The sequence below is a fragment of the Alcanivorax sp. MD8A genome (assembly GCF_002888555.1).
In the GTDB taxonomy this organism is placed as follows: domain Bacteria; phylum Pseudomonadota; class Gammaproteobacteria; order Pseudomonadales; family Alcanivoracaceae; genus Alcanivorax.
Genome location: NZ_AQOQ01000024.1, coordinates 1 through 51,575, shown reverse-complemented (window position 1 = coordinate 51,575; position 51,575 = coordinate 1). Strand labels below are relative to the sequence as shown.

The following is a 51,575-nucleotide window of genomic DNA, read 5'->3' as shown; positions in this document are numbered from 1 at the left end:
GAGCATGCAAGGAGTTATTCAGAGGTTCCTTAGCGTTACAGTCGCAGCTCCCGGAGTTCCGGGCTGGTGCCGGCCCGTTCCCAAAGCGTTTGAAAATCCCTGGCAAGGCGTGGCGCTCGCGGCAGGCGGTGTGCGCACAGGTGAATGCGGCGGGGCCGTGGCCAGCCGATGGCTTCGAAAAGGCCGGTATCATCCCCAAGCGCGTGGCAGGCCTGCGGGTCACAGTCATCCTGCTGGGTCTGGCGAAGTTGAATGCGTGAGGGCAGTCGGCGCGCGAGGTGAATCAGCCGATGGCCATTGCGCACCGCCTCTTGCTGATCATCAAACAGCACTCGCACGTCGGAGCGTTCACTGGCGATGGCCAGAGCCTTGATGGCATCGACCACCTGATCGTCAGCGGTGAGTGCATCGAGGGTGGGCACGCGAAGCCACAGACGGCGCTTGCAGGCGTGGGCCAGGCGAGCCAGCCCTTCGCTGGCCTGGCTTCGGGTGAGGGTGATCAGGGTGTCGTCGTCGCCGATGACAAATGACATCAGACCAGCGGTTTGAACATCTGTCGGTGTGGGATGTTGGCGTCCATGAAGATCCCGCCGGACACAGAAAACCCTGCAGCCTCATAGAAACTGGTGGCGTGGGTCTGGGCATGCAGGAAGATTTCTTCCATTCCCAGGCCACGGGCGGCATCTTCGGCTGCCACCAGCAGGGAGCTCCCTACGCCGTTGTTACGTTGCTCTGACAATACGCACAGGCGGCTGATCTGCCCGGTGGGCAACAAGCGGATACAGCCGACCGGCTGTTGGTTCGCGTCCAGGGCCATAAAATGGACGGCCTGGTCATCTTCCCCATCCCATTCCAGCTCCTCCGGCACGTGCTGTTCATCAATGAACACCTGCTGGCGGAGGTTGCGCAGGGCGGTTTCGCTTTCATCCCAACGGGTTTCGATAATGCTGATAGCCATAGGGGTCTCGTTACAGTGGGGCGAAGAAGCCCTGTTCAATCCATTCATGGAGCAATTCCCTGGCGGTGGAAGTCATTACGGCTTCCAGCTCGCTTTCCGTGTAGCGTCGCTTGCTGGCCAATAGCTGAACCAGCGGGCGTTGTTGTTCTGTAAGGGTGTGCGGCTCACCGTTGAGCCATACCCGGTTGCCCTGCATCAGCAGGCGCACGCTGCCATGGCGAACCAGGGCGGTGTGCGGATCGCGCTCGCGAATATGGTGGTCGTCGATGGCAAATTCAAGGCCATCCTGTCGGGGGGTCGATAGCCAGCGATAAACTGCCCGTTCAATGCCTTCTGGCTTAAGCAGATCGAGCGCCCCACGCACCAGGGCCTGGCGATCCTGATCGGTCAGGATGGCTGGGTTGTTGGGGACGGTACGCTGGGGGTCCGTGAACAGGTGGCTGTCAGCATCTGCCAGGCACTCACCGGCGATTTCGGCCATCAGCATCTGGTAATCCGGTGCACGGAAGCCGACGGACCAAGTCAGGCAGTCATCATCCTCGGCCACACCGTGGTGTGCGACCCCAGGCGGCAGGTAGAGTACGTCGCCGGGCATGGCGATATATTCTTCCCGGACTGCCATGCCATCGAGCAATTTCAGGTCCGGGTGGGGCAGGCGTGGGCTGTGTTCGTCACAGACCTCTCCAATTTGCCAGCGACGGGAACCGTGCGCCTGAATCAGGAAGACGTCATAACGATCAAAGTGCGGGCCGACACTGCCGCCCGTCACCGCGTAACTCATCATGATGTCTTCCACGCGCCAGCCCGGCAGGAACGCAAAGCCGTCCAGCAGCAGAGAGGTTTCGGTGAGGAAATGATCAACTGACTGCACCAGCAGGGTCCAGTCCCGTTCCCCGAGAGTGGAAAAGATCTCCTCGTCCAGCGGGCCCTGTTGTAGCTGCCACGGGCCCTTGCCCGCTCCCTGAATAATTCGGGCTTCTACGCCGTCTTCCAGAGCCAGCCCGGCCAGGGTGTCAGCGTCGGGACTGTCAAGACCCGTGGCGGCTGCGGGCATGAACAGCGGCTTTTTCTGCCAGTAATCACGCAGAAAGGCTTCAGGAGCCAGCGGCAAGGTGAAGTTTGGGAGTGTGGCGCTCATGGGCAAGTCCGGCAGCAAGGCTGTGCCAGCGATAGCTGGCACAGCCTCACGCTTCAGAGGTTACGTGCCTGTTGCGGGGCGTTGCCGATGTAGCTGGCCGGGGTCATGGCAAGCAGGATTTCCTTGGCTTCATCCGGGATCGCCAGATCATTGATGAAGGCGGTGAGGGTCTCCTGATTAATGCCGTCCTTGCCGCGGGTCAGAGCCTTGAGCTTCTCGTAGGGTTTTTCGATCCCGTAGCGACGCATGACTGTCTGGATCGGCTCGGCGAGGACTTCCCAGGCGGCATCCAGGTCTGCATTAAGACGGGCGGCATTCACTTCCAGCTTGCCGATACCTTTCAGGCTAGCCTCGAAAGCGATCAGGCTGTGGGCCAGACCGACACCGACATTACGCAGTACGGTGGAATCGGTCAGATCACGCTGCCAGCGGGAAATGGGCAGCTTGGCGGCCAGATGATCCATGATCGCATTGGCCAGACCCAGGTTACCTTCGGAGTTTTCGAAGTCGATGGGATTGACCTTGTGGGGCATGGTGGAGGAACCCACTTCGCCTTCCACGGTTTTCTGCTTGAAATAACCCAGCGAGATATAGCCCCACACGTCACGGTCGAAATCCAGCAGGATGGTGTTGAAACGCATCAGTGCGTGGAAGTACTCCGCCACGCAATCGTGGGGTTCGATCTGGGTGGTGAAGGGGTTGAAGGTCAGTCCCAGGCTTTCAACGAAACGGCGGGCAAAGGTTTCCCAGTCCACTTCCGGGTAGGCCGACAGGTGAGCGTTGTAGTTGCCCACCGCGCCATTGATCTTGCCGAGCAGTTCCACAGCGGCGAACTGATCGCGCTGGCGCTGCAGGCGGGCCACCACATTGGCCATTTCTTTGCCAACGGTGGTGGGGGAGGCCGACTGGCCGTGGGTCCGTGACAGCATCGGCTGGTCGGCCAGGCTATGGGCCTGACGGCGGATGGCGTTGATCACCTGGTCCATCTTGGGCAGCAGGATCTCGCGGGCTTCCTTGAGCATCAGGGAGTAGGAGAGGTTGTTGATGTCCTCACTGGTGCAGGCGAAGTGGACAAATTCACTCATGCCAGCCAGTTCGCTGTGCTCGGCCATCTGTTCCTTGATGAAGTATTCCACCGCTTTCACGTCGTGGTTGGTGGTGGCTTCGATTTCCTTGATGCGCTCGGCATGTTTGGCTTCGAAGTCGCGGGTAATGCCGCGCAGGTGCCAGGCTGCCTGACCGCTCATCAGCGGGACTTCGGGGATATTCTTGTCGTGGGCGAGCTGTTCCAGCCAGCTCACTTCCACGTGGACGCGGAAGCGGATCAGACCGTATTCACTGGTAGTGTTACGCAGGGCATCGACTTTGCCGGCATAGCGGCCATCGACCGGTGAAATGGCGGTGAGGGTATTCAGGCTGGACATGTGTCAGGCTCCCGAAGTCGTCCAAGTAAGGTTCCAAAGCGGCGCAATGATACAGCAAAAAAGGCGGGGCTGCGTGCTTCTGTTGCGTTGGTGTCGGGAGCGTGGCTGGTGGCGATATTCGCCGGTTACGGGAAAAGGGGGTGCCCCATTGAGAGCGCAGGGATTACAGAGGGAATAGCGGGAGAGGGCTGTCATATATGGGCGGTTCTGGTGGTTCAGATTCCGCTGTCACAGCCCGTGACCTATATTGATAAAAAAGATTAAAAAATTTCTATAAATTATTGATATCTATCGATTCTATTTGTGAAAGGATAAGTTTTCTCTGGAACAGAAGATGCCAGCGGCGCCCGCCGAACTGGTGCCACAGGAAGGCGGCGCGGACGCCGGCAAGGAACAGAGCGCGAATCCTGGCGGCCTTGTTTTCGTCCTGAAGGTGAGAGGGCTCGCCCTTCACCTGTATGCGAAAGCGGAAGGTCCCCAGGGTGTCCACGTAGATCCCGGCCAGCCGGTGACAGAACGCATCTTCGGTGAGGCTGCTGAAATGGGCTTGCTGGCCACTCAGGGCTATGAGCCGATGGCGCAGAATGCTGGTGGTGTCGTCGTTCTTGCGGAGTTTGCCTGCCAGATGGAGCAGGGCCAGGCCGTAGTTGAGCGGGCGCAGGGAGCCTCCGGCGGAATCCTTGTTGAGACTGCGGTTGAGCAAGCTCATGCCATCGCGTAGCAGGCCGGGCCTGGGATAGATGGCATCAAAAGTCTCCGCATCCAGTGCCATTACGCCCTCGATGAGCGCTTCAAAGGCCCGTGGGTCGCAATCACCACGCAGGGCAATGTCGTCTGCCAGCTGGGCCGCCTGGAACACAGCAGCCAGCGCCAGTGTTCGCTGCTGTTCGCGAGAGAAACGTTCGCTCATGGGGTGTCTGTCCTTGGCGTTGGGTCGTTACCGGGTTGCTTCAATGGGCGCGCCACCGAGGCAGACCGGGCCATCGTAGAAGACCACGGACTGACCGGGGGTCACTGCGCGTTGTGGCTCATCAAAGACCACATGAACGCGCCCCTCACCGGCATCGGAAACCGTACAGGCCTGATCGGGTTGGCGATAGCGGGTCTTTGCCGTGAGTCTGGCTGGCAGGGCCGGAGGCTGCAGGGCCACCCACATGACCGGGGCACTGGTCAGTTCGCGGCTGTACAGCAGTGGATGTTCGGTGCCTTGCACGGCAATCAGGACATTGCGGTCCAGATCCTTGCCCGCCACATACCAGGGGGCATCGTTACTATCGGAGCGGCCGCCAATACCCAGCCCCTGACGCTGGCCGAGGGTGTAGTACATCAGGCCATCATGGTCGCCAATCACGTTGCCGTGGTCGTCTTCAATCTTGCCGGGTTGGGCAGGCAGATACTGCTCGAGAAAATCCTTGAAGCGGCGCTCACCAATAAAGCAGATGCCGGTGGAGTCCTTTTTCTTGTGGTTGGCGAAGCCCTTGTCTTCGGCGATCCGGCGCACTTCGGGCTTTTCCAGATCCCCCAGCGGGAACAGGGTACGATCGAACTTGTGGTGATCTACCGCGTGCAGGAAGTAGGTCTGGTCCTTGTTGGTATCGACAGCGCGAACCAGCTTCGCGGCTCCGGTGTGATCGACCTGCGCGTAGTGGCCGGTGGCAATGTAGTCCGCGCCCAGGGTCAGTGCATGGTCAAGGAAGGCCTGGAACTTGATTTCCTTGTTGCAGAGGATATCCGGGTTGGGGGTCCGGCCTGCCCGGTATTCGGCAAGGAAATGTTCAAATACCCGGTCCCAGTATTCCGAGGCAAAGTTGGCGGTGTGCAATTCGATGCCAAGAACACCGGCCACCTGCATGGCGTCCAGCAGGTCTTCGCGGGCGGTGCAATACTCGGTGCCGTCGTCCTCGTTCCAGTTCTTCATGAACAGGCCTTCGACCTGGTAGCCAGCGTCGATCAGTCGGGCGGCCGCCACGGAGGAATCCACACCGCCGGACATGCCAACGATAACGCGGGTATCTTGAGGCGCTTTGTGCATGGTCACAGTATTCCTGTCAGCCCCGCTGGAGAGGCCAGGGGTGCTGGTAAATGGTGTCCAGGGGCAATCGTCTACCAGAGAGATAGTCATCCAGGCAGCGTTCCACAAGGGGGCTGCGGTGCTGGTCACGACGGGCGCGGAAGGCCTCTGGTGTCAGCCACTCGGCGTCAAGGATGCCGGTATCCAGTTTCTGACGTGGGTCGTGGCTCACCGGTCGGGCCACAAAGCAGGTCCGATAGTACACCCCGCCGCCTTTCTGCGGCTGAAAGATGTACCAGCCCAACAGGTCGGTGATTTCCACCTGCCAAGCCGTTTCTTCGAGTGTTTCACGCCAGGCCGCTTGTTCCAGGGTTTCGCCGAACTCCACGTGGCCGGCTGGCTGGTTGAGGACCTCACGGCCCTTGCTCAATTCGCGGACAAACAGGAACTTGCCGTCTTGTTCCACCACGCAGGCCACAGTAATGTGCGGCTCGAAGCTGTTCATAGCAGATCTGCCAACAGGGTGCCCGGCGGAGCCGGGCACAATACGATACGATGAAAGGCGGGAATGGTAGCGCAGCCGCCGCCGAGACAACAGGCCAGGAGCGAGGATGTCAGACGATCAGTTTACCCACCTGGACAGCAGTGGACAGGCACAGATGGTTGATGTCACTGACAAGGCAGTGACTCAACGGGTCGCCGTGGCCCAGGCCCGGGTACGCATGCAGCCTGCCACGCTGGCCATGATTCAGGATCAGCGCCATCCCAAAGGCGACGTGTTGGCAACCGCCCGTATTGCAGGCATTCAGGCGGCCAAAAAGACCTGGGACCTGATTCCTCTGTGCCACCCCCTGATGCTGACCAAGGTGACCGTGAATATCGAGCCAGAGGGGGATGACGCCCTGCGGATCGAGACCCTGTGCAAACTCAGCGGCACAACCGGGGTCGAGATGGAGGCCCTGACCGCGGCTTCGGTGGCGGCGCTGACGCTGTATGACATGTGCAAGGCGGTCGATCGTGGCATGGTGATTGAAAGCGTCTGCCTGCTGGAAAAACTGGGTGGGCGTAGCGGCCATTACCAACGCGTTAACGAACAGGAAGAACATTGATGGTCCAGGTACGCTTTTTTGCTGCTCTGCGGGAACGGGCAGGCCGTGATGCTATCCAGGTCGACTTACCGGAAGGGGTGAGCACGGTTGCGCAGCTGGTTGACTGGCTGGCGACAACCGATGTGGCTCTGGCCAAGGCTCTGGAGGCGACACCGCGACGGATGGTGGCCATCAATGAAGTGCTGGGTAATGAGGATAGTCTAGTGGAAGCGGGAGACGTGGTGGCCCTGTTTCCACCGGTGACCGGCGGATGAAGGCCCATATCGAGGTTCGTGAGGGTGGTTTGAGCGCCAGCGAGCCGGATTTGTGGCTGCGGGATCAGGGGCGCAGTGGTGCGGTGGTGATGTTCAGTGGCCAGGTACGCGATGAGCAAGGCAAGGTAGAGGCCCTGCATCTGGAGCATTACCCGGGCATGACGGAATCCGTGCTTGGCACCATTGTTGAGCAGGCCTGCAGTCGCTGGCACCTCAATGGTGCCTGGGTGGTGCACAGGGTTGGCACCATTCAGGCCGGTGATGACATTGTCCAGGTGGCGGTCAGCTCGGCCCACCGTCAGGCTGCTTTCGAGGCCTGCGCCTTTATCATGGATCTGCTGAAGACCCGGGCGCCGTTCTGGAAGAAAGAGCTTATCGACGGGCGCTGGATTTGGGTCGAGGCCCGCGAGAGCGATGACCAGGCCGCCGCGGCCTGGCTGCAGGACGCGACGGGGCGTGCACCTCGCTAGCGCGCCATTCTCCTGGCGCCAGGCCTTCCACTGACCAGTCCCCAATCTGCCAGCGAACCAGTCTCAAGGTGGGAAATCCGATGGCGGCGGTCATGCGTCGTACCTGCCGGTTTCGACCTTCGTCTATGGTGAGTTTCAACCAGCTGTCGGTTACCGTTTTGCGTGACCGAACCGGAGGATGCCGATCCCACAGTGGCGGGGCATCAATGCGCTCGACCTGGGCTGGCCGGGTAGGGCCGTCTTTCAAAGTGATGCCCTGGCGCAATTTTTGCAGATCAGAGCCCCCGGGCTCACCCTCCACCAGAACCAGATAGGTTTTGGGAAGGTGAAACCGCGGACTGCTGATGCGCGCCTGCAGACTGCCGTCATCAGTCAGCAACAGCAGGCCTTCAGAATCCCAGTCCAGTCGTCCCGCCGGGTACACGTCCGGTTGGGGGATGAATTCGCTCAACGTTCGGCGACCCTGATCGTCGCGAAACTGGGACAACACCTGAAAGGGTTTGTTGAGCAAGATCAATTGCGCCATGGGGCCTGACAATCCTGATAGGTTTGATTGATATAATGCGTCGTATTACCGGCCAGCTACGCTAACAAGGCTAAACGGTCAGTGCTATACTCGCCAGCGCACGCCGGTTACGGTTTGATAAAGACAGAGTAGTCCTGTTAAGACCCGCTGATCTGACGGTCAAAAGCCGACTCACATCAGGTGGGAAACACTGCCAATACAATTGGGACTTATAATTCTATGACCACCCCAAAAATTATTTACACCATGACAGATGAGGCGCCCGCGCTGGCGACCTACTCGTTTTTGCCCATTATTGAGAAATTTACCTCCATTGCCGGGATTGAAGTTGAAAGTAGCGATATTTCGCTTGCCGCACGCATCCTCGCCAACTTCCCCGAACATCTGTCAGACGACCAAAAAGTCAACGATACCCTCTCCGCACTGGGCGATCTGACCCAGGACCCGGAAGCCAACATCATCAAGCTTCCTAACATCAGCGCCTCTATTCCACAGCTTCGTGAAGCGATCGCCGAGCTCAAAGAGCATGGCTATAACGTCCCTGAGTACCCGGACGAGCCTCGCACTGATGAAGAGAAGGAGATCCTGTCCCGTTACGCCAAAGTTCTGGGGTCTGCGGTGAATCCGGTGCTGCGTGAAGGTAATTCAGATCGTCGCGCACCGCTGGCGGTGAAAAACTACGCGCGCAAGAACCCGCACAGCATGGGGTATTGGAGCCAGGCTTCCCGCACCCACGTGGCCCATATGCGTGGGGGGGATTTCTTTTCCCACGAGACCTCTACCACCATTGACAAGGCCTGCAAGGTTCGCATCGAGTTTGTGAATGCCCAGGGCAATGTCTCTGTGATGAAGCCGGAATTTGGCTTGCTGGACGGGGAAGTCATTGATGCCATGTTCATGAGCAAGAAGGCGCTCTGCGACTTCTTCGATGAGCAGATCGAAGATGCCAAGAACACTGGCATTCTGTTCTCGCTGCATGTGAAGGCCACCATGATGAAGGTGTCGCACCCGATCGTGTTCGGTCATGCGGTGCGTCGCTTCTACAAAGAGCTGTTTGAGAAGCACGGTGAGGTACTGGAACAAATCGGTGCCAACCCCAACAACGGCTTGAGCAATATCTACCAGAAGATTGAAGAGCTACCGATTTCCCAGCGCCTGGAGATCGAATCCACTATTCGTGCCTGTTACCTGCATCGTCCGGAGCTGGCGATGGTCGACTCTGACCGCGGTATCTCCAACCTGCATGTACCGTCCGACGTCATCGTCGATGCCTCCATGCCGGCCATGATTCGCCAGGGCGGCAAGATGTACGGCGCCGATGGCAAGCTCAAGGACACCAAGGCGGTGATTCCGGAAAGCACCTACGCAACGATCTACCAGGAAGTGGTGAACTTCTGCAAGACTCACGGCGCCTTTGATCCGGTGACCTGTGGTTCTGTGCCGAATGTGGGTCTGATGGCCCAGAAAGCAGAGGAATATGGTTCCCACGACAAGACCTTCGAAATGAAAGAAGGTGGCACTATGCGCGTTGTCCGTGAAGACGGCGAGGTGTTGCTCACCCACGACGTGGAAGAGGGCGATATCTGGCGCATGTGTCAGGCCAAGGACCTGCCCATTCGTGACTGGGTCAAGCTGGCGGTGACCCGTGCCCGCCAGAGCAATACCCCGGCTATTTTCTGGCTGGACAAAGAGCGCGCCCACGACGCCCAGCTGATCCTGAAAGTCACTGAATACCTGAAGGATCATGACACCGACGGGCTCGATATCCGCATCATGTCCCCGGTTCAGGCGATCCGTTACACCATGGAGCGCATGATCCGTGGCAAGGACACTATCTCAGTCACCGGTAACGTACTGCGTGACTACCTGACGGACCTGTTCCCGATCCTGGAGCTGGGCACCAGCGCCAAGATGCTGTCCATTGTGCCGCTGATGGCCGGTGGCGGACTCTATGAAACGGGCGCCGGTGGCTCTGCACCCAAGCACGTACAGCAGTTCCTGGAAGAGAACCACCTGCGGTGGGACTCGCTGGGCGAGTTTCTGGCGCTGGCCGTCTCCATCGAGGAGCTTGGTGAAAAGTATGGCAACAAGAAGGCGAAGGTGATTGCCAAAGCCCTCGACAAGGCCAACGAGCAGTACCTGGAGCAGAACAAGGCGCCGTCCCGCAAGGTCGGTGAGCCGGATAACCGGGTGAGCCACTTCTATGTCGCCATGTACTGGGCCCAGGCCCTGGCGGCACAGGACGACGATGCCGAGCTGAAAGACAAGTTCAGCACCATCGCGGCGCTGCTGACCGAGAACGAGGAAAACATCGTCAAGGAAATGGTGGCGGTGCAGGGGTCGCCGACCGATATCGGGGGGTATTACAACCCTGATTTCAGCAAGGCGTCAGCTGCCATGCGCCCCAGTGCCACGTTCAATGACATTTTGGACAAGCTGTAAGTAAGGGCTTGGCACGAAACAAAAATGCCGGCGAAAGCCGGCATTTTTGTTTGTGTCTATCTGTTTGCGCTGTTTGCCCCTGTCAAGGCATAGGGGGCTTGCCGTGCAGTGACGGCGGCGGGTCTTATTCCGCGGCGTCCTCCTCATTGGAGGCGTCATTGATGGCTTCGCCGCTGGCACGCAGATTGACAGCATGGAAGCCCTTGTTGGCTGGCTGAATCTCGTATTCCACCGGTTGGCCGGCTTTGAGGCTCTTGTAGCCCTCCATCTGGATGTAGGAATAGTGAACAAACAGATCTTCACCGCCTTCATCCGGACGAACAAAACCATACCCTTTTGCGTTGTTAAACCACTTAACCCTTCCCGTTGCCATGGTCCTTCCCTCTACCTCTCCAATGGCCAAGAGCTTTTGCATGCCCTAACGTTTCTTTTTATTACCCGCAGGCAGCACGGTACACTGCATCTGATTGCGGCGCGTTGGGGCGCCGTCGGCGGTGTGGCCGGCATGTCTGCGGCGGTGTGACCCGTCCCATTATGACGGCATCGCATTGTGCAACTTTTAAACATGCGTCGCGGGGTGTCAACCCCATGAACTTTTTGTGGTCATGTAACGGCGCCGGGGATTGAAAAAAGCATGACCGCCCATCATTTCAATATTGCCTGTTGGTGCCAGCAGGGTTACAACGGTTAAGAGGCTTATGAATTTGCAGCAGTGGTGGCAAAGGGAGAATCCAGAGGGTCGGGTGGGGATCTCGGCAGGCCCCGCAGACAATCCGGCAGACCCTGATCGCCATGGGGATCTGGCCATCGAAGAGGCCAGACCGAAACTCAAGCCGCCGTCCATGTACAAGGTGTTGATGATCAACGATGACTACACCCCCATGGATTTTGTGGTGGAAGTACTTGAGGACTTCTTCAGCATGAACCGTGAACAGGCCACCCGGGTCATGTTGACGGTACATACGGAAGGGAAGGCGGTGTGCGGGCTCTACCCGCAGGATATCGCCGAAACCAAAGCCACCCAGGTGGTTGAATATGCTCGTGAAAATCAGCATCCGCTGATGTGTCAGGTGGAAAAGGCCTGACAACGCGAGCCCGGTAGTGAGGTAGCCTTATGCTCAGCAAAGAACTGGAAATGACGCTAAACGAGGCGTTTCGCCATGCGCGCAGCCATCGTCATGAGTTCATGACGGTAGAACACCTGCTGCTGGCACTGCTGGATAACGAGGCCGCCGTTGAGGTGCTGCGCGCCTGTGGCGCGGACCTGGATGAATTGCGTGATGCGTTAAGCCAGTTTATTGAAGATTCCACCCCCTTGTTGCCGGAAGGTGATCCGGATCGTGATACCCAGCCGACCCTGGGCTTTCAGCGCGTGCTGCAGAGGGCCGTGTTCAGTGTCCAGTCCTCCGGCAAGAAGGAAGTCACTGGTGCCAACGTACTGGTCGCCATTTTCAACGAGCAGGAAAGCCAGGCCGTTTACTTCCTCAACTGTCAGGACATTCACCGTCTGGACGTAGTTAACTTCATTGCCCACGGCATTTCCCAGGTCGAGGACGCCGATCCCTCTATCGAAGCGGCCCAGGAAAACGACGCGGCGGAAGAGCCGTCGCAGGCCAGCGCGCTGGAGAACTATGCGACCAACCTGAATGTACTGGCTCGTGAGGACCGCATTGACCCGCTGGTGGGCCGTGCATTCGAGATTGAGCGTGCAGCGCAGATTCTCTGCCGTCGCCGCAAGAACAACCCGCTGCTGGTGGGTGAGCCCGGGGTCGGCAAGACCGCGATCGCTGAAGGCTTGGCGCGGATGATCGTGGAGGAGCAGGTACCGGAGCCGTTGCTCGATGCCACCGTCTATTCACTGGATCTTGGTGCTCTGCTGGCGGGAACCAAGTACCGCGGTGATTTCGAGAAGCGCCTGAAATCCCTGTTGGCCGAGTTGAAAAAAGAGCCCAATTCCATCCTCTTTATTGACGAAATCCACACGATTATTGGCGCCGGTGCGGCGTCCGGCGGAGTGATGGACGCCTCGAACCTGCTCAAGCCATTGCTGGCCAATGGTGAGCTGAAGTGCATGGGCTCTACCACATTCCAGGAATACCGTGGTGTGTTCGAGAAGGACCGGGCCTTGTCTCGCCGTTTCCAGAAGATTGATGTGGTTGAGCCGTCGGTGGAAGACACCATCGGTATTCTCAAGGGGCTGAAGTCACGGTTTGAGAAGCACCATGATGTGACCTACAGCGATGCCTCACTCAAAGCCGCAGCAGAACTGAGCGCCCGCTATATCAATGACCGCTACCTGCCTGACAAGGCCATTGACGTGATTGATGAGGTCGGTGCCTGGCAGCGTCTTCGACCTGAGGATCAGCGCAAGAGCACCATCGATGAAATCGATGTGGAAGACATGGTCGCCAAGATCGCCCGCATTCCGCCCAAACAGGTATCGTCTTCAGACAAGGAGTTGCTCCGCAATCTGGAGCGCGACCTTAAGATGACGGTGTTCGGGCAGGATGAAGCCATCGATACTATTTCTGCGGCCATCAAACTGTCCCGGGCGGGGCTGAAAGGCGAGAACAAACCCATCGGCAGCTTCATGTTTGCCGGGCCCACCGGGGTGGGCAAAACCGAAGTCAGCCGTCAGCTGGCACGTGCCCTGGGGGTTGAGCTGGTACGCTTTGATATGTCCGAGTACATGGAGCGTCACACGGTCAGCCGTTTGATCGGGGCGCCCCCGGGCTATGTGGGCTACGACCAGGGTGGTTTGCTCACAGAGGCGATCACCAAGACTCCCCATTGCGTGCTGCTGCTCGATGAAATCGAAAAGGCGCACCCCGAGGTTTTCAACATTCTGCTGCAGGTGATGGATAACGCCACCCTGACGGATAACAACGGCCGCAAGGCGGACTTCCGTAACGTGATTCTGATCATGACAACCAATGCGGGTGCCGAGGTGTTGAACAAGCGTTCCATCGGATTCACCGAGCAGGATCAGAGCACCGATGGCATGGAAGTGCTGAAGAAGGCGTTCACCCCGGAATTCCGTAACCGTCTTGATGGCATCGTGCAGTTTGCGCCGCTGACGACGGACGTCATTCTGGGTGTGGTCGACAAGTTCCTGGTCGAACTCCAGGCTCAGCTGGACGAAAAAGGCGTGGTGCTCAATGTGGATGCCGCCGCCCGCAGCTGGCTGGCCGACAAGGGCTACGACAAGGATATGGGGGCTCGCCCCATGGCTCGCCTGATCCAGGAGCAGCTCAAGAAACCATTGGCCGAGAAACTGCTGTTTGGCGAACTGGCCGAGCAGGGCGGGCAGGTGGACGTCACTGAACAGGACGGCAAGCTTGCTCTCACGGTGAAGGCCGCGGAGGCGGAGCCCGCATAATCCAGTTAACAAGTCACAGTGAACAGTTAACAGCGAAAGGCAGAAACGAAAATACCCCCGGCTCGTGAGAGGCGGGGGTATTTTTTGGCTGTTAACGGTTAAGGATTAACGGTTAACGGCTGCCTGACTTATTTCATGCGGAAGGTGATACGGCCCTTGGTCAGGTCGTAGGGGGACATTTCCACCTTGACGCGGTCGCCGGTGAGGATGCGGATATAGAATTTGCGCATCTTCCCGGAGATATGGGCAGTGATCACATGACCGTTGTCCAGCTTCACACGAAACATCGTGTTGGGCAGGGTTTCAACGATTACACCTTCGAGTTCAATCTGTTCTTCTTTCGCCATCCAACGAATACCTTGGGTTACCGGCTATTGAGCGAGGGCGCAATTGTGCCGCAAAAGCGGGCCGGCTGCAAAACCGGATTAACGGCAAGGGCGAATGGACGGGAAAGCTGATCAATCTTTGTCCGGAAGGTCCTTCCAGGCGCCGCTACGCAGTATCTCCAGTGGCTGGTACTGGCTCTTGTAACTCATCTTCTGGCACTGGTGAATCCAGTAACCGAGATACAGGTATGGGAGTTGTAGCCGTCGGCATTGTTCGATTTGCCACAGCAGGGCCATGACGCCAAGGCTACGTTCAGGCAGATGGGGGTCGAAGAAGGTATAGACGGCAGAGAGACCGTCTTCCAGCTGGTCGGTTACCGCAACGGCCCGGAGTTTGCCGGCCTGGCGGAAACAGTAGAACTGGGTATCGGCCCAGTCGCAGGTCAGAAAGTTGGTGAACTGTTCCTCGGACGGGGGGTACATGTCGCCATCGCCATGACGCTGGTTGATGTAGTCCGCGTAGAGAGAATAGAGCTCACGGGTAAACCGGGCAGGTTCACGGTTGACGACCAGGTCATCATTGACCTTGCGAATCCGACGGTGGCGGCGTTTGGGCTGAAAATCCGATACCCGCACCCGAGCCGGAATGCAGGCACTGCACTGATCGCAATGGGGACGGTACAGGTAATCCCCGCTACGGCGGAACCCCAGAAGGCTCAGTTCGCTGTAGAGTTCCGGTGACAGTGTGGCCTGGGGGTCCACAAACAGGGTCGAGGCCTGACGATCTTCCAGGTAGCTGCATGAATGTGCCGGCGTCCGGAAGAAGCGCAGGGTGGAAAGGTCTGTCATGGGGTCAGTGTAGCGAGAAACGAGGGGGGCAGGCTAGATAGCGTCGCTGAGCTGGGTGCCCACAGAATGCCGCTGGTCGGGCTTAAGGCTGTCCGGGTAAGCCTGCCCATTCTGTTACTGGCCACTGTTCCGGGCCCGGTGTGGATGTGATTCGCTCCGACAAGAGGGCTTCAAATTGCGGTCTTTCCAGCAGTCTTGCCCCCATGCTCAGCAAGTGGGGATTCTCCACTTGGGCGTCGATCAGGGTGATATCCAGCGCTGGAGCGAGCTTTTTGAGGGCAGCCAAGGCCATCTTGGAGCCGTTACGGCGAGGAGAGACCATGGATTCGCCAAAAAACACCTGTCCCAGCTTGATGCCGTAGATGGCGCCGGCAATGTCGCCGTCCTGCCAGATCTCCAGGCTGTGGGCATAGCCCTGACGGTGCAGCCCCACATATGCCTCGATCATGTCATCACTGATCCAGGTGCCATGACCATCTGATCTGGGTTGGGCACACAGCCACATGACGCGTTCAAAGGCGCGATCGAGAGTCACCGAAAACTCGCTGTTGCGCAGATGACGTTGCAGGCTGCGACTGATGTGGATGTCGTCAGGAAAGAAAATGCAGCGCGGGGCAGGGGACCACCACAGAATGGGCTGATGATCGGCATCGTACCAGGGGAAGATACCCCGGGAGTAGGCACGAATGAGTGTGGAGGAGCTCAGATCCGCCCCGGCGGCCAGCAGGCCGTCGGGGTCGGTGAGGGCGTCACGGGTATCCGGGAAAGGACTTCCCGGTTCCAGCCATGGCACCATGACAGGCTAACCGATCACCTGAAGGGCGTTTCAGCCCTTCAGGTTGTCCAGATAGCGTTCCGCATCCAGCGCGGCCATACAGCCAGAGCCGGCAGAGGTGACGGCCTGACGGTAGATGTGGTCGGCCACATCGCCAGCGGCAAACACGCCTTCAATGCTGGTCTGGGTGGCATTGCCTTCGGTGCCGCTCTGAATCTTCAGGTAGCCGTCTTTCATGTTCAGCTGGCCTTCGAAGATATCAGTGTTCGGCTTGTGACCAATGGCAATGAAGACACCCTGCAGTTCGATGTCCTTGCTGCCTTCACCTTTGGTGGACTTGATGCGCATGCCGGTGACACCGCTGTCATCGCCCAGCACCTCTTCGAGTGTGTGATCCCACTCTACAGAGATATTGTCTTTTGCCAGCAGCTTGTCTTGCAGGATCTTCTCGGCGCGCAGGCTGTCACGACGGTGCACCAGGGTGACATGCTCTGCGATATGCGAGAGATACAGTGCTTCTTCCACAGCGGTATTGCCGCCACCGATAACGGCGACACGCTGGCCCTTGTAGAAGAAACCGTCACAGGTGGCGCAGGCGGAGACGCCCTTGCCCATGAACGCTTCCTCTGACGCCAGACCCAGATACATGGCGGAGGCACCGGTGGCGATAATCAGGGCATCACAGGTGTAGGTGCCGCTGTCGCCCTTGAGCGTGAAGGGACGGCTCTGCAACTCCACTTCGTTGATGTGGTCGTACACCATCTCGGTGTCAAAGCGCTCAGCATGCTGCTGCATGCGCACCATCAGGTCAGGCCCCTGAAGACCTTCAACGTCACCAGGCCAGTTGTCCACTTCGGTGGTGGTAGTGAGCTGGCCGCCAGGCTGAATCCCGGTAATCACCACCGGCTTGAGATTGGCTCGGGCGGCGTAAACGGCGGCGGTGTAACCCGCAGGGCCGGAACCAAGGATAATCAGGCGATGGTGCTGCACGTCGCTCATGGAAAACTCCAGTAATAGGGGGTAAGCAGGACGAGAGACCTTTCATGGGGCCTTCAGCCTGCATAATCAAGGCGTGAAAACTACCGTAAAACAGGGCACGCGTGAAGCCTGTCGCTGTGATAGAAAGGATCAATGAACCGGGTTAGGGTGCGGTTTTGTGCAATAATCCCGCAGGCTGGCCCGGCAGGCACACAGCAATGCTGGCCGCCCCACGGTGGATTGACTACAATCGCAATAATTTCAATTTGTTATCGGCATTTTTTAATACGGATTTTTATCTGTTCAATGTCATGGATTTTGTTAAGGGGTAAGGCGTGAGCAAAACCGCTGCCGGGCAAGGAGAGTCCGGGTTTTCCCGTCATCTCAAGCGCGGGCTGGTCGAGGGCATGGTGATCGCATTGATCGCTCTGTCCATGTACCTGCTGCTGGCGTTGATCAGCTTCGACAGCCGCGATCCGGGCTGGTCGTATGTGGGGCATGTGGATGCCGTGCGTAATGCGGCGGGCCGTGCCGGTGCGTTCAGTGCCGACCTGCTGCTTGGGTTGTTTGGCTACATGGCCTACCTGTTCCCGGTATTGGTGGGATTCTGGGCTGCCAAGGTGCTGCGTGAACGTCATGCCGGGCTGCCCGGTAGCTGGCCGCTGTTCAGCCTCCGTCTGGTGGGCTTTATTTTGACCATGCTGGCCGGTACCGCTCTGTCTTACATGCACTTCAGCATGGGCGACAGCTTGCCGGAAGGTTCTGGCGGCATCCTTGGCCATGAAGTGGGTGCGGCCGCCCTGGATGGCTTCAATCCCCTTGGCGGTACGCTGATCATGGTCGCATTGTTCCTGATCGGGGTGACCATCTTTACCGATCTGTCCTGGATCGCCCTGGCAGAAGGGCTGGGAGCGCTGGTGCTGGGAGCGGTTGAGAAAGTCCCTGCCTGGTGGCAGGCGCGCAAGCGCAAACAGGAGGAGCAGCGGCAGAAGAAAGTGGCCCATGAAAAACGGGCCAAAGTGATCAGCGAGGCCAAGAAAAAAGCCGAAACCCGTACGCCCCCAAAAATTGCCAAGCCCGCGGCTCCGGTGCAAAAGAGTGAGCGGGTACAGAAGGAAAAACAGCAGAAACTGTTCACCACTGAGGTCAGTGGCGAAATTCCGCCGCTGGAACTGCTGGATCCGGTGGAAGAGTCCAAGGGCGGGTATTCTGAGGAAGCCCTCGAAGGCATGTCCCGCCTGCTGGAGATCAAGCTCAAGGATTTCAACATTGAGGCCGAGGTGGTGGCGGTTCAGCCGGGCCCTGTGATCACCCGTTTTGAAATTCAGCCAGCAGCCGGAATCAAGGTTTCCAAAATTACCAATCTGGCCAAGGATCTGGCGCGCTCATTGGCGGTGATCAGTGTTCGGGTCGTGGAAGTCATCCCGGGCAAGACCACGGTGGGGATCGAGATTCCCAACGAACAACGGGAAATGATCCGTTTCACCGAAGTGGTGGGCACCCAGATGTTCGACCAGTCCTCATCGCCGCTGACCATGGCGCTCGGCAAGGATATTGCGGGCAACCCGGTCATGGGGGATCTGGCCAAGATGCCACACCTTCTGGTGGCGGGGACCACCGGTTCCGGTAAATCCGTGGGTGTGAACGCCATGCTGCTGTCCATGCTGTTCAAATCCGGCCCAGACGATGTTCGCATGATTCTCATCGACCCCAAGATGCTGGAACTGGCGGTCTATGACGGCATCCCCCATTTGTTGACCCCGGTTGTAACCGATATGAAAGAAGCCGCCGGCGCCTTGCGCTGGGGTGTCGGTGAAATGGAGCGTCGCTACCGGCTGATGGCCGCCATGGGGGTGCGTAACATCTCCGGCTATAACCGCAAGGTCGATGAGGCGAAGAAGAAGGGTGAACCGATCAAGGACCCGCTGTGGAAGCCTGAAGACCCAATGAATCTTGAGGAAGAAGCGCCCCTTGCCGAGCACCTGCCCTATATCGTCATCGTCATCGATGAATTTGCCGACATGATGATGATTGTGGGCAAAAAGGTGGAAGAGCTGATCGCGCGGATTGCCCAGAAAGCGCGGGCCGCCGGGATTCATCTGATTCTCGCAACCCAGCGTCCCTCGGTGGATGTGATCACCGGTTTGATCAAGGCAAACGTGCCCTCACGTATCGGCTTCCAGGTGTCGTCCAAGATTGATTCCCGAACCGTGCTGGATCAGGGCGGGGCAGAACAGCTGCTGGGTCATGGTGACATGCTTTATTTGCCGGGGGGCAAGAGTGTTCCGGAACGTGTTCACGGTGCCTTTGTCTCAGATGAAGAGGTCCACCGGGTTTGTGACGATTGGCGCAAGCGCGGCGAGCCTAACTACCTGGAAGAAATTCTCGATGGTGGCTCGGATCTCAATGCACCGATGCCCGGCATGGAAGGCGCCGGCGGTGACGGTGATGATGAAAATGATCCGTTGTACGACGAAGCGGTTGCCTACGTGACGCAGTCACGCCGGGCATCCATTTCATCTGTGCAGCGAAAACTGAAAATTGGCTACAACCGTGCCGCCCGTTTGGTGGAAGCCATGGAGATGGCCGGGGTAGTCAGCGAAGCGGGGCATAACGGCCAGCGTGAGGTAATCGCGCCGCCGCCGGTTTAACCGTGATCTGTCCCGACTAAGGAGTCTTGATGCGTACACTACTGATGGTCGCACTGCTGTTTCCGGCTTTGGCCTGGGCTGGCGCCACCGACGAATTACTGTCCCGCTTGCAGAAACTGCAGTCATTAAAGGGCGATTTTGAGCAAACCGTGCTCGACAAGGGCGGCACCCACATGCAGCAGGCAGAAGGGCGTTTCCAGGTGGCGCGGGGCAATCAGTTCTACTGGTCCACCACGAGCCCGTTTTCCCAGCTGGCGGTATCGGATGGCAAGACCGTGTGGGTCTATGATGAAGATCTGGAGCAGGTCGTGGTGCGCCCCCTGAGCCAGGATCTCGGGCAGACCCCGGCCTTGCTGTTTGGCGGACAGCCAAGTCAGGTGGCCGAGGCGTTCAGCATTAGCGAGCGTGACCGAAATGGCGCGGAAGTGACATACCGCCTGACTCCCAAAGGGGATGACCCGCTTTTCGACCAGCTTGACGTGACCTTCCGTGGCGAACAGCCCATGTCCATGCGGCTTCAGGATGCGCTTGGCCAGCAAACCGTCATCGACTTCCGTGACCTGAAGGTAAACAGTGGCATTGATGCTTCACTGTTCCACTTCACGCCACCGGAAGGTACTGACGTCATCCAGCAGCAATGAACGATCTGTTTGCCGCCGACAATGCCCAGCAGGCGCAGCCTTTGGCGGCTCGCTTGCGCCCCAACAGTCTGGATGACTATGTAGGGCAGCAGCACCTTGTCGGCCCCGGCAAACCCCTGCGCCAGGCACTCGAGCGCGGCCAGCTTCACTCCATGATCCTGTGGGGGCCGCCTGGCACGGGCAAGACCACCCTGGCGCTGATCCTCTCCCAGGCCGTGGACGCGGCGTTTATCACGCTCTCTGCCGTACTCTCTGGCGTCAAAGATATCCGGGCCGCCGTCGAGCAAGCCCAGATACGACTGGCCCAGGGGCGACGTACCGTCCTGTTTGTGGACGAGGTGCACCGGTTTAACAAGGCGCAGCAGGATGCGTTCCTTCCCCATGTGGAGGAGGGCACGATTACCTTTATTGGTGCGACCACCGAGAACCCGTCGTTTGAGCTGAACAATGCCTTGCTGTCCCGGGCACGGGTATACCGGTTGCGGTCACTTGCGGCGGAGGATCTGCGAGGCCTGTTGCAGCGTGCGCTGGATGAACCGCGTCTCAATGGCATGACCGTCGACGCGGACGCCGCCGAGCTGCTCCTCAATTACGCCGATGGTGATGCCCGACGCTTGTTGAACATGCTGGAAGTGGCGGCGGATCTGGCTGATGGTGACGCCCCGCGTATCGATGCTGACCTGATGAGCGAAGTGCTGCGCGATGCCGTGCGCCGCTTCGACAAGGGTGGAGACCTTTTCTACGATCAGATCAGCGCCTTGCATAAATCTGTGCGAGGCTCTGATCCCGACGCAGCACTTTACTGGTTCGCCCGTATGCTGGACGGCGGTTGTGACCCCTTGTACATTGCCCGCCGGGTGGTGCGTATGGCCAGTGAAGACATTGGCAATGCTGACCCGCGAGCACTGACCCTGTGCCTGCAAGCCTGGGATGTGCAGGAGCGGCTGGGCAGCCCGGAAGGGGAGTTGGCGATTGCCCAGGCTGTGGCCTATCTGGCCGTGGCCCCGAAAAGCAACGCAGTCTATAACGCCTACAATCAGGCTCGCGCACTGGTACGGGAAAAGCCCACAGATGAGGTACCGCTGCATTTGCGCAACGCACCGACCCAGTTGATGAAGGACGAAGGCTTCGGGGCAGAGTATCATTACGCCCACGATTTCCCCGATGCGTTCGTGGACGGCGAAAATTATTTCCCCTCCAGCTTGCGTCATACCCGGCTCTACCAGCCGGTCAATCGCGGACTGGAGATCAAGGTGGCAGACAAGCTGCAGCGACTGCGCCAGCGCAATGCTGACAGCGATTGGCAACGCTACGGAGAGCTGGATGACTGATGTGGGCGCAGTGCCATGGTTGGCCGTGGCAGCAGGGGGGGCAACGGGTGCGTGTCTGCGGTTTGCGACAACCCTGTGGATGGGTGTCCCCGCCATGCCTGCGTGGCCATGGGCCACATTCAGTGTGAACCTGGTGGGCAGTTTCCTGTTCGGGCTGCTGACCGTAGCCTTGGCCAGCCTGACCAGCAGTGAAGCGCTGCGTTTGGCGATCATGACCGGCATGCTGGGCGCGCTGACCACCTTTTCGACCTTTTCTTTCGAGTTGGTGCGAATGGTCGAAATCAAGGCCTGGGGGCTGGCTGCGGGCTATGCGTTTGCCTCCGTAAGCATTTGCCTGGCGCTGGGTGTGACCGGCTTGATGCTTGGTCGCATGATCTGGGAATAACGGTTTACCGAGACGCGTCGTCTCTGTGCGACACACTGTTGTCTATTTGAATGATTTGAAACTGGAGTAGAAACACATGCTGGATATTCGTGCCCTGCGGCAGGACGGCGAAGCGATCAAGGCTGCACTGGCCAAGCGAGGCTACAGCCTGGACCTGGCAGCGTTTGCCGAACTGGATGCGCGCCGTAAACAGGCAGACGTACGTTCCCAGGATCTGCAGGCCGAACGCAAGAAAGCCTCCAAGCAAATTGGGCAGCTGATCCAGTCCGGCATGAATGTGGATGAAGCCAAGGCCAAGGTGGCAGAAACCCTCAAGACCCTGGATGCAGAACTGGACCAGGAAGTGGCCAATGCCAAGTCGATTCACGACGAGATCAGTGAATTCCTGATGGGGGTGCCCAATGTGCCCCAGGAAGCGGTGCCGGAAGGTAACGACGAAGAGGACAACGTGGAAGTGCGCACTTGGGGCGAACCCAGAGTGCTGGACTTTGAAGCCCGTGACCACGTGGATATTGGCGAGGGTCTGACCAGCGGAGCGCTGGATTTCGATAGTGCCAGTAAACTCTCTGGCGCCCGTTTTGCGGTGATGAGCGGTGCGGTGGCCCGCCTGCATCGTGCGCTGGTGGATTTCATGCTGGACATTCATAGCAGCGAACACGGCTATGAAGAGGTCTATGTACCTTATCTGGTGGGCCCTGAAGCCCTGCGGGGAACGGGCCAATTACCGAAATTTGCCGAAGACCTGTTCAAGATGGAAGGCGAGCGAGAGTTGTATCTGATTCCCACCGCCGAGGTGCCGGTCACCAATCTGGTGGCAGACGAGATTCTTGAAGCCGACAGCCTGCCGCGCCGGTATACCTGCCATACCCCCTGTTTTCGTTCCGAGGCAGGCAGTCACGGCAAGGATACCCGTGGCCTGATTCGCCAGCACCAGTTCGAAAAAGTGGAGCTGGTACAAATGGTTCGGCCAGAAGAGTCCGATGCGGCGCTGGAGCAGTTGACCGGCCACGCAGAAGCGATTCTCCAGAAACTGGGGCTGCCTTACCGCGTGGTGATCTTGTGTGGCGGGGATCTGGGCTTTTCCTCCACCAAAACCTATGACCTGGAAGTGTGGCTGCCCAGCCAGCAGAAATACCGCGAGATCTCGTCCTGCTCCAACTTCCGCGACTACCAGGCGCGTCGCATGCAGGCCCGCTGGCGGAATCCGGAAACCGGCAAGCCAGAACTGGTACATACTTTGAATGGGTCGGGTCTGGCAGTAGGGCGTACACTGGTAGCCATTCTTGAGAACTACCAGAATGCGGATGGATCGGTCACGGTGCCGGAGGCATTGCGCCCCTATATGAGAGGGCTGGAGCGGCTGCAGTAATACGCTCCCGCCTGTTTGAACCCCCAGGGAGCAATCATGGAATTCCTACCCATTAGCTGGCGACTGCAGGGCAAGCGTGCCCTGTTGGTCGGTGGCGGTGAAGTGGCCTTGCGTAAAGGTCGCCTTTTGCACCGTTCTGGTGCTCTTGTTGATGTCGTTGCTCCCGATGTGTGCGCCGAGCTGCGCCAGATTGTGGCAGAAAGCCAGGGCTCGCTGCGTGAGCGAGCCTTCGAGGAAAGCGATCTTCAGTCTGTGTCGTTGGTGATCTGCGCCACCGACAACAAGGCCATCAATGCCGAGGTGGCTCGGCTGGCGGGGGACAAGGGGCTGCCTGTTAACGTGGTGGACGATCCCTCCCTGGGCGATTTTATCTTCCCGGCTATTGTCGACCGTTCACCGGTGCTGATCAGTATCAGCTCTTCCGGTGCGTCCCCGGTACTGGCGCGCAAGCTGCGCAGCCAGATTGAATCCAGTCTGCCGGCCCGCTGGGGCCGACTGGCCGACCTGATGGCACGGTTCCGGCAGCCCTTGAAGGACAAACTCAATAACGTGGGCGCCCGCCGTCTGTTCTGGGAGCAGGCACTGGACAGCCCGATTGTGGAAAAGGTCCTGGCCGGCAAAGACTCCGAAGCGGAGTCCATGCTCAGTGAGGCGATTGCCGAGGCCGATCCTGAAAGGCTGAGCCGGGGGGAAGTCTATCTGGTGGGCGCGGGGCCGGGAGATCCGGACCTGCTGACCTTCCGGGCGCTACGTTTGCTACAGAAGGCGGATGTGGTGCTATACGACCGCTTGGTAGGCAAGGGTATTGTGGACCTTGCCCGCCGGGATGCGGAAATGGTCTATGTGGGTAAGGCCCGCGACAAACACGCCTTGCCGCAGGACAACATCAACGAGTTGTTGGTGCACTACGCCAAACAGGGCAAGAAGGTCTGTCGTCTCAAGGGTGGTGACCCGTTTATCTTTGGCCGTGGCGGGGAAGAAATCGATCTGATTGTCCAGGAGGGCATCGATTTTCAAGTGGTCCCGGGTATCACCGCCGCCAGCGGCTGTGCCGCCTACGGCGGTATTCCACTGACCCATCGTGATCATGCCCAGTCTGTCAGGTTTGTTACCGGCCACCGCAAAGACGGTACCGTCACCCTGGATTGGGAGCACCTGGTCAGTGAAACGGAAACCGTGGTGTTCTATATGGGGCTGGTCGGGTTACGGCAGATCTGTGATCAGTTGATGGCCCATGGCCGCAAAGGCGACACCCCGATTGCGCTTGTCTCCCGGGGCACCACCAATCTGCAGGAAGTGATCACCGGTACCCTGGAGACCCTTCCTGATGATATCGAGGGCCGGGAGATTCATGCGCCCACGTTGATCATTGTTGGCAGTGTGGTGAGTTTGCATCCGAAGTTTGGGTGGTTCAAAAAGAGCAGTTAATAGTTAACAGTGAATAGTGAATAGCTAAAATCAAAAGCCATTATCAAAGACGTAGGCGGTGGTGCTTCAGGGTATCTCCGCCTTTTTTGTTTTGGGCTGGGCAGGTTTTTGTTGCGGACGGAAAGGTTTGAAGGGCTCCTACCGCGAGGGTGGTATTACTTTGGCGCTATCGTAGGGCGGAAATGCCTCAGGGCATCTCCGCCATGTTGTGTGATTCGTGGCCGCAGCAGGCAATGCCTTCAAACGAAGATGGCTCAGACGAAGAAGCCGCGATCATGGACTGGTCGCGGCCTCTTGCCTCGCAGCGTGTGATGAAACATCCCGCGAAGCTATTAATTATTCATTATTAACTATCAATTGCTATCTACAGTCGCCTCGTATCCCGGTCCTGCCACAACGCTTTCGCTTTCTCCCGCGCTTCGTCCAGCGAGCCCGCCTTATCCAGGCCCCAGAGGGCCACGGCGACCGTTTGGATGACTGCATTTTCGCCGTATTCATCCTGTGCTTCGCCACGCCAGACTTTCTTGAGCATGTCTGCATCGGGGGTGCCGGGCGGCGTGGTGCGGGGGAGGACATTGTCCAGTATGGCGTCGTCCAGCGGCTTGCCGTGGCGGATGCCGGTGATGGCGGTGCGGGCATCCGGGCGGATCTCCAGTTCGCCGCCTTCGCCCTTGAAGAGCAGCAGATCACGATCGCCACAGAGCTCTGCCGCGCCCTGATGCAGCGCGATGTAGGCGGGATGGAAGACGCTCTGCATGGATAGCGGGGCCCGTGTCGGGTTGAGACTGCGTGCCAGGGTGTTGATGGGCGAACGCAGGCCAAGATAGAAACGCAGGGTAAGCAGATGAGAGAGTGGGGCGCAGAACTGTTCGATGGGCAGATACGCCAGGCCCTGCCGGGCCAGATGATCACTGGCCTCGCTCACGGTGGTCGCCACCTTAAGCCCCAGGGCCGGCAGCAACTCGTCGGTATAGACACGATTGGGGGTGTGCGCCGGGCCACCGTGCAGCAGCGTGCGAATACCCTGATCTGCCAACAATACGGTGGCGAGCAGATACCACGGATGGTGCTTCTTCTTGCCCGCGTAACTGGGCCAGTCCAGCTGAACAGCAGGAAAGTCCTTCAGTGTCTCATCACACACGCCCCGGCAGGCATCCAGAAATCCCGCCAGTTCATCCGGGGTTTCTTCCTTGACCCGTAGCAGCATCAGAAAGGCGCCAAGCTGCACGTCTTCGACCTTGCCATCCAGAATCATCTGCATGGCATTGCGGGCTTCTTCCCGGGTCAGGCTTCGGCGGGCACGCTTTCCGCGCCCCAGAGTGCGGACATATTCCGCGAAGGCATGTTCTGTCATTCAAACCTCGCAACACGCCGCTCGCAGCACGGTGGTACGCGGGCTTGCCAGGGGCGTGATATCTACAAATCAGTACCAGCTGGTACAGGGGCCGTGTGTCGCCACCAGATCCAGCAGTGTGGTGTGGTCAATGCGCTCGAGATGGCTTCCTGGGGCGCTCATCTGCGGGTGCGCGAGCAGGTAAGCCTGGCCTTCCAGCGGCAGGGCAGAGGCAAGCAGTAGTCCCGCGTCGGTGAAGACGCAAATATCATCAGGCTGATATAGCGCAAGGAAGCTATCAATACCGGCCTGATCGCCGGGTTTGAGTCCGATCAGATGCAACATGTCAGAACACCAGAACCTGCTGGCAGCCGGTGCGCAGCTCCCGCAGTTCATCGCCATTGAGCGCCTCTGCCTGGAGTGCCCCGGTGGTAGCGCTGTCTGACACCACACAGCGGACCCCAAAATCGGCCAGCTGGAGCAGACTGTCGTTGGCTGGCAGGGCGTTAAGCACGCTCACGCAGTCATTGGTGAGCCACAGCGCTGTGGGCAAGCCAAAGGCGGCGCCGGTCATCAGCATGTCCAGCATTTCCTGAAAGCGGTCACTGAGCGGCGCATTTGCCGTGGCAATGTAGAGGTGGCTAGCCAAACTGAAGTACCCGCTGTGCATTGATCATCGCATCGGCCCATTGCCCCAACCCGACCAGACTGAAGCCGTCGGCCAAAGTGTGCCCTGTGTCACCGGCCACAATGCCGCGGCGCTGGGCTGCACCGACGCAAACTTCGGCATGGATACCGCTTTCCTGGACCCATTGCTGCCATTGCTGTGCCGCATTGGCATTGTCGCCATCACCTCGCCAGGCATGGCGGTGGCAAAGATGAATGCCATCGGAATAGAAAAACAGACGGTAAAGCTGGTGATCCGGGTGGGCGTGAAGCGCTTTGCAGGAGAGCAGGGCGGTCAAGGCGGCGGGGGAATCCGCCGCCGCATTGACCAGGATGGCAAACTGCATCAATCGTCGCCGCTAAGGGCCGTGAGGATCTGCAGCAGGGACATGAACAGGTTGTAGATGGACACGAACAGGGTCACGGTAGCGAGGATGTAGTTGGTTTCTCCACCGTGAATGATGGCGCTGGTCTGCCACATGATCAGCAGGGAAGACAGCAGCACGAACGCGGCTGACACCGCCAGGCTCAGGGCCGGAATGGCAAAGAAGATATTGGCAATGCTCGCTGCGAAGGCCACCAGAATACCAATCATGATGAAGTTGGTCAGGAAGCTGAAGTCCTTGCGGGTGAACAGCGCAATCGCAGACATGGCGACAAAGATAAAGGCGGTACCGCCCAGTGCCGTGGTCACGATCTCCATGCCGCCGGGAACCTGGGCGTACATGTTGATGATCGGGCCGGTGGTGAAACCGAGCCAGCCCGTCAGGCCGAATACGGCCAGGATGCCCCAGGCGCTGTTACGCAACATGTTGGTGGCAAACAGCAGTGCGAAATACACACCGATGGTAAGCCACACATTCACAAAACCAATATTGCTGGCCATGGCAAACCAGGACGCGCCAGTAGCGACAACCAGGGACAAACCCAGCAGCATGTAGGTGTTTTTCAGAACCTGGGCCGCACGCTCGCCGGTGACGGCCATGCCCTGCTGGTGGGGAGCGGAATAGGGATTGGGCTGATTGTTCATACGGGATCTCATCCTTGGTAATTGTCCCTGTGATGATAAGGCCACGGGGGCCAAAATCAAGGGTTTCCGTGAACGGTAACTCATTGTTTTTATGCGCAGTTCACCCTTTTGGTGCGTAATCAATGGGCCATGACGGCTTTGTGACTCCCATCGCAAGGAGCGGTGCGGGTTTTGGCTAGCATCTGGGGCGTTAAGGGTAGTGACATAGGGGGATTATCGTGCAATCACTCAGCCTTGAGCCCACAGAACAGGAAATAGCGCTAAAGGATGTGCGGCGCAGCGATGAGCATGGCGTACTCATTGCGGTGCCCGGGCCTCGCGAGCGCCAGTACCGCCCGCTTTTCAGCCGCAAAGGGGTTGCCGGGGGCGGGCACAGCCTTTCTCTCTTCAATGAGCGTTTTCTCGAAGCGCGGCAGCTCAGAGGGCGTCATGAGACCTGCCATGACTTTAATCTGGCATTTATCAACCCCGTGCCGCGTCAGTGCCGTCATCGTCCGGTGGGTTGGTTGCTGGGTGCTGTTATGGGCGCGGCCATCACTGCAGTTGCCACTATGGCCGGCTGGGGGCTGGTCGCATTGGTAACCGCCGGTGTCACGGCTGGACTGTTTGCGGCTGTGGTGAAGAAATGGCGTGACGAATGGCAGTTCGAAACCCGCCATGGCGAGGTGCCGGTGTTTCGTGTCACCGTATATCGCCGTGAGCGTGAAGCCTTGCTGAAACTGGTCAAAGCCCTGAGCCGTCGTTGTGAGCACGCTTGGCAGCAATTGCCCCAGGGTAAGGTGCGATTGGCTGCAGAAATGGCGGAGCATCGCCGGTTGCACATGGCTGGTGCTATCGATGAGAGCCAGTACCGGTATGCCAAGCAACGCATCTTCAGGCAGTACTGATCGGGTATCAGGCTCCGGAATTGATCAACATTCCAGCAAACGCCTTGCGCGGCAGCCCGTGGTCGTTGACTGGCTAACGCGCTCATGTATTATTGCTGGCCAGTTCGGAGGGGTGGCAGAGTGGCCGAATGCACCGGTCTTGAAAACCGGCGACGGGAGACCGTCCGTGGGTTCAAATCCCACCCCCTCCGCCATATCGCTATAACAGAAAGGGCTCGCATTCACTGCGAGCCCTTTTTGTTTGTCTGTGTTTTTCTTGAGTTTGCCGTGTCCGTTGTCAGCGGATCAGTGATGCGAACGCGGTGAGCGCTTCAACCCCTTGAACGTCGTCTTCCTGCAGGGGGACTGACATAGTGGGTAACGTGGCAAGCTGCCGGGCGATGTCGTCAAGGTGACGGCGTTGTCGGGCCAATCGCGCAGCAAAGAAACTGCCCTCTGCCTGTTCTGGCAGCACCCGGTTGATCACCGCCCCGGCAACCGGGATATCCGCATCCGCCAGGCTTCTGATTGCCCGGCAGGTCTCAAGAATCGGTAATTTTTCCGGCGTCAGTACGAACAGGAAGGCTGTGGTTTGTGCATCGGACAGGCGACGGCGGGCGCGGTGAAACAAGCGCTGGCGTGCCATCAGTGTGTCGGCGACTTCCTGGCTGCGCGGATCCAGATCCTGTCGGCCATGTTCCAGTGGTTCCTGCATGGGACTATCCAGATCTTTGCCAGGGCCGAGATGATCCAGCACCTTGCCCAACTCTCGCGCCTTGTGATTGTGCTTGAGCAGGCCGCTGGTCCAGGCAGCCATGACTTCTGGCAGGCTCAACAGACGCAGGGTATGCCCTGTGGGCGCAGTATCAAAGATGACTAGATCATATTCGTTGGGGGCGTCATCAATGATTTGTGACAGCCGCTCAAGCAGTGCCGCTTCCTGGGCTCCCGGCGACTGTCGACTCAAGCGCAGCTGACGCTCCAGTTCCCTGAACTGGTCCGGACCGGCAAACCGGCGCATTTGGGCGCTGACCTTCTCCAGGTAACGGTCGACCTCTTCGTTGGGGTCAATCTCAAGGGCATACAGGTTGGCGGCAAGACAACGGGTCTGATTGCCGATCTGCCGATCGAAAGCATCGCCGAGGCTGTGGGCCGGATCGGTGGAAACCAACAGCACCTTGCGCCCGGCACTGGCCGCCCGACAGGCCAGTGCCGCAGCCGTGGTGGTTTTGCCGACCCCGCCTTTGCCGCCAACCATCAACAGGCGCTTGTGGCTGAGCAGGGCATCAATATCCAGCATGTCAGGCATCAACAGCAACGAAAGTGGTCAAGCGGGGAACGCTCCATGCCCATGCGGGTGTGCCACTGATGAAAGCGGTCCATCAGCAGAGGCTGCAGTTCAAGGGTGCTCCACGCCGCGGGGTTGGGAATACCCATCATTTCGGAAAAGACCAGCAGCATGAACAGGTCTTCCTCATCACGTTTGGCGCGGGCAATGGCGGCGCGATAGGGCGCATTGTAATACAGGGTGCCGAGCTCATTGAGTCGGCGTAGTGCGCCCAGAATGCGGTTACCCATCAGGCTTGTTTCACCGGTTCACGAAAGGCTTTTTTAAGTGCGGCAGCGCACTCCAGTGTGACCAGCAGTGCCGCAACCAGTACCACCACGTCCAGCCCCAGCAGGAACCAGTCCTGTTTATCGTAGAAGCTCTTGAGCTGAATAAGCAGGGCGAACAGGGTCATCACCAGCAGGAACACCAGCGGGGCGAGGGTATAAATGGCTGGTCGCCCCCGGCGTACCAGCATGATGGTAATCACCAACAGCGTCAGGCCGGCGAGCAACTGGTTGGTGGTGCCAAACAGGGGCCAGATGAGCAGGCCGCCACTACCGTCGGCACCGCCCGCACCAAAGGCCAGCAGCAGGCAGCTCGCCACGGCCAGCAGGGTGGCGGGTAACGGGCGTGTCAGCCATTTCTGGTGATAGATTTCACCCCATTCCTGGAAAATATAGCGTTGCAGACGCAAGCCGGTATCCATGGTGGTGCCAGCAAACAGGGCCGCCATTACGGTAAGCAAGGTGGCAGCAACGCCCACATCCATGCCGGTGCCACCCGCAAGGATCGTGGCACCACCATCAACAAAGGCGGTCAGGCTGCCTTTCCCGAAAGCCGTGTAGACGGCTTCCCAGTCCGCCAGGGTGGCAAAACCGGCCGTGGCAGCAATGATGGCCGCGAGAGCAAGAGAGCCTTCACCCACGGCGCCAAAATACCCCACGAAACGGGCATCGGTTTCCTTGTCCAGCTGCTTGGAGCTGGTTCCGGAGGCAACCAGCCCGTGGAAGCCGGAAATCGCGCCGCAGGCAATAGTGACGAAGAGTAATGGCAGTAGTGACGGCGTGCCGGCGGGCACATTGTCATTGATCATGGGGGCGACAACAGTGGGGTTGCCGATCAGTACCGCGCCATACAGCAGGATCAGGCCGACAAACAGTTGCAGCCCATTGATGTAGTCACGGGGCTGCAGCAGCATCCATACAGGCAGCAGCGAAGCAATGGCTGCATAGGCAAACAGCAGCAGGATCCAGCTGGCGCTGGCAGAAAGCCCCATGACCTGTTCTGGCAGGGCGATGGGGACTTTCGGGCCGACATAAATCAGGCTGTAAAGGGCGATTACCCCGACTACCGATACGACCCCAAGACCGATGATCCGCCGATAGATGAGCTGACCAATGACCAGTGCCACCGCGATGGCTCCCCAGACGGGGACGACCGCTCCGGGGTTGTTGATCAACAGTTTGGCGATGACCACGCCGAACACGGCATTGACCATCAGCAGTACCAGGAAGATCACGATCATGAACACGGTACGGGCCCGGCGACCGACCACTTCGCCAGTGAGAGCACCAACGGATTTGGCCCGGTTTCGGACACTGGCCCACAAGGCACCACTGTCATGGACGCCTGCAAAGAAAATGGTACCAAAGACGACCCAGATGAACGCAGGAAGCCAGCCCCAGATAACGGCAATGGCTGGGCCGACGATGGGGGCAGCACCGGCAACCGAAGTGAAGTGGTGGCCCCAAAGCACATAGCGGTTGGTCGGCACAAAATCCACGCCATCTTCGTATTCATGGGCTGGAGTGCGGTAATTGGGGTCTAGCCGGTAGATGCGGTCGGCAATAAAGCGGGAGTAGAATAGATAGCCGGCGGCCATGCCTCCGAGCCCCAGCAGGAGAAGAACGATAGCGCTCATGAGTGCCTTTTCCTTGTTAGCGGTGTGGCGATTGTCGCAGCCTTTCCATGGTTGTGTTTTTGGCTTCTTCGGTCAACGCGACCAAAGGCTAATATACAGTAGCATGGGGAATCGACACTGATGATGCAGTGTTAACCGTTTCCTGTTCACCACAGGTAATCACCGATATGCTGGTTGTTTACCTGTCACGAGATTGATTGGGCAAAGGAGTTGCCCTGGGGAAGTAGTAATGATCAAAGTATTGGTAGTGGATGACCATGATCTCGTTCGTACCGGCATCGCCAGAATGCTGGACGAAGTTGATGGTATCAAAGTTGTCGGGCAGGCGTGCTCGGGTGAAGAAGCCCTGCAGCTGACCCGTGACGCCAGCCCCGATGTGGTTCTCATGGATATCAAGATGCCCGGCATCGGCGGTCTGGAAGCCACCCGTAAGTTGCTGCGTGTTGATGATGGCATCCGGGTGATCGCTGTCACCATGTGTGAAGAAGAGCCTTTTCCCTCGCGCCTGATGAAGGCCGGGGCGGCAGGTTACATGACCAAGGGCGCCGACCTGGAAGAAATGGTTCGCGCCATCAAGGTTGTCACCAGTGGCCAGCGTTACATCAGCCCGGAAATCGCCCAGGCCATGGCCTTGAAACCCTATGTTGGGGAAGAGGCAACCCTGCTGGACATGCTGTCTGAGCGCGAGCTGCAGATCATGATGATGATCGTGAACTGTCACAAGGTTCAGGATGTGGCAGACAAGTTGTGCCTTTCCCCCAAGACCGTCAACACCTACCGCTATCGAATTTTCGACAAGCTTGGCGTCTCCAGTGATGTGGAGATGGCCTTGCTCGCCGTGCGTCACGGCATGTTGGATGCAGCTGAAAACCAGGTCGTTTAGGGGGTCTCTGTACCACTCGCGGGAAGCGGGCTCGGGCGGTCACTGTTACACTGTACAGCTACCATGACAGAGACAGCCCCTTTGCCCGGTTTTGACGCCAAACACTTTCTTGAGCACTGCGCCCGCAAGCCAGGTGTATACCGCATGCTGGATGCTGAGGGGCAGGTGCTTTATGTGGGAAAGGCGAGCAATTTGCAGGCTCGCCTGAGCAGTTATTTCCAGAAGAACGTCAGCAGCATCAAGACCCGTGCCATGGTGGCCCGTATCGCGGATGTGCAGACAACGGTCACCCGTAGCGAGGCAGAAGCCCTGCTGCTGGAACAGTCTCTGATCAAGTCGATCCGTCCCCCCTACAACATTCTGCTGCGTGACGATAAAAGTTACCCCTATATCCGCATTACCAGCTCGGATACCTATCCGCGTATAACCTTCCATCGTGGAACACGACGTAAGGGGAGCGACTACTTTGGCCCTTATCCCAGTGGTGGAGCGGTGCGCGAAGCCCTGTCCCTGGTAGAAAAGGTCTTCCAGGTCCGTAACTGTTCTGACAGTTATTTCCGCAATCGTACCCGCCCGTGTCTTCAGCACCAGATCAACCGTTGCACTGCGCCCTGTGTGGGTCTGGTGTCGCCAGAGGACTATGCCGGGCAGGTGCGTATGGCGCGGGATTTTCTGGATGGCCGAAGTCGCGAAGTCGTCGACACGCTCAGTGCACAAATGGAAGCTGCCGCCGCCGAGCTGGCGTTTGAGAAAGCCGCGCTGTTGCGAGACAAGCTGGCGGCCATTCAGGCGGTACAGCAAAAGCAGGTGGCGGAGACCGGGCAGGGCGATCTGGATGTGGTAGCCATCGAGGGTCGGCACGGACTGGCGGTGCTGGATGTGTTGATGATTCGGGGCGGGCGGATACTGGGGCACCGTAATTTCCGGCCAGATACCCGCGGAGAGGAAGCGCTGCCTGAAATCCTCGAAGCCTTTCTGTCCCAGTACTATCTGGGGGATCGCGAAGACCCGGTCAAACCCCAGGAAATCCTGCTGACGCTGCCTGTTGAGGGGGCGTCAGTGCTACAGGAGGCGCTGACTGAACAGTGGGGGCGCAAGGTGCGACTGGCCTGGAAAGTGCGCGGTGAGCGGGCAGCATGGTTGCAGATGGCCGCCACCAACGCCCAGCAGTCTCTCGCCACAGAGCTTGCCGCACGGGAGCATATGGAATCCCGCTTTCTGGCACTGGAAAGTCTTCTGGAGGCGCAAGAGCCTGTGCGCCGTATCGAGTGTTTTGATATCAGCCATACCCAGGGTGAGAAGGCGGTCGCGTCCTGTGTGGTGTTTGATCAGCAAGGGGCCAGAAAAACGGATTACCGTCATTTCAATGTCAGCCCGGATCAGGCCGGGGACGATTATGCGGCCATTGAGGAAGCGGTACGCCGGCGCTACCAGCGAAGGTTGAAAGAACAAGGGCGTCTACCCGATCTGTTGCTCATCGATGGCGGCAAGGGTCAGATGCAACGCGCCTGGGATGTGATGGGAGAGCTGGACCTGCAGGGGACAATGCGGGTGATGGGAATTGGTAAAGGCCCCAGTCGGCGACCCGGGTTTGAGGTCTTGTATCTCCCGGATGGTCGTGAGTACACCCCGGGGCCTTCGCATTCTGCGCTGCATTTGCTCCAGCAAGTGCGTGATGAAGCCCACCGTTTCGCGTTGACAGGGCATCGGGCACGGCGCGGCAAGGCGCGCAAGCAGTCGTCGCTGGATGAAATTCCTGGCATCGGCCCGAAGCGACGCAAGGCCCTGCTAACCCACTTTGGTGGCCTAAAGCAGCTAAGGAATGCCTCTGCTACCGAGCTCGCCAGGGTGCCGGGCGTGAATACCCAGCTAGCTCAACAGATTTATGACTGGTTGCATGAATAGGGGCCGGTTGCCCCTGATATCTTTGGCAACAAAAAATCTCCCATGAGGGACGTGCCGCTTTTCGTTATACTGGTCGCTTAGTCCACAAGCGGTAGGTCACATGCAGCAGAACAACCCGGTCCTGAATTTGCCCAATATCCTTACCCTGATACGTGTGGTGGCAATTCCCGTCCTGGTGCTGGTGTTCTACCTGCCGTTCAAGTGGAGTGACCTTTGCGCGGCATTGCTGTTTCTGGCCGCCGGCATTACCGACTGGCTGGATGGCTATCTCGCCCGCAAACTGAATCAGACCAGTCCGTTCGGTGCCTTTCTGGATCCAGTTGCCGACAAACTCATCGTTGCCGTGGCACTGGTCATGCTGGTGCAGGTTCACGCCACCGCCTGGTTGGCCGTACCGGCAATGGTGATTGTCTCCCGGGAAATCACGGTCTCTGCGCTGCGAGAGTGGATGGCGGAGCTGGGTAAACGCTCTCGTGTTGCGGTCAGCCAGCTTGGAAAGATCAAGACGGTGACGCAAATGACGGCGATTACCTTGCTGCTGGCGCAGAAACCGGGTTTCGATCTGGCGGGGGATATTGTGATGACTCCCTGGTTGTGGCTGAGCTACGGGCTGCTCTATGTCGCTACTGCACTGACCCTGTGGTCCATGCTCGCGTATCTGCGTGCTGCAGCGCCGGAATTGCTCAAAAGTCAGTCAAAGTCCTGAAAAACCAGAAAAAATGCCATTTCGCGGGTTGACACTATAGGGCGGATGGGTAGAATTCTTCACCGCAACGAGGCACAGTGTCAGCACGGGTCTTGTCGCACAAAGCGGGAATAGCTCAGTTGGTAGAGCACGATCGTGCCAAGGTCGGGGTCGCGAGTTCGAATCTCGTTTCCCGCTCCAGATTCCAGAAAACCTCGGCGTCGCCGAGGTTTTTTCTTGGTAGACAGTTTAAGGCGCGGTGGCAGAGTGGTTATGCAGCGGACTGCAACTCCGTGTACGCCGGTTCGATTCCGACCCGCGCCTCCAATCATTGACCAGCACGGTCACCGCCCGGGTGGCGAAATTGGTAGACGCAACGGACTTAAAATCCGTTGACCTTTGGTCGTGCGGGTTCAAGTCCCGCCCCGGGCACCAATCCCCGTTACAAATCCTTACCGTTAATTCAGCGAAATCAAGCAGATGCCCCCTATTGTTAATGGGCTTTATTGCCGCCTTGGCCTGCTTTCTGTTAGCCTCATCCTTTAGTCTTAGCCCTTTCTGCGGGGCACTGAAAACAAAAAGCCGGAAAGGCAAGAGGGCTCTCTGATGAACTGGTTCCAGAACCTGTCCGTGCGGCTGAAGATACTGTCTGTGGCCGGACTGGGCATTGTGCTATTTCTGGTCTATGCCGTTTACAGCTTCTACATCGCTGAAACCAACATCAACAATCTCAAGCGCATCGAGAAACAGGACTTCCCGGTCCTGGAACTGGTCAATGCCAATAATGTGGATTTCATCGCGATCAGCGAATCCTTTATCGCGGCCATCAGCCAGGCCGACCCGGATTTGTTGCAGGAAGCGCGCAGCCGCGCAACCGAATTTGTCGGGCGGCTGGATGATATCCGAGCCATGGACCCGGCCCTTGCTGACAGCGTTGATGGTCTGCAGCGAAGCTTCAAACTTTATATCGGAGAGGCCAGTGAGCTGGCAAAAGCCCTGATCGAGGGCGATGGCGCCGGAGATGACCTGTACCAGCGTATTACCCAGGTGCGCGAGCTGCAGGATGCCTATGAGGCAGAACAGAAAGCCTTTGAAGAACAGCGCTATTCGGCCTTCCGTGAAACCCTGAATACCAGCCGCGCCGATAACCTGGGAACCCAGAAAATCGGGTTGCTGTTAGGGGCGATTGCCTTCGTGATGCTGGCGCTTATTGCCTTGCGTGTGACCCGGTCGATCACCCGGCCACTGGAAGGGGCGGTGATTGCGGCTGACCATATCGCTGACGGTAAGTGGGATACCGATATCAAACAGGGCGGCCGTGATGAAACCGGTCTGTTACTCAATGCCATCCGCAAGATGCGTGATGCGCTGGTGGCACGCAACCAGGAAGATCGGCGCCAGGAAACCATCAAGAACCATCTTGCTGAATTGAATAATCGCATGCGCGGCGAGATGAGCTACCAGCAGCTGGGCAACAACATGCTCAGTTTTCTGGTGCCGGTACTGGAGGCGCAGGTTGGGGCGTTCTACAGCTATGACCCGGATACCCAGCAGCTCAGTCTGAGCAGTTCTTATGCCATGCAGCGCCGTAAGCACCTTGCCAATCAGTTCCGGTTGGGGGAATCCCTGGTCGGCCAGGCCGGGCTGGAGCGCAAGACCATTCTTCTCGAATCGGTCCCCGACGATTACATCAGTATTGCGTCCGGCACCGGCAAGGGTGAGGCCAGCAATGTCATCGTCATGCCGGTGGTGCATGAAGAAGAGCTGAAAGGGGTGCTCGAAATCGGCGCCTTCCGCACCTTCAGCAACGATGATCTGGCTTTTCTTGAGCAGTGCTCTGAGGTGATCGCCATCTCGGTGAGCAGTGTACTCAGCCGGGTGAAGCTCGGTGAAATGCTGGAGCAGACCCGCGAACAAGCTGAAGCCCTGGAAAAACAGAAAGAGGAAATGGCGCAGGTCAACACCGACCTGGAAGAGCAGGCCATGGAGCTGGCCGCGTCAGAATCGCGGTTGCAGCAGCAGCAGGAAGAACTCAAGGCCATCAACGAAGAGCTTGAGTCCCAGACCCAGGCACTGCGCGCCTCTGAAGAAAGCCTGCAAGCGCAACAGGAAGAGCTCAGGGTCACCAATGAAGAACTTGAGGCCCAAGCGCGGCTGCTGACAGAGCAGAAGACCGAAATGGCGCAGAAGAACGACGAGCTGGAGCTGTTGCGCCATGAGCTGGAAGACAAGATCCGGGAGTTGGAGCTGTCGTCCAAGTACAAATCTGAATTCCTTTCTACCATGAGCCATGAGCTGCGTACGCCGCTCAACTCGATCCTGATCCTTTCCAATGCCCTGAGCCAGAACAAGAAAGGGAACCTGGAAGAGAAGCAAATTGAGCATGCTCAGGTGATTCATTCTGCGGGTGCTGACTTGCTCAGCCTGATTAACGACATCCTGGATATCTCCAAGATCGAGGAAGGCAAGATGGACGTGGTGATTGACGATCTGTCACCCACCGAAATGGGGGAGCATTTCCGTCGTCATTTTGCCCATGTTGCCGAAAGCCGCGGCCTCGATTTTCATGTGGAGTTGGGCGACAACCTGCCAGACCATTTCTACACCGATCGTCAGCGCCTGGAGCAGATCATCAAGAACCTGCTTTCCAACGCGCTCAAATTTACCGAGCACGGTTCGGTCACCTTTAGTATTACCCGCCCGGGGGAAGGCGATACCTTGCCGTCCCGAAGCCTGAACCCGGCAGAAACCCTGCGGTTTGCGGTCACGGATACCGGTGCGGGCATCCCGGAAGAGAAACAGAAGCTTATTTTTGAAGCCTTCCAGCAAGCCGATGGCACCACCAGCCGCAAGTACGGCGGCACAGGGCTTGGACTGACGATTTCCCGCGAGCTGGCTCGCCTGCTGGGTGGTGAAATCAGCCTCTACAGCGATGGTGAAGGCACGGGCTCTACCTTCATGCTGTTTATCCCAGAAGGGACGGCAGATGCGTTAGTGACCACCGAGAACGGTGACGATGGCGATATCGGTGACAATGCCGAAGCGCATACGGCATCCATGGTGCCCATGACAGACGCGGATGACGATTTTGTGGTCCGTGAAAAAACCGTACTGATCGTCGAAGATGATGTGGAATTCTCCAACGTGCTGGTGGATCTGGCGGCCGACTACGGACTGGAGGCCCACGTATGTCACGATGGGGAGGCCGGTCTCGACTACGCCAGCCATTACCGGCCAAGCGCCATTATTCTGGACATCGGCCTGCCAGGCATCGATGGCTGGGAGGTCATGGAAGCATTGAAGGCCGATCCTCGCACCCAGGATATTCCGGTGCACTTCCTGTCCGGTCGTGATGAACGAAAGAAAGCCCTGGATCTCGGCGCGCTCGATCTGCTGACCAAGCCGGTGAACCAGAATGATATTCTCGCGGCCTTTGCCAAGATCGAAGGCGCCATTGAGAAGAATGTGCGTCGTCTGCTGGTGGTGGAAGACAGCGAAATCCAGCATGAGAGCATTCGTGAGCTGTTCGATCAGAAGGGGGTCGAAATCACTGCGGCCACCAGCGGTGAAGAGGCGCTTGAGGCGCTGCGTGAGACGGTCTTCGATTGCATGATTCTCGACCTGACCCTGCCAGATATGAGCGGTTTCGAACTACTTGAAACTGTGAATGGCAGCGACGATTACGACAGCGTCCCTGTGGTTATCTATACCGGTAAGGATCTGACCCGGGAAGAAGAGGCGCGGCTTCGCAAGCATGCTGATCGCATCATCCTGAAGACTGAGCGCTCCCATGAGCGCCTGCTCAACGAAGCGTCACTGTTCCTGCACTGGCTGGAATCCACGCTGCCGTCGGCACGGCGGTCAGCGGCGGAGAGCGTTGACCATCGTGACGATATCTTCGAGGGCAAACAGTTGTTGCTGGTGGATGATGACATGCGCAATATCTACGCGCTGTCGGCACAGCTTGAAGAGCTGGGCTTTGACATCACCATCGCCAACAATGGCCGCGAGTCCCTGGAGGCACTGGATAGCAATCCCGAAATCGATATCGTGCTGATGGATATCATGATGCCGGAAATGGACGGCTATGAAGCCATGGGCCATATCCGTGACCAGGCCAGATTCAAGAAGCTGCCAATCCTGGCGCTGACGGCCAAGGCCATGAAAGATGATCGGGCCAAGTGTATCGATGCCGGAGCCAATGATTACTGCTCCAAACCCATCGACATGACCAAATTGACCTCTTTGCTGCGCGTCTGGCTGCACAAGTAGGGCGCAGGAGTAGACCATGGCGGAGCATCTGCCGATTACTGATGAGGATATCGATGTCGAAGACATCGAAATCCGCCTGCTTCTGGAAGCCATCTTCCAGATGTACGGCTATGATTTCCGCTCCTACAGTAAGGCTTCCATGCGGCGGCGTGTGCTGCATCGCCTGACCATGTCGGGTCTGTCGTCCATTATGGAAATGACCGACAAGGTCTTGAGAGACCGCCCTTTCTTTGTCACGTTGCTGAACGACTTGACCGTCAACGTGACCGAGATGTACCGCGACCCGGAATTCTACCGCGCGTTTCGTGAAGACGTGGTGCCGGTGCTGAAGACCTTCCCGTTCATCAAGATCTGGCACGCGGGCTGTTCTACGGGCGAAGAGATTTACTCCATGGCCATCCTTCTTGAAGAAGAAGGGCTGTACGATCGGGCCATGATTTATGCCACCGACATTGACAAGAATGTACTGGCAGCGGCCAAGAAGGGCATTTATTCCATCGAGGCGGTGAAACAGTATGGCGATAACTACCGGCGTGCGGGTGGCCGCCATTCGCTGTCGGATTATTTCACGGCACGCTATGACAGCGTGATCATGGACCAGCGCCTGAAGCGCAATATTGTGTTTGCTGACCATGATCTGGCCACCGATCAGGTGTTCGGTGAAATGCACGTCATTCTGTGCCGGAATGTTTTGATCTATTTTGATCGCGCCTTGCAGGGCAGGGTGATACGTCTGTTCAGCGAAAGCCTGGATCTGGGCGGCTACCTGTGCCTTGGCACCAAGGAGAGCCTGCGCTTTACCGGGGAAGAAGAGGCGTTTGATGTAATCAACAAGTCCTTGCGGATCTTCCGCAAGCGGCAACTACAACATATGCAATGATTAGAGAAAGGCAATGATCGAGCAGAAACTGCTGTTAGTGGATGACCAACCTGCCAATCTGGTGTCGCTGGAAGCGATTCTGGAAGGCGAGGGGCGTACACTGATAAAGGCTCATTCGGGTCAGGAGGCACTGAAAGTTCTGCTCAAGGAAGACATTTCCCTGGTACTGCTGGATGTACAGATGCCCGGCATGGATGGCTTTGAGGTGGCTGAGCTGATGCGTCAGCGCAAGGACACCCAGACCATCCCGATCATCTTCGTGACGGCCATCAGCAAGGAAAAGAAATATGTCTTCAAGGGCTATCAGGCCGGGGCAGTGGACTACCTGTTCAAGCCCCTGGATCCGCTGATTTTGAAGAGCAAGGTCGACTTTTTCCTGGGGCTTGACCGTCAAAGGAAGGAGTTGCAGGAAAAGCTGAAACAGGCACAGGCACACCGGGCGGCCTACGAGGCAGGCAAGACACCACGCAGTGGAGGCGATGACACCACATCGTGAATGATCAGATGGGGCCAGTGAAGGCAATCGTGATGGGTGCTTCCTGGGGTGGTTTGAATGCCTACACCCAGGTGCTCTCGGCGTTGCCCGCCCGCTTCCCCGCTGCCATTTTGCTGGTCCAGCATCAGCATGCCAGCGCGGAAAACCGGCTCCCCTGGTTGTTGGCGCGTTATTGCGAATTGCCCGTGATTGCGCCTGAAGACAAGGAAGAGATTCTCCCGGGCCACGTTTATGTGGCACCACCCGGGTACCATATGTTGGTAAATGAGGACGAAACGCTGGCCTTTTCTGTCGGTCGGCCCGTACACTTTTCACGGCCTGCTGTAGACGAGCTGTTTTTCTCCGCGGGGGCGGTATACGGCCGACATCTCGCAGCAGTGATCCTGACCGGCGCCAACGAAGACGGCGCGGCAGGGATTGAATACATTCACCAGCGTGGCGGGTACACCATTGCCCAGTCGCTGGTGAGTGCAGAAGCACCGGCAATGCCCGACGCGGCAATCAAAACAGGTGCGGTTTCAAGGGTGCTTGATCTCGAAGCAATCGGCCCCTTCTTGGCTGAAAAGGTTGCAGGGTAGTAAACCAATGAAACAGAACATTCTGGTTGTGGATGACCACAGGGAAAACCTGATTGCCCTTGAGGCAATTCTGGATGGGGATGGCCGGAACCTGATCATGGCGCAGTCCGGCAATGAGGCGCTCTCACTGGCTCTGAAGCATGATTTTGCTTTGGTTCTGCTCGATGTGCAGATGCCAGAGATGGACGGCTTTGAAGTGGCAGAACTGATGCGCAAGAACAAGAAAACGCGCAACCTGCCGATCATCTTTGTTACCGCGATTTCCAAAGAGCAGAAATACGTATTCAAGGGGTATGAATGCGGCGCGGTGGACTACTTGTTCAAGCCGATCGATCAAAAAATTCTTGAAGCCAAGGTGAATGTGTTCCTCGAGCTCGATCGTCAGCGCAAGAAACTGCAGCAGGCCGTAGTGCAGATGAAACGGCTCAAGGATGAAAATGAGCGCCTGCTGCATGCCCTTGGTGAAGCACTGGTCGGGGCTGATGCCCGTGGCCGTATTACCTTCTGCAATGAAGCCGCTTGTGCGCTGTTGAGCCGCCAGCGGGATGAGCTGGTGGGTGAAGACCTTGCTACGACCCTGTTCAATGATGATACCGGCAAGCCCCGGTGGGAATGGAAAGATTCCCCCGTGCGGCTTGCCTGTGAAAAGGGCGAAAGCTGGAAAAACGAGCACAGCCTCTATGCCCATGACCGTGACGGGCTCGTTGCGCTAACCCTGCGCGGCAATGCCATCAACGATGACAATGGCAATTTCACCGGCCTTGTGCTGGTAGTTCGTGTGTCAGACGATGAAAACGAAGTGCGTGACGCCCGCAAAGACCATCGTCGAAACCCGCGCAAGAAGCTGTTCCGGGAAATGGTCGTGTTTGACCGTAGTACCGGTGGCAATGTAGGCCGGCTAATGAATCTGAGTGTGGATGGATTCAAGCTGTTTACCCGCCGGGATCTCCCCGCCGGGGAAAATCTGCAGCTCGGGATGGTACTTCCGGACCAGATTGCCGGGGTCAATACGGTTAGCTTTGACGCCCGGGCAGTGTGGGCAGAGAATCTGGATGCCCCGGGGGAATATCAGGTAGGCTTCCAGTTCGTCGACCTGAGCCCCCAGACACGTGAAGTCATTGTCAATCTTATGGATAAGTACTGATGCCGGATGTAGCAGAGACCCTGGAACTTGAACCCGAGGTAAATGAGCCACAGGCGCCGTATTTGCTGCCCTATGGCTATGCCAAGCGGTTCGGGGTACTGCTGCGCGACCGCGACGGTAAAAGGGAGCTGTGCTGCCGGGAAGACATGCCGGTTAACGCGCTGTCTGAAGTGCAGCGAAAGATTGGCAGTTTGCCGGCTCTTGTGCGCCTGAATGAGGCAGAATTCACTGCCGCCATGGCGCTGGCGTATGAGCAGCAGCGGGGCGCCGCAGCCGAAGCTGCAGATGATCTTGAGGGGCTTGATCTGGCCAGTCTGGCCGATGCTTTGCCCGAAACGTCCGACCTGCTGGAGCAGGAGGACGATGCCCCGATTATCCGCCTGATCAATGCGCTGCTTCAGGAGGCAATCCGGGAAGATGCCTCAGATATTCATATCGAGACTTTCGAACGCCGTCTGGTAGTGCGGTTACGTGTTGATGGCGTGCTGCGAGAAGTGCTGACCCCCAAACGCGAATTGGCGCCATTGCTGGTGTCCCGCATCAAGGTCATGGCCCGTCTGGATATCGCAGAAAAACGTATTCCCCAGGATGGCCGTATTTCACTCAGAATTGGTGGTCGAGACGTAGATGTGCGTGTTTCGACCATGCCTTCGAGCAACGGTGAGCGGGTTGTATTGCGTTTGCTGGATAAACAGGCCGGGCGGCTGCAGGTCTCCCATCTGGGAATGGGCGAGGCCTGTGACAGCCTCATGCGGGAGCTGATCCACAAGCCCCACGGGATCATTCTGGTCACCGGCCCTACCGGTAGCGGTAAGACCACCACTCTGTATGCCTCGCTCACCGAGCTCAACGACAGCTCCCGCAATATCCTCACGGTGGAAGACCCGATCGAATACCAGCTGGAAGGCATTGGCCAAACCCAGGTGAACACCAAGGTCGACATGACCTTTGCCCGCGGGTTGCGCGCGATCCTGCGGCAAGACCCTGACGTGGTCATGGTGGGGGAAATTCGTGATCTGGAAACCGCTGAAATTGCGGTCCAGGCGTCTCTGACGGGGCACCTGGTATTGTCCACACTGCATACCAACACGGCGGTGGGTGCGGTGACCCGCTTGCAGGATATGGGCATTGAACCCTTCCTGCTCTCGAGCTCTCTGCTGGGCGCGCTGGCTCAACGTCTGGTGCGGGTGCTGTGCGACGACTGCAAGCAGCCCTATGAAGCTGCCGCCAGCGAGCTGGCCATGATGGGGCTGCCAGAAAGCGACAAGGTTACGCTATATCACCCGGACGGCTGCGAGCACTGTAACCACCTGGGTTACCGAGGCCGGACCGGTATCTACGAGCTGGTGCTGATCGATGAGAACATGCGCCAGCTTATCCATGATCAGGCAGGCGAACTGGAACTCACACGCCATGCCCGCAGTCTTACCCCCAGTATCCGTGAGGATGGCTGGCGGAAGGTACTGGCCGGGCAGACCAGCGTTGAAGAGGTACTCCGGGTCACCCGGGAAGACTAACGGGGCGGCAGATGCCTGCATTCGAATTTCGATCCCTGGATCACAGGGGCAAAATCAGAAAGGGAACCCTTGAGGCCGACAGTGCCCGCCAGGTGCGTCAGCAGCTGCGTGACAAGGGCTGGGTTCCCATTGAAGTCAACGAAGCCCAGGACTCGGCCCCCAAAGCCGGGCTTGGCCGTTTTTCTTCCTCTGGCAAACTCAGTGGAGCAGAGCAGGCGCTGGTGACACGGCAACTGGCAACCCTGCTGAAATCCGGCTTGCCGGTGGAGCAGGCCCTGTCTGCGGTCTCCAAACAGGCCGCCAACGATCGCATTGAACGCATCATGCTGGCTGTGCGGGCCAAGGTTCGCGAAGGCTTTAGCCTGGCGCGCAGTTTCGAATCCTTTCCCCGTGCTTTCCCCGAAATGTACCGGGCGACAGTGGCCGCGGGGGAGCAGAGCGGGCACCTGGAGCAGGTGCTGGAGCAACTTGCCGACTACCTGGAAACCCGTCACGACACGGGTCGGTCGGTAGCCCAGGCGATGATTTACCCGGCCTTCATCATGGTGTTTGCCAGCATCGTGATCATGCTGATGATGACCTTCGTTGTGCCCAAGCTGGTCGCTGTCTTTGAAGGCCGAGATCAGGCGCTCCCCATGCTGACGATCATTGTCATGACGCTTAGTGATTTCGCCCGTAGCTGGGGCTGGCTGCTGGTGTTATTGATCGTTGTGGGTGTGTTCGTCTTTAGCCGTGCCATGCGAGAGCCGGGTTTCCGGTTGCGTGTACACCGCAAGCTGGCCAGTATGCCCATGGTTGGCACCATGTTGCGAGCGGCGGATAGTGCCAGATTGGCCAGTACCCTCGGCATCCTCGGGCGCTCAGGTGTCCCTCTGGTCGACGCCTTGTTTATTGCGGCCCAGGTGGTGGGCAATCTCGCCATTCGGGATGCGGTGAAACACGCAGCGGTCAAGGTCCGCGAGGGGGGTAACCTGAGCCGGGCACTGGATGCCAGTGGCTATTTCCCGCCCATGCTGGTGCAGATGATTGCCAGTGGTGAGGCCAGTGGTGAGCTGGATCACATGCTGACCCGTGCCGCGGATTACCAGGAACGCGAGCTCACCAGTACCGTGAATACCATGGTGGGCTTGCTCGGGCCGATCATGCTGCTGGTGATGGCTTCCGTCGTGGTCCTCATCGTGCTGTCGGTGATGCTGCCGATCATGCAAATGAACAATCTCATAGCCGGATAAGGTGACTAGGAATGAAATTACGTGGATTCAAGGCACAGCAAGCGGGTTTTACCCTGCTGGAGATCATGGTGGTTGTTGCCATCATCGGTTTGCTGGCAGCGGTGATCGTGCCGAATGTGATTGGCCAGGGTGAGGCCGCCAAAGTCGACCTGACCAAAGCCAATATGGGCAAGATCGTCCAGCAGCTGGATCTGTACAAGTTCAACAATGGCAGCTACCCGTCCAGCGAAGAAGGCCTGAATGCGCTGGTGGAACGCCCGGCCTCAGCCCGGAAATGGCCTGATGGCGGTTACCTGCCCAAGGTCCCCGAAGACGCCTGGAACAACCCGTATGAGTACATCAGTCCGGGGGTAGAAGGCCCCTTTGATCTGTTGTCGCTGGGTGCGGATGGTGCAGAGGGCGGTGAAGGCTCGGATGCCGACATCAACTGGCGCGACGTTCAGTAATATGCCTTTGGCAGTGAGACAGGCCGGTTTTACCCTGCTGGAGATTCTGGTGGTGGTGATGCTTGTTGGCCTGTTGACTGGCGTGATTGCGACGCAGGGCAACTGGACCAGTAACGACAGCTATCTCGACCAGGAAAGTGCCCGGCTACAGGACACCATTGCGCTGCTGAATGAACGCAGCCTGTTCTCCGGGCAGCTGATGGCGTTACGACTCAAAGGGACAGGGTGGGAGCCGCTGGTCTATGACCGGGTCGAAGCGAGATTCCTGCCTGTGGACGATACCTCGCTTGCGCCTCGCAGTTTGCCGCCGTCGCTGGAGATGGAATGGCAGCTCGATACCCTTGAAGACGATCAGGTTTCCCTGAAACAGGTGGCCCGCTCTTTGGTGGAAGAAGAGCGCATGATGGATACCTCCACACTTGCCGACGAAGATGAAGAGCGGGAAGAGGATCGCCGAGCGGAGCAAAGCGCAGAACAGGGTGACGACGAAGACGATTTTCCCCAGGTCTTTTTCTTTCCCAGTGGTGAGGTAACCCCTGTAACCCTGTCACTACGGGTGATTGAGGACCTTGATCAGGAGCAGCGGCTGCAGGTCACGGCACTGGGTCGACTGCTGGATCCGGATGCGCCCCCGAGGGACGAAGAAGACCGTCCTCGCTATCGTGACAGGGAGGAGGACGACGAATGATTCACCTCAATGCCTTGTCCGGGCACCGCCAGCAGGGCTTTACCCTGATTGAAGTGCTGATCGCCGTTTCGATATTGGCCCTGGTCATGGTCACGCTGGGGCAAACCCTTGGGGCGTCTGCCCGGGCCTATACCAACATCAACGAAACCCACCTGGGGTATCTGGTTGCCTCCGACAAGTTGGTGGAAATGCAGGTTTACCAGCAGTGGCCGTCTACCGGCGAATCTGACAGCGAAGTCACTCGTAATGGTAAAGATTGGTGGATTCTGACCAAGGTGTCAGAAGGGCCGTACCCCGATACCCGACGGGTGGACATCGAGGTGGGGCCGATGGAAGGCGGCGACAAGGCCGGTATGGCCTACCATCTGGCCAGTCTGATCGGCAAGCCTGCCTCATGAAACCGTTGCAGCCACGTATAGCACGAGGGTTCACTCTGCTGGAAATGGTGATCACCATCGCCATTTTTGCCTTCATCTATGTGTGGGCGGCGTCGTTCCTTGGCAGTGCCCTGCAGGGGCGTGATCAACTCACCGAAAGTGCCGACATCATGGAACGCAACCAGCGGGCCATGACCTTCCTGACCCTGGATTTTGAACAGCTGGTCAGCCGTCCGGTACGCGATCCCTATGGCGATCCGCAACCGGCCATTATGGGGCGAGACAATTACGTGGAATTTACCCGCCTTGGCTGGTCGAACCCCTTTGGTTTGCGTAAGCGCAGTGAGATGCAGCGGGTAATGTATTCATTGGAGGAGGGCACGTTGTATCGCCGTTACTGGCCGGTACTCGACGCCAATGTTGCCACCGAGCTGCAGGAAGATGTGCTGCTCGAAAATGTGGAAACTTTTACCGTACGCTACCTGGATCTGACCCCACAGGGAGAATGGCAGTGGCTTGAACTGTGGCCCGATGTGGCCATGCTCAGTCAGCCTGTCTGGCAACAGCGGTTGCCCAAGAGCATTGAAGTCGAAATCGAACTGGAAGACGGTGACATCATTCACCGCTTTTACCGCACAGTGGTGAATCCATGGATTTGAAGCGGGGGCAGCGGGGCATGGCACTCATTATCGTGCTGATGCTGTTCGCCATTATTTCGACCCTGATGCTTGAGGTACTGTTTCGCCAGGACCGGTTTCTGACCCGTGCCGATAACCTGATGCAATGGGATAAACGCTATCAGTACGCCATGGCAGCGGAAGTCGTGGCCCAACAAGGGCTGATTGATGATCTTCAGGATGACCAGAACAACAACGCACTGGTAGACGATTGCGTAGAAGAGCAATGGGCGGTGCAGCTGCCCCCCACGCCTTATGACGATGCCATGCTCAGTGCCAGTGTCCAGGACCTTCAGGGACGTTTTAATCTTAACTGGCTGGTTACCGCTCAGAATCAGGGGTTTGAGCGTAATCCCGAGGGCATTCGCCAGCTTGCCCGCTTGATTAACCTGAGCTTTCCTCAGGAAACCAACGGCGCTCGCCTGGCCTCGGAAATGGCGGATTGGCTCGACAGTAACAATATTGTTGATGATCCAGAAGGGGCCGAAGATGCAGAATATCGGCTCAGTCGCACCCCGAACATGCCGGCGGCTCATGAATCAGAGCTACGTGCCTTGCTGGGTTTTGAGGTAATCCACCAGCCAGCGGACGCCGGGGTCTGGGGATTGTTGACCGCCTTGCCTGTGGGCACCACCCTTAACGTCAATACTGCACCGCCACAGGTGCTGGATGCCGTGTTGGGAGACCTGGCGGGGCAGGCGGCGGTCGAGGCGGTGCTGGAAGCCCGTAAGGATGAACCTGTGACTGACATCAGTGCATTGATGGCGCTGCCCGCGTTCAATGACATTGATGCTGACGTAAAGGAACATATCAGTAGCCGTTTGGGGGTCAGCAGTGAGTATTTTCAGGTCATGGTCGACGTGGAAATTGATGACCAGTTAAGCCGTCTGGTCACTCGTTTACGACGTCGGAGTGGCGAAGGGGAAACCACGGATGTGTTCAGTCGGCAGGTAAGCCCATTGCTGACAGCACTCGAACCAGCCTGCAATCCCTTCTACAATGCGGATTGATGTAAAGCGTAGAAAGGGTAGGTCTGAGTAACTCACTGTTCAACGGCTTGGCGGCGTTAGTTTAGTCAAGAGAGAAGCCTCCCCGAACAAGCACCGTGACAGCACAATAACGACAAGGATTGACTGCGTGAGCCAGACAGCATTGATTTATCTCCACGGTGTTCCGGGTAGCGAGCCGCTGCCAGACCGCACCGTGCTGTTCCAGCCTGCGCCCGGGGAGCCGGTCGAGGCACTGGGGCTTGAGCAAGCCTTTACCCGAGCGGCCGACGCAGCATTGCATCTGGTTCTGGGGGCTGCGTTCGCCAACCTGACTCACGTTTCCTTAAGCCGCAAGCAGGCGCGTCATCTACAGCGGGTGCTGCCTTTCTTGCTTGAAGAACAATTACTCGATGCCCCGGATAACCTGTGGTTTGCCTCAAGAAAGGGCCATCAGGACGAATACCTTGTCACGGTAACCGATCGGTTGCTGGTAGAAGAGCTGGTCCAGCTTGCCCGTGACGCAGGGGCGGATCTGGTCTCACTGCAGGTGGATGTGGAGCGGCTCGGGGCGTTATTGCCTGTCGTTCTTGAGTTTGATGACGCGCAGACACTGCTGGCCGCGAGTCGTGAAAATGCCTTGCAGGTGGGGATCGATCAGCGTGAATCCATGCAGTCGCTGTTCGGTGAGCAATTGCAGGACGCCACTGTGCTGGCCGGCAATGCGGCTGTATTCGAGCAACTGCGCGACCATCGTGGGCAAGAATTGCTGACAGGGGCGCTGGCGCCCCGCAAGACCTCTTCCGCCCCGGGTGTGCTGACCCCGTGGAAACCCCTGGCTTACCTGGCGGCAGCGATCTTTATCCTGACGGTGGCGGGGCTTCGGGTTCAACAATGGCGTTATCAGACCGCAGCGGATGCGGCGTTGGTGCAGGCCAAGCAGCGCTATGAGCAACTGTTTCCCGGCGATAAGGCTTCATCGGCACTCAATCGGCAGTTTCAGGGTCGCTTGAACCGGCTGGCAGCCGGTGGCTCCGCCGAAGGCGGCCAGGACTTCTTCCCGTTACTGGTGCCGGTAGCGCGGGTGCTCAAGCAGATCAAGGTTGAGCCCAAGCGCCTCCAGTACGACCAGCGTCAGAACACCCTGCTGCTGGATGTGGGGGCCAAGGATTACAGTCAGCTGGAAAGCCTTCAGAACGCGATCAATGAGCAAGGCGCAAAAGCCTCCATTGCCAATTACCGTAATGGTGCCCAGGGCGTGAATGCACGAATCATGGTGGAGCAACCGGGATGAGCAGCGCAGATTGGAAACAACAGCTTCGCCAGCGCTGGAAACCGGTTGCCCATTGGTACCAGAGCCGTGAGCCCAGAGAACAAAAGGTTCTGCAGGTGCTTGGGGTAGTATTGGTACTGGTGATGTTGTACTGGCTGATCTGGGCACCCGCGGTAAATGGCCGCAATGATGCCCGGCGCCAGTACGTGACCAATATGCAAACCCACAACTGGATTGAAGCGAACGCTTCTGCTGTGCGGGCTGCCGCATCAGGAAGCAGCCGCCAGCGGCTTCCGGCAAACTGGGTGAGCGAAGTGAGCCGCAGTGCCAATGACTATGGACTCACTCTGAAGGGCTTTTCCCCGGATGGAACCCGTGCTGTAAGGATTCAGCTTGAAGAACAACCCGCGGCCCAGACGATCCTGTGGCTGCAATCACTACAAGAAAAGGGTGTTCAATTGAGCAATCTCGAAATGACTCCGGGCAACAAGTCCGGCACTGCCACCGTTCGGGCGACGCTGCAGCAATAACATGACGCGGCACTTTCTTTCTGTTGCCTTGCTACTGGCAAGCGCTGCTCCTCTACAGGCTGAGTGTCTGTTTGACCCTCTCGACCAGGGCAGGGTAGTGCATCTGGCTGCCAGTAGCGTACCTCAGGTCTCTGGTATCCCTGTCAGCCAGCTTTCCGTCATGCGGGTCGAGCAGGGCGGTTTTGTGCCTGTTCCCTTCCAGATTGACGAGATGGCTGACAAGGGCATGGTCTGGTTCGAGCAATCCGGGTTTGATCAACAGGGTGAGGCCGGCGTTTTTGATGCCAGTGATGAACTGCTGTTGATGCTGACGGATGCGGGCCCGGCACAGTTGGCCTCCCTGTCGCAGCCCCAAGGGGAGATACTTGCCGACCTGGAAGTGGCAAACGATTGCCACTTTTATTTGATGCGCAATAACCCTGAACGTAGCGATCGCTATTACGTGTCCCACGATATTGACGCCGGACACACCCGTACGGCGCTATATCAGCTGGATGCCGAACCTGATAACGAGCTCAACTGGCAATATCTCCGCTATGCAGGCTATCAGGGAGAAGGCTCCATCATTGATACGCTGAAGATGCGTATGAGTGCAGGGGTTCTGTCGCGCTTTACCCGCATGACCCTCGACAATTACAACCTTCGTCCTCGTCTGGTTGGCAGCGCAGTAGGGCCCATTCGGTCCGTCATGCACCTTCGCACCAAAGTGGTGTTGGCGGGGATTCCGGTCATGACACTACAGGTGCAGGCGATGCGCTATGCGGCGCATTACGAGGCCCATACCTATGCCAAGATTCCTGATCTTTACCGGGCCACTCTCAAGGACCCGGAAGTCTCAGTGACGGTGGATGGTAATAATCAGCTCGGCGCCCGTGTCTATACGGCGGCCTTTGCGGACACGCCGATCGTCGTTGATGGCCAGCCTAACGAAACGGAGTTTGCTAACCAGCCGCTCACGATGGAGGAAAACTGGATCCTGTTCGATAGTGGCAAACAGTTTTCCTTGCTTACTGAACTTACGGTTCCACCGGAGTTGATGAGTACCCCGTTGGCCCTGATTTATCAGGATGATGCCAGCCTCAAGGTTGAGCCAGAGCAGTTTGTCGGTCAGTTACCCAATCTGGGGTACCTGCTCAAAGGCTGGCCTGAGCCAGAAGAATTACGGTTTACAGTAAGTCTGTATTTCGACAGTGGTATGCATGGCTTTGGCGCGGCGGATTATGCTCAGCGACGTGCAGCAAAAGAATCTGTCCAGGTCTCGGGCCCTTAAGTATTGCTGTGATTGGCTGATCTGGCTCACGCTACGTGTGCTGGGTGGGTAACGGCAGGGCGGCAGTGATGCACAATGGCCCCATCGTGTGGGGCCATTGTTCAAGGGAGCCTCTGGATAACTCCTTGCATGCTCAGCGTGACCTG

The 51,575-nt window shown here is 58.0% G+C and carries 52 protein-coding genes and 4 tRNA genes; 35 read left to right on the top strand and 21 right to left on the bottom strand.

All coding sequences use genetic code 11. The features are described from left to right. Positions 1-35: 35 nt before the first annotated feature. From A15D_RS12635 to A15D_RS12605, 7 genes are all read right to left on the bottom strand, one after another. A complete protein-coding gene (locus tag A15D_RS12635) occupies positions 36-533 on the bottom strand; it encodes a hypothetical protein (protein ID WP_102792245.1) in 498 nt (165 codons plus the stop codon). Further along, positions 533-958 (bottom strand): GNAT family N-acetyltransferase, encoded by a 426-nt coding sequence (locus A15D_RS12630; protein ID WP_022984048.1) that lies wholly within the window; start codon positions 956-958, stop codon positions 533-535. Before A15D_RS12630 ends, A15D_RS12635 begins: the two co-directional genes overlap by 1 nt. Positions 959-968: 10 nt before the next feature. Next, positions 969-2,096, bottom strand: coding sequence for a JmjC domain-containing protein (locus A15D_RS12625; protein WP_102792244.1), 1,128 nt, complete (start codon positions 2,094-2,096; stop codon positions 969-971). Positions 2,097-2,149: 53 nt separating this feature from the next. Next, the gene (gene purB / locus A15D_RS12620) at positions 2,150-3,520 is read right to left on the bottom strand and encodes an adenylosuccinate lyase (protein WP_102792243.1); all 1,371 of its coding nucleotides are present in this window, start codon (positions 3,518-3,520) and stop codon (positions 2,150-2,152) included. 271 nt (positions 3,521-3,791) lie between these two features. After that, positions 3,792-4,430 (bottom strand): high frequency lysogenization protein HflD, encoded by a 639-nt coding sequence (hflD, locus tag A15D_RS12615; RefSeq protein ID WP_102792242.1) that lies wholly within the window; start codon positions 4,428-4,430, stop codon positions 3,792-3,794. Between the two features lie 27 nt (positions 4,431-4,457). Further along, positions 4,458-5,552, bottom strand: a complete 1,095-nt coding sequence (mnmA, locus tag A15D_RS12610; RefSeq protein WP_102792241.1) for a tRNA 2-thiouridine(34) synthase MnmA — start codon at positions 5,550-5,552, stop codon at positions 4,458-4,460. 16 nt (positions 5,553-5,568) lie between these two features. Then, complete coding sequence (locus A15D_RS12605; protein ID WP_022984054.1) at positions 5,569-6,036, bottom strand: NUDIX hydrolase; 468 nt, start codon at positions 6,034-6,036, stop codon at positions 5,569-5,571. 106 nt (positions 6,037-6,142) lie between these two features. Between A15D_RS12605 and moaC the strand changes: the two genes are divergently transcribed. From moaC to A15D_RS12590, 3 genes are read left to right on the top strand one after another with little or no spacing between them, the layout of a single operon-like run. Continuing rightward, on the top strand, positions 6,143-6,640 hold the full coding sequence (gene moaC / locus A15D_RS12600) for a cyclic pyranopterin monophosphate synthase MoaC (protein ID WP_102792240.1): 498 nt from the start codon (positions 6,143-6,145) through the stop codon (positions 6,638-6,640). Further along, positions 6,640-6,894 carry a molybdopterin converting factor subunit 1 gene (gene moaD / locus A15D_RS12595; RefSeq protein ID WP_102792239.1) on the top strand — a complete coding sequence of 85 codons (255 nt, stop codon included), beginning with the start codon at positions 6,640-6,642 and terminating at the stop codon, positions 6,892-6,894. The genes moaC and moaD overlap by 1 nt, the downstream gene beginning before the upstream one ends. Beyond that, positions 6,891-7,364, top strand: a complete 474-nt coding sequence (locus tag A15D_RS12590) for a molybdenum cofactor biosynthesis protein MoaE (RefSeq protein WP_102792238.1) — start codon at positions 6,891-6,893, stop codon at positions 7,362-7,364. Before moaD ends, A15D_RS12590 begins: the two co-directional genes overlap by 4 nt. Here the strand turns inward: A15D_RS12590 and A15D_RS12585 are convergent. After that, on the bottom strand, positions 7,267-7,890 hold the full coding sequence (locus A15D_RS12585) for a pseudouridine synthase (RefSeq protein WP_102792237.1): 624 nt from the start codon (positions 7,888-7,890) through the stop codon (positions 7,267-7,269). The genes A15D_RS12590 and A15D_RS12585 overlap by 98 nt on opposite strands. Positions 7,891-8,109: 219 nt before the next feature. Here A15D_RS12585 and A15D_RS12580 point away from each other — a divergent pair, with 219 nt between their 5' ends. Continuing rightward, positions 8,110-10,332, top strand: a complete 2,223-nt coding sequence (locus tag A15D_RS12580) for an NADP-dependent isocitrate dehydrogenase (RefSeq protein ID WP_102792236.1) — start codon at positions 8,110-8,112, stop codon at positions 10,330-10,332. 124 nt (positions 10,333-10,456) lie between these two features. Here the strand turns inward: A15D_RS12580 and A15D_RS12575 are convergent, their stop codons facing one another. Then, the gene (locus tag A15D_RS12575) at positions 10,457-10,705 is read right to left on the bottom strand and encodes a cold-shock protein (RefSeq protein WP_102792235.1); all 249 of its coding nucleotides are present in this window, start codon (positions 10,703-10,705) and stop codon (positions 10,457-10,459) included. A gap of 325 nt (positions 10,706-11,030) precedes the next feature. Here A15D_RS12575 and clpS point away from each other — a divergent pair, with 325 nt between their 5' ends. Together clpS and clpA are read left to right on the top strand one after the other, a co-directional pair. Further along, positions 11,031-11,417 (top strand): ATP-dependent Clp protease adapter ClpS, encoded by a 387-nt coding sequence (gene clpS / locus A15D_RS12570; protein ID WP_102792234.1) that lies wholly within the window; start codon positions 11,031-11,033, stop codon positions 11,415-11,417. A gap of 29 nt (positions 11,418-11,446) precedes the next feature. Beyond that, the gene (clpA, locus tag A15D_RS12565) at positions 11,447-13,711 is read left to right on the top strand and encodes an ATP-dependent Clp protease ATP-binding subunit ClpA (protein WP_102792233.1); all 2,265 of its coding nucleotides are present in this window, start codon (positions 11,447-11,449) and stop codon (positions 13,709-13,711) included. Positions 13,712-13,839: 128 nt separating this feature from the next. On the opposite strand, the gene infA is transcribed toward clpA, so the two are convergent. From infA to trxB, 4 genes are all read right to left on the bottom strand, one after another. Next, positions 13,840-14,058, bottom strand: a complete 219-nt coding sequence (gene infA, locus A15D_RS12560; RefSeq protein WP_022984063.1) for a translation initiation factor IF-1 — start codon at positions 14,056-14,058, stop codon at positions 13,840-13,842. A 111-nt stretch (positions 14,059-14,169) separates the two neighbouring features. Next, the gene (locus A15D_RS12555; RefSeq protein WP_022984064.1) at positions 14,170-14,886 is read right to left on the bottom strand and encodes an arginyltransferase; all 717 of its coding nucleotides are present in this window, start codon (positions 14,884-14,886) and stop codon (positions 14,170-14,172) included. An 82-nt stretch (positions 14,887-14,968) separates the two neighbouring features. Next, positions 14,969-15,682: a leucyl/phenylalanyl-tRNA--protein transferase gene (gene aat, locus A15D_RS12550; RefSeq protein ID WP_102792232.1), complete on the bottom strand. Its 714-nt coding sequence runs from the start codon at positions 15,680-15,682 to the stop codon at positions 14,969-14,971. A 30-nt stretch (positions 15,683-15,712) separates the two neighbouring features. Beyond that, complete coding sequence (gene trxB, locus A15D_RS12545; protein ID WP_022984066.1) at positions 15,713-16,660, bottom strand: thioredoxin-disulfide reductase; 948 nt, start codon at positions 16,658-16,660, stop codon at positions 15,713-15,715. Positions 16,661-16,974: 314 nt separating this feature from the next. On the opposite strand from trxB, the gene A15D_RS12540 reads away from it, so the two are divergent. The 6 genes from A15D_RS12540 (at position 16,975) to cysG (ending at position 24,444) form a co-directional block, all read left to right on the top strand. Next, positions 16,975-19,290, top strand: coding sequence for a DNA translocase FtsK (locus A15D_RS12540; protein WP_022984068.1), 2,316 nt, complete (start codon positions 16,975-16,977; stop codon positions 19,288-19,290). Positions 19,291-19,319: 29 nt separating this feature from the next. Next, positions 19,320-19,931: an outer membrane lipoprotein chaperone LolA gene (lolA, locus tag A15D_RS12535; protein ID WP_102792231.1), complete on the top strand. Its 612-nt coding sequence runs from the start codon at positions 19,320-19,322 to the stop codon at positions 19,929-19,931. Further along, positions 19,928-21,262 (top strand): replication-associated recombination protein A, encoded by a 1,335-nt coding sequence (locus A15D_RS12530; protein ID WP_102792230.1) that lies wholly within the window; start codon positions 19,928-19,930, stop codon positions 21,260-21,262. The genes lolA and A15D_RS12530 overlap by 4 nt, the downstream gene beginning before the upstream one ends. Then, a complete protein-coding gene (locus A15D_RS12525; protein WP_102792229.1) occupies positions 21,255-21,647 on the top strand; it encodes a CrcB family protein in 393 nt (130 codons plus the stop codon). The genes A15D_RS12530 and A15D_RS12525 overlap by 8 nt, the downstream gene beginning before the upstream one ends. Positions 21,648-21,723: 76 nt before the next feature. Beyond that, on the top strand, positions 21,724-23,016 hold the full coding sequence (gene serS, locus A15D_RS12520) for a serine--tRNA ligase (RefSeq protein ID WP_022984072.1): 1,293 nt from the start codon (positions 21,724-21,726) through the stop codon (positions 23,014-23,016). Between the two features lie 36 nt (positions 23,017-23,052). Continuing rightward, positions 23,053-24,444 carry a siroheme synthase CysG gene (gene cysG, locus A15D_RS12515; RefSeq protein WP_102792228.1) on the top strand — a complete coding sequence of 464 codons (1,392 nt, stop codon included), beginning with the start codon at positions 23,053-23,055 and terminating at the stop codon, positions 24,442-24,444. A gap of 364 nt (positions 24,445-24,808) precedes the next feature. On the opposite strand, the gene A15D_RS12510 is transcribed toward cysG, so the two are convergent. From A15D_RS12510 to A15D_RS12490, 5 genes are all read right to left on the bottom strand, one after another. Then, the gene (locus tag A15D_RS12510) at positions 24,809-25,798 is read right to left on the bottom strand and encodes a glycosyl transferase family protein (RefSeq protein WP_102792227.1); all 990 of its coding nucleotides are present in this window, start codon (positions 25,796-25,798) and stop codon (positions 24,809-24,811) included. A gap of 69 nt (positions 25,799-25,867) precedes the next feature. Beyond that, a complete protein-coding gene (locus tag A15D_RS12505; protein WP_022984075.1) occupies positions 25,868-26,122 on the bottom strand; it encodes a hypothetical protein in 255 nt (84 codons plus the stop codon). A gap of 1 nt (position 26,123) precedes the next feature. Then, positions 26,124-26,426 carry a hypothetical protein gene (locus A15D_RS12500; RefSeq protein ID WP_146026879.1) on the bottom strand — a complete coding sequence of 101 codons (303 nt, stop codon included), beginning with the start codon at positions 26,424-26,426 and terminating at the stop codon, positions 26,124-26,126. Continuing rightward, on the bottom strand, positions 26,419-26,790 hold the full coding sequence (gene tusD / locus A15D_RS12495) for a sulfurtransferase complex subunit TusD (RefSeq protein WP_102792225.1): 372 nt from the start codon (positions 26,788-26,790) through the stop codon (positions 26,419-26,421). Before tusD ends, A15D_RS12500 begins: the two co-directional genes overlap by 8 nt. Next, complete coding sequence (locus A15D_RS12490; RefSeq protein WP_022984078.1) at positions 26,790-27,473, bottom strand: Bax inhibitor-1/YccA family protein; 684 nt, start codon at positions 27,471-27,473, stop codon at positions 26,790-26,792. The genes tusD and A15D_RS12490 overlap by 1 nt, the downstream gene beginning before the upstream one ends. Before the next feature lie 218 nt (positions 27,474-27,691). Here A15D_RS12490 and A15D_RS12485 point away from each other — a divergent pair, with 218 nt between their 5' ends. Continuing rightward, positions 27,692-28,360: a hypothetical protein gene (locus A15D_RS12485; RefSeq protein ID WP_146026878.1), complete on the top strand. Its 669-nt coding sequence runs from the start codon at positions 27,692-27,694 to the stop codon at positions 28,358-28,360. 106 nt (positions 28,361-28,466) lie between these two features. Continuing rightward, positions 28,467-28,554: transfer RNA gene (locus tag A15D_RS12480), tRNA-Ser, on the top strand. A gap of 83 nt (positions 28,555-28,637) precedes the next feature. Here the strand turns inward: A15D_RS12480 and A15D_RS12475 are convergent. The 3 genes from A15D_RS12475 to A15D_RS12465 are packed head-to-tail and all read right to left on the bottom strand — an operon-like array spanning position 28,638 to position 31,590. After that, the gene (locus tag A15D_RS12475) at positions 28,638-29,648 is read right to left on the bottom strand and encodes an ArsA family ATPase (RefSeq protein ID WP_102792223.1); all 1,011 of its coding nucleotides are present in this window, start codon (positions 29,646-29,648) and stop codon (positions 28,638-28,640) included. Then, positions 29,648-29,917: a cory-CC-star protein gene (locus A15D_RS12470; RefSeq protein ID WP_102792222.1), complete on the bottom strand. Its 270-nt coding sequence runs from the start codon at positions 29,915-29,917 to the stop codon at positions 29,648-29,650. The genes A15D_RS12475 and A15D_RS12470 overlap by 1 nt, the downstream gene beginning before the upstream one ends. Next, the gene (locus A15D_RS12465) at positions 29,917-31,590 is read right to left on the bottom strand and encodes a carbon starvation protein A (RefSeq protein ID WP_102792221.1); all 1,674 of its coding nucleotides are present in this window, start codon (positions 31,588-31,590) and stop codon (positions 29,917-29,919) included. The genes A15D_RS12470 and A15D_RS12465 overlap by 1 nt, the downstream gene beginning before the upstream one ends. A gap of 229 nt (positions 31,591-31,819) precedes the next feature. Between A15D_RS12465 and uvrY the strand changes: the two genes are divergently transcribed. From uvrY to A15D_RS12360, 21 genes are all read left to right on the top strand, one after another. Next, positions 31,820-32,473, top strand: coding sequence for a UvrY/SirA/GacA family response regulator transcription factor (gene uvrY, locus A15D_RS12460; protein WP_102792220.1), 654 nt, complete (start codon positions 31,820-31,822; stop codon positions 32,471-32,473). Positions 32,474-32,536: 63 nt separating this feature from the next. Continuing rightward, entirely contained in the window at positions 32,537-34,378 is a 1,842-nt protein-coding gene (gene uvrC, locus A15D_RS12455; RefSeq protein WP_199175907.1) for an excinuclease ABC subunit UvrC, read from the top strand. A gap of 100 nt (positions 34,379-34,478) precedes the next feature. Continuing rightward, complete coding sequence (gene pgsA, locus A15D_RS12450; protein ID WP_102792219.1) at positions 34,479-35,084, top strand: CDP-diacylglycerol--glycerol-3-phosphate 3-phosphatidyltransferase; 606 nt, start codon at positions 34,479-34,481, stop codon at positions 35,082-35,084. Positions 35,085-35,188: 104 nt separating this feature from the next. Next, positions 35,189-35,264 (top strand) — tRNA-Gly (locus A15D_RS12445). Positions 35,265-35,316: 52 nt separating this feature from the next. Further along, positions 35,317-35,390: transfer RNA gene (locus A15D_RS12440), tRNA-Cys, on the top strand. A 22-nt stretch (positions 35,391-35,412) separates the two neighbouring features. Continuing rightward, positions 35,413-35,498 (top strand) — tRNA-Leu (locus tag A15D_RS12435). Positions 35,499-35,669: 171 nt separating this feature from the next. Then, positions 35,670-39,335: a response regulator gene (locus tag A15D_RS12430; protein ID WP_102792218.1), complete on the top strand. Its 3,666-nt coding sequence runs from the start codon at positions 35,670-35,672 to the stop codon at positions 39,333-39,335. Between the two features lie 16 nt (positions 39,336-39,351). After that, positions 39,352-40,215, top strand: a complete 864-nt coding sequence (locus A15D_RS12425) for a protein-glutamate O-methyltransferase CheR (protein WP_102792217.1) — start codon at positions 39,352-39,354, stop codon at positions 40,213-40,215. 13 nt (positions 40,216-40,228) lie between these two features. Next, on the top strand, positions 40,229-40,711 hold the full coding sequence (locus A15D_RS12420; RefSeq protein ID WP_102792216.1) for a two-component system response regulator: 483 nt from the start codon (positions 40,229-40,231) through the stop codon (positions 40,709-40,711). Beyond that, on the top strand, positions 40,708-41,289 hold the full coding sequence (locus tag A15D_RS12415; protein WP_233192228.1) for a chemotaxis protein CheB: 582 nt from the start codon (positions 40,708-40,710) through the stop codon (positions 41,287-41,289). Before A15D_RS12420 ends, A15D_RS12415 begins: the two co-directional genes overlap by 4 nt. A gap of 7 nt (positions 41,290-41,296) precedes the next feature. Beyond that, entirely contained in the window at positions 41,297-42,433 is a 1,137-nt protein-coding gene (locus A15D_RS12410; protein ID WP_102792214.1) for a response regulator, read from the top strand. Then, positions 42,433-43,950, top strand: coding sequence for a type II secretion system ATPase GspE (gspE, locus tag A15D_RS12405; RefSeq protein WP_102792213.1), 1,518 nt, complete (start codon positions 42,433-42,435; stop codon positions 43,948-43,950). The genes A15D_RS12410 and gspE overlap by 1 nt, the downstream gene beginning before the upstream one ends. 11 nt (positions 43,951-43,961) lie before the next feature. Beyond that, on the top strand, positions 43,962-45,182 hold the full coding sequence (gspF, locus tag A15D_RS12400) for a type II secretion system inner membrane protein GspF (protein WP_102792212.1): 1,221 nt from the start codon (positions 43,962-43,964) through the stop codon (positions 45,180-45,182). Between the two features lie 11 nt (positions 45,183-45,193). After that, the gene (gene gspG, locus A15D_RS12395; protein WP_102792211.1) at positions 45,194-45,628 is read left to right on the top strand and encodes a type II secretion system major pseudopilin GspG; all 435 of its coding nucleotides are present in this window, start codon (positions 45,194-45,196) and stop codon (positions 45,626-45,628) included. Beyond that, positions 45,597-46,316 (top strand): type II secretion system minor pseudopilin GspH, encoded by a 720-nt coding sequence (gspH, locus tag A15D_RS12390; RefSeq protein ID WP_233192227.1) that lies wholly within the window; start codon positions 45,597-45,599, stop codon positions 46,314-46,316. Before gspG ends, gspH begins: the two co-directional genes overlap by 32 nt. Continuing rightward, the gene (gene gspI, locus A15D_RS12385; RefSeq protein ID WP_022984095.1) at positions 46,313-46,714 is read left to right on the top strand and encodes a type II secretion system minor pseudopilin GspI; all 402 of its coding nucleotides are present in this window, start codon (positions 46,313-46,315) and stop codon (positions 46,712-46,714) included. Before gspH ends, gspI begins: the two co-directional genes overlap by 4 nt. Then, a complete protein-coding gene (gene gspJ / locus A15D_RS12380; protein WP_102792209.1) occupies positions 46,711-47,352 on the top strand; it encodes a type II secretion system minor pseudopilin GspJ in 642 nt (213 codons plus the stop codon). The genes gspI and gspJ overlap by 4 nt, the downstream gene beginning before the upstream one ends. Next, the gene (gene gspK, locus A15D_RS12375; protein ID WP_158245809.1) at positions 47,343-48,380 is read left to right on the top strand and encodes a type II secretion system minor pseudopilin GspK; all 1,038 of its coding nucleotides are present in this window, start codon (positions 47,343-47,345) and stop codon (positions 48,378-48,380) included. Before gspJ ends, gspK begins: the two co-directional genes overlap by 10 nt. A 127-nt stretch (positions 48,381-48,507) precedes the next feature. Further along, positions 48,508-49,650, top strand: a complete 1,143-nt coding sequence (gene gspL, locus A15D_RS12370) for a type II secretion system protein GspL (RefSeq protein WP_102792208.1) — start codon at positions 48,508-48,510, stop codon at positions 49,648-49,650. Then, a complete protein-coding gene (gspM, locus tag A15D_RS12365; protein ID WP_102792207.1) occupies positions 49,647-50,159 on the top strand; it encodes a type II secretion system protein GspM in 513 nt (170 codons plus the stop codon). Before gspL ends, gspM begins: the two co-directional genes overlap by 4 nt. Position 50,160: 1 nt before the next feature. Beyond that, positions 50,161-51,429 carry a hypothetical protein gene (locus tag A15D_RS12360; RefSeq protein ID WP_146026877.1) on the top strand — a complete coding sequence of 423 codons (1,269 nt, stop codon included), beginning with the start codon at positions 50,161-50,163 and terminating at the stop codon, positions 51,427-51,429. Positions 51,430-51,575: the final 146 nt, after the last annotated feature.

Excerpts from the sequence above, each read along its gene's own strand:
- A15D_RS12635 (WP_102792245.1), bottom strand. The coding sequence starts at position 533 with ATGTCATTTGTCATCGGCGACGACGACACCCTGATCACCCTCACCCGA.
- A15D_RS12630 (WP_022984048.1), bottom strand. The coding sequence starts at position 958 with ATGGCTATCAGCATTATCGAAACCCGTTGGGATGAAAGCGAAACCGCC.
- A15D_RS12625 (WP_102792244.1), bottom strand. The coding sequence starts at position 2,096 with ATGAGCGCCACACTCCCAAACTTCACCTTGCCGCTGGCTCCTGAAGCC.
- purB (WP_102792243.1), bottom strand. The coding sequence starts at position 3,520 with ATGTCCAGCCTGAATACCCTCACCGCCATTTCACCGGTCGATGGCCGC.
- hflD (WP_102792242.1), bottom strand. The coding sequence starts at position 4,430 with ATGAGCGAACGTTTCTCTCGCGAACAGCAGCGAACACTGGCGCTGGCT.
- mnmA (WP_102792241.1), bottom strand. The coding sequence starts at position 5,552 with ATGCACAAAGCGCCTCAAGATACCCGCGTTATCGTTGGCATGTCCGGC.
- A15D_RS12605 (WP_022984054.1), bottom strand. The coding sequence starts at position 6,036 with ATGAACAGCTTCGAGCCGCACATTACTGTGGCCTGCGTGGTGGAACAA.
- moaC (WP_102792240.1), top strand. The coding sequence starts at position 6,143 with ATGTCAGACGATCAGTTTACCCACCTGGACAGCAGTGGACAGGCACAG.
- moaD (WP_102792239.1), top strand. The coding sequence starts at position 6,640 with ATGGTCCAGGTACGCTTTTTTGCTGCTCTGCGGGAACGGGCAGGCCGT.
- A15D_RS12590 (WP_102792238.1), top strand. The coding sequence starts at position 6,891 with ATGAAGGCCCATATCGAGGTTCGTGAGGGTGGTTTGAGCGCCAGCGAG.
- A15D_RS12585 (WP_102792237.1), bottom strand. The coding sequence starts at position 7,890 with ATGGCGCAATTGATCTTGCTCAACAAACCCTTTCAGGTGTTGTCCCAG.
- A15D_RS12580 (WP_102792236.1), top strand. The coding sequence starts at position 8,110 with ATGACCACCCCAAAAATTATTTACACCATGACAGATGAGGCGCCCGCG.
- A15D_RS12575 (WP_102792235.1), bottom strand. The coding sequence starts at position 10,705 with ATGGCAACGGGAAGGGTTAAGTGGTTTAACAACGCAAAAGGGTATGGT.
- clpS (WP_102792234.1), top strand. The coding sequence starts at position 11,031 with ATGAATTTGCAGCAGTGGTGGCAAAGGGAGAATCCAGAGGGTCGGGTG.
- clpA (WP_102792233.1), top strand. The coding sequence starts at position 11,447 with ATGCTCAGCAAAGAACTGGAAATGACGCTAAACGAGGCGTTTCGCCAT.
- infA (WP_022984063.1), bottom strand. The coding sequence starts at position 14,058 with ATGGCGAAAGAAGAACAGATTGAACTCGAAGGTGTAATCGTTGAAACC.
- A15D_RS12555 (WP_022984064.1), bottom strand. The coding sequence starts at position 14,886 with ATGACAGACCTTTCCACCCTGCGCTTCTTCCGGACGCCGGCACATTCA.
- aat (WP_102792232.1), bottom strand. The coding sequence starts at position 15,682 with ATGGTGCCATGGCTGGAACCGGGAAGTCCTTTCCCGGATACCCGTGAC.
- trxB (WP_022984066.1), bottom strand. The coding sequence starts at position 16,660 with ATGAGCGACGTGCAGCACCATCGCCTGATTATCCTTGGTTCCGGCCCT.
- lolA (WP_102792231.1), top strand. The coding sequence starts at position 19,320 with ATGCGTACACTACTGATGGTCGCACTGCTGTTTCCGGCTTTGGCCTGG.
- A15D_RS12530 (WP_102792230.1), top strand. The coding sequence starts at position 19,928 with ATGAACGATCTGTTTGCCGCCGACAATGCCCAGCAGGCGCAGCCTTTG.
- A15D_RS12525 (WP_102792229.1), top strand. The coding sequence starts at position 21,255 with ATGACTGATGTGGGCGCAGTGCCATGGTTGGCCGTGGCAGCAGGGGGG.
- serS (WP_022984072.1), top strand. The coding sequence starts at position 21,724 with ATGCTGGATATTCGTGCCCTGCGGCAGGACGGCGAAGCGATCAAGGCT.
- cysG (WP_102792228.1), top strand. The coding sequence starts at position 23,053 with ATGGAATTCCTACCCATTAGCTGGCGACTGCAGGGCAAGCGTGCCCTG.
- A15D_RS12510 (WP_102792227.1), bottom strand. The coding sequence starts at position 25,798 with ATGACAGAACATGCCTTCGCGGAATATGTCCGCACTCTGGGGCGCGGA.
- A15D_RS12505 (WP_022984075.1), bottom strand. The coding sequence starts at position 26,122 with ATGTTGCATCTGATCGGACTCAAACCCGGCGATCAGGCCGGTATTGAT.
- tusD (WP_102792225.1), bottom strand. The coding sequence starts at position 26,790 with ATGCAGTTTGCCATCCTGGTCAATGCGGCGGCGGATTCCCCCGCCGCC.
- A15D_RS12490 (WP_022984078.1), bottom strand. The coding sequence starts at position 27,473 with ATGAACAATCAGCCCAATCCCTATTCCGCTCCCCACCAGCAGGGCATG.
- A15D_RS12475 (WP_102792223.1), bottom strand. The coding sequence starts at position 29,648 with ATGCCTGACATGCTGGATATTGATGCCCTGCTCAGCCACAAGCGCCTG.
- A15D_RS12470 (WP_102792222.1), bottom strand. The coding sequence starts at position 29,917 with ATGGGTAACCGCATTCTGGGCGCACTACGCCGACTCAATGAGCTCGGC.
- A15D_RS12465 (WP_102792221.1), bottom strand. The coding sequence starts at position 31,590 with ATGAGCGCTATCGTTCTTCTCCTGCTGGGGCTCGGAGGCATGGCCGCC.
- uvrY (WP_102792220.1), top strand. The coding sequence starts at position 31,820 with ATGATCAAAGTATTGGTAGTGGATGACCATGATCTCGTTCGTACCGGC.
- uvrC (WP_199175907.1), top strand. The coding sequence starts at position 32,537 with ATGACAGAGACAGCCCCTTTGCCCGGTTTTGACGCCAAACACTTTCTT.
- pgsA (WP_102792219.1), top strand. The coding sequence starts at position 34,479 with ATGCAGCAGAACAACCCGGTCCTGAATTTGCCCAATATCCTTACCCTG.
- A15D_RS12430 (WP_102792218.1), top strand. The coding sequence starts at position 35,670 with ATGAACTGGTTCCAGAACCTGTCCGTGCGGCTGAAGATACTGTCTGTG.
- A15D_RS12425 (WP_102792217.1), top strand. The coding sequence starts at position 39,352 with ATGGCGGAGCATCTGCCGATTACTGATGAGGATATCGATGTCGAAGAC.
- A15D_RS12420 (WP_102792216.1), top strand. The coding sequence starts at position 40,229 with ATGATCGAGCAGAAACTGCTGTTAGTGGATGACCAACCTGCCAATCTG.
- A15D_RS12410 (WP_102792214.1), top strand. The coding sequence starts at position 41,297 with ATGAAACAGAACATTCTGGTTGTGGATGACCACAGGGAAAACCTGATT.
- gspE (WP_102792213.1), top strand. The coding sequence starts at position 42,433 with ATGCCGGATGTAGCAGAGACCCTGGAACTTGAACCCGAGGTAAATGAG.
- gspF (WP_102792212.1), top strand. The coding sequence starts at position 43,962 with ATGCCTGCATTCGAATTTCGATCCCTGGATCACAGGGGCAAAATCAGA.
- gspG (WP_102792211.1), top strand. The coding sequence starts at position 45,194 with ATGAAATTACGTGGATTCAAGGCACAGCAAGCGGGTTTTACCCTGCTG.
- gspH (WP_233192227.1), top strand. The coding sequence starts at position 45,597 with ATGCCGACATCAACTGGCGCGACGTTCAGTAATATGCCTTTGGCAGTG.
- gspI (WP_022984095.1), top strand. The coding sequence starts at position 46,313 with ATGATTCACCTCAATGCCTTGTCCGGGCACCGCCAGCAGGGCTTTACC.
- gspJ (WP_102792209.1), top strand. The coding sequence starts at position 46,711 with ATGAAACCGTTGCAGCCACGTATAGCACGAGGGTTCACTCTGCTGGAA.
- gspK (WP_158245809.1), top strand. The coding sequence starts at position 47,343 with ATGGATTTGAAGCGGGGGCAGCGGGGCATGGCACTCATTATCGTGCTG.
- gspM (WP_102792207.1), top strand. The coding sequence starts at position 49,647 with ATGAGCAGCGCAGATTGGAAACAACAGCTTCGCCAGCGCTGGAAACCG.
- A15D_RS12360 (WP_146026877.1), top strand. The coding sequence starts at position 50,161 with ATGACGCGGCACTTTCTTTCTGTTGCCTTGCTACTGGCAAGCGCTGCT.